Here is a 55,451-nt window from a genome sequence, read left to right as displayed (position 1 = left end):
TACCTGTCCGTCAGTGCCAGTATCGACGACATGGTTGCGCGTTACACCGCCCAGTTTACCCAACTGGATAGCATGATGAGCAAGCTGAATAACACTAGTAACTATCTGGGCCAGCAATTTACGGCGATGAATAAATCCTGATAACACGAGGTAAGCATGTATACCGCGAGCGGTACCAAAGCCTATGCACAGGTCGGCATAGAGAGTGGCGTAATGAGCGCAAATCCGCATCAGCTGATTGAAATGTTGTTTGATGGCGCGAACAGCGCCCTGGTGCGCGCTCGCCTGTTTATGCAACAGGGTGATATCGTCGCCAAAGGTGAAGCGTTAAGTAAAGCCATTAATATTATCGACAATGGCCTGAAGGCAGGACTTGATCAAGAGAATGGCGGCGAAATTGCCACCAATCTGTCTTCACTGTACGACTATATGATTCGCCGTTTACTGCAAGCTAACTTGCGTAATGATTGTCAGGCCATTGAAGAAGTCGAAGGGTTACTCGGCAACATTGCAGAAGCCTGGAAACAGATCTCACCGAAAGCATCTTCCCAGGAGTCTCGTTAATGACCTCAGCCGTGGAGTTTATCAATCGTTGGCAGCGCATCGCGCTGCTCAGTCACTCACTGCTGGAACTGGCGCAGCGCGGTGAATGGGACCTTTTACTGGAACAGGAAGTTACCTATCTGCAAAGTATTGAAGTGGTCATGGAAGAGCAAACTCCACCAGGCATTACGCGAAGTATTCAGGATTTAGTGGCCGGGTACATTAAACAGACGCTGGATAACGAACAACTGCTCAAAACATTGTTACAGCAGCGTCTGGATGAACTCAGCAATCTCATCGGTCAGTCGACGCGCCAAAAGACGCTAAATAACGCTTATGGCCGTCTTTCCGGCATGCTGTTAGTTCCCGACGCCCCCACTGCCCCACAATAATTTCCCGTCTCGTCTGAATAATCTTCCATACTCCAGAGGTCGGCCAAACGACTTCTGGAGCACGGAAGATGAAAAATCCCACGTTATTGCAGTATTTTCACTGGTATTACCCCGAGGGCGGTCAACTCTGGCCCGAACTTGCCGAACGCGCAGGTGGACTCAATGACATCGGCATCAATATGGTGTGGTTACCTCCCGCTTATAAAGGCGCATCCGGCGGCTATTCCGTTGGCTACGACTCCTACGATCTGTTTGATCTGGGCGAATTCGACCAAAAGGGAACTATCGCTACCAAATATGGCGATAAAAACCAGCTGCTGGCGGCGATAGACGCGCTAAAACACAATGATATTGCCGTACTGCTCGACGTGGTGGTTAACCACAAGATGGGTGCAGATGAAAAAGAGCATATTCGTGTCCAGCGGGTTAACGCCGAAGATCGCACGCAAATAGACGATGAGATCGTCGAATGCGAAGGCTGGACGCGCTACACCTTCCCTGCCCGCGCAGGCCAGTACTCGCAATTCATTTGGGACTTTAAATGCTTCAGCGGTATTGACCATATCGAAAACCCAACCGAAGACGGCATTTTTAAAATCGTGAACGACTACACCGGCGAAGGCTGGAACGATCAGGTTGATGATGAGTTGGGTAATTTTGATTATCTGATGGGCGAAAACATCGATTTTCGCAATCACGCCGTAACTGAGGAGATCAAATACTGGGCGCGTTGGGTGATGGAGCAAACCCAGTGTGACGGTTTTCGGTTAGATGCCGTGAAACATATTCCGGCATGGTTTTATAAAGAGTGGATTGAGCATGTGCAGGAAGTCGCCCCCAAGCCGCTGTTTATCGTCGCGGAATACTGGTCGCATGAAGTCGACAAGCTGCAAACCTACATTAATCAGGTGGAGGGGAAAACCATGTTATTCGACGCCCCTTTACAGATGAAATTCCACGAAGCCTCTCGTCAGGGACGCGATTACGACATGAGTCAGATTTTCACCGACACCCTGGTGGAAGCCGATCCATTTCATGCCGTCACCCTGGTGGCCAATCACGACACTCAGCCCTTGCAGGCGCTGGAAGCCCCTGTCGAACCGTGGTTTAAGCCGCTGGCCTATGCGCTGATCCTGTTGCGCGAAAACGGCGTACCGTCGGTGTTTTATCCTGACCTCTACGGAGCGCATTACGAAGACACCGGCGGTGATGGCGAAACCTATCCTATCGACATGCCGATCATTGAACAGCTTGATGAACTGATCCTCGCGCGCCAGCGCTTCGCGCACGGCGTACAGACGCTCTTTTTCGATCACCCTAATTGTATCGCTTTTAGCCGCAGCGGAACGGACGACGATCCCGGCTGTGTGGTTGTTCTGTCTAACGGCGATGACGGGGAAAAGACCATCAATCTCGGTGCGAATTACGGGAATAAAACCTGGCGCGACTATCTGGGAAATCGCGAAGAAAGCGTGGTCACCGATGAGAACGGTGAAGCGACGTTTTATTGTAACGGCGGTAGCGTCAGCGTGTGGGTAATTGAAGACGTGTTATAAAGCTCAACCCCGGTGGCCGTTGGCTACCGGGGCGTATAGCTTATGGCAGTGGCGTGGCCAGTGGCGTTTTCTTTAGCGCATCAGCACATTCCTGCGTCGGACGGTCGACCCGCTGCAGCGTCATACCGTCATATTCCAGCGTATTGCCTTCACGCTCAATCTCATACAGCTCGCGTTTCACCGTCACGTTGGTGAGATCGCCAGAGATCATCGTCAGTTTCCCCGGCAGCGCGATCACTCGCTGCCACTGGCGACAATCCAGCGTGTCGCCCTCTTTTGTTACCACCAGGCTGGCAATCGCTTCCGGGCTCACCAGACTGCGTTGCGGACCTTTTGACTGCCAGTATCCTTCCAGACCGTCTGGCGCTGGCGTTTTCACCACGTCGTTATAATTTTCTACTTCGGCGCATCCGGTAAGCGCCAGAAATACAGCAACGATTGCTAATTTTTTCATCATTCATCCTGCATGCGAAGAAAATGGGATTGTGGCATTAAAGGCCTGATGTCGCCAGCCTTTCGGCAGGGTTGAGAAAGATTGATCCAGACGGTGTTACCTCTTATTACTCATAGTCAAAAATTCTGATCGGTGTAGTATCCTCACTTCTTGTTACATACCTTCTGAGTTCAGAGGCACAACGCATGTCATGGCAACACTTCAAACAGGCCTGGTTAATTAAATTTTGGGCCCCCGCCCCTGCGGTCATCGCAGCGGGTATTCTCTCTACCTACTATTTCGGCATTACGGGAACCTTCTGGGCCGTTACCGGCGAATTCACTCGCTGGGGTGGTCAAATCCTGCAACTGTTTGGCGTTCACGCCGAAGAATGGGGATACTACAAGCTGATCCATCTCGAAGGCTCACCCCTGACCCGCATTGACGGCATGATGATCCTCGGTATGTTCGGGGGCTGTTTTGCTGCCGCATTGTGGGCAAACAACGTCAAATTACGCATGCCGCGCAGTCGGGTGCGCATTATGCAGGCGATAGTCGGCGGAATGATTGCCGGATTCGGTGCCCGGCTGGCAATGGGCTGTAACCTGGCCGCATTCTTCACCGGTATTCCACAGTTCTCGCTACACGCCTGGTTTTTCGCCCTGGCAACGGCTATTGGCTCATGGTTTGGCGCACGCTTTACCCTGCTGCCGATGTTTCGTATTCCGGTTAAAATGCAGAAAGTCTCCGCCGCTTCTCCGTTAACGCAAAAGCCAGATCAGGCCCGTCGCCGTTTCCGCCTCGGCATGCTGGTGTTTATCGCCATGATCGGCTGGGCGCTCCTCACTGCGATGGATAAGCCCAAACTTGGTTTGGCCATGCTGTTTGGCGTCGGGTTCGGGCTGCTGATTGAGCGGGCGCAAATCTGCTTCACCTCCGCCTTCCGCGATCTGTGGATTTCCGGTCGCACCCATATGGCGAAAGCGATCATCTTCGGGATGGCGGTCAGCGCCATCGGTATCTTTAGCTACGTGCAACTGGGCGTCGAGCCTAAAATCATGTGGGCAGGTCCGAATGCGGTGATCGGCGGCTTGCTGTTCGGCTTCGGCATTGTTCTGGCGGGCGGGTGTGAAACGGGCTGGATGTACCGCGCCGTTGAAGGCCAGGTGCATTACTGGTGGGTGGGTCTGGGCAACGTTATTGGCTCGACCATTCTGGCCTACTACTGGGATGATTTTGCTCCCGCGCTTGCCACCAATTGGGACAAAGTGAATCTGCTCAACACCTTCGGCCCGCTCGGTGGCCTGCTGGTAACCTATCTGCTGTTATTTACCGCGCTGATGCTCATCATCGGCTGGGAAAAACGCTTCTTCCGTCGCGCTGGGCTGACGCCTGCCAAGGAGTCTGTATGAAAAATATCGTGCCTGATTATCGCCTCGATATGGTCGGCGAGCCGTGTCCGTACCCGGCTGTCGCCACACTGGAAGCGATGCCGCAATTGAAGAAAGGTGAGATTCTGGAAGTGGTGAGCGATTGCCCGCAGTCAATCAACAATATTCCACTGGATGCGCGTAATCACGGCTACACGGTGCTGGATATTCAGCAGGATGGTCCAACGATTCGTTATTTAATTCAGAAGTAATGCGATTCTCCCGTTGCCCGACGCAGCGGGAGAATGTTCGGCTTGCTACACCTGCATCGACATCACTTCCTGATACGCCGACACCAGTTTGTTGCGCACCTGGATCCCCATCTGCATCGATACCGACGCTTTTTGCATATCGGTCATCACATCGTTCAGCGCAATACCCGGTTCACCGAGGGTAAATTTCTCAGCCTGCACACGGGACGCGGTTTGTACATCGCTGATCCTGTCTAACGCCGCATGCAGTTGACCGGCAAAGCTCACGGTCGGTTGTGGCTGCATATCCTGCATTTTTGCTGACATCGCCGTGGTCTGTAGCTGGCTGATGACCCCTTCAATCCCCTGTATTGCCGACATTCTGATCCCCTGGATAATTTTTTACGTAGTTGAGATTACCAGTTAGTCAATAAGATAAAGGCGTTAAATAACGATAAAAAACCACGGTTTTTAACGCATAGAAAAATTCGAAACCGCAAATAATGAGACCGTCAATTTTTCGAGTTTGCTGACCCGGGAGTGAGTCTTGTTCCACTTTGCAAAAAACGCCGTCCACGATAAGCCACGAGGTGCGAGATGAGTGCGACAGCATCGACTGCAACCCAGCTTAAACCTCTCGAGTGGTTAAACCGCCTGCGCGCGAATCCCAGAATTCCTCTGATTGTGGCGGGAGCCGCTGCCGTCGCGATCATCGTGGCGATGGTCCTGTGGGCCAAAGCACCTGACTACCGCACGCTGTTCAGCAATCTTTCCGATCAGGATGGTGGCGCGATCGTCACCCAACTGACGCAGATGAACGTTCCTTACCGTTTTACTGAGGGAAGCGGCGCCATTGAAGTTCCTGCCGATAAAGTCCACGAACTGCGTTTACGTCTGGCGCAGCAAGGTCTGCCCAAAGGCGGCGCGGTGGGTTTTGAACTGCTGGATCAGGAAAAATTTGGTATCAGCCAGTTTAGCGAGCAGGTCAACTACCAGCGCGCGCTGGAAGGTGAATTAGCCCGTACGATTGAAACGTTGGGACCGGTAAAACGCGCCCGCGTACATCTGGCTATGCCGAAACCGTCGCTGTTTGTGCGTGAGCAAAAAGCGCCTTCAGCCTCCGTCACCGTCAACCTGGAACCGGGTCGCGCGCTGGATGAAGGTCAGATCAGTGCGGTCACGCATCTGGTTTCCAGCGCTGTTGCAGGCTTGCCGCCGGGCAACGTTACGCTGGTCGACCAGGCGGGGCATCTGTTAACCCAGTCGAATACCAGTAGCCGCGATCTTAACGATGCGCAGCTGAAATACGCCAGCGACGTCGAAGGCCGCGTTCAGCGCCGTATCGAATCAATTCTGTCGCCGATTGTCGGCAACGGTAACGTACATGCGCAGGTCACCGCGCAGCTGGATTTTGCCAACAAAGAGCAAACCGAAGAACAGTACCGTCCAAACGGTGATGAGTCCCAGGCCGTGCTGCGTTCTCGTCAGTTGAACGTCAGTGAGCAGGTCGGTAGCGGAGCACCAGGCGGCGTACCGGGCGCGTTGTCAAATCAGCCCGCTCCGGCAAATACTGCGCCAATCGCCAACCCACCCGCTAATCAGCAAAACGCGCAAAATACGCAAAACGCACAGACGGCGAATAACAGTAATAATGCCGGCCCGCGCAATACTCAGCGCAATGAAACCAGCAACTATGAAGTTGACCGCACCATTCGCCATACCAAAATGAACGTTGGCGATGTGCAGCGTCTCTCGGTGGCTGTCGTGGTCAACTACAAAACGTTACCAGACGGCAAACCGTTGCCGTTAACCGCCGAGCAGATGAAACAGATTGAGGATCTGACCCGCGAAGCGATGGGATTCTCCGACAAACGTGGCGATACCCTGAACGTGGTGAACTCTCCCTTCACGGCGACCGACGATTCCACTGGCGAGCTACCGTTCTGGAAACAGCCGTTCTTTATTGATCAGTTAATGTCCGCAGGTCGTTGGTTGCTGGTTCTGTTGGTGGCGTGGATCCTGTGGCGGAAAGCCGTTCGTCCGCAGTTGGTCCGTCGCAGCGAAGAAGCGAAAGCCGTACAAGAACAAACGCGTGTCCGTCAGGAAACCGAAGAAGCGGTAGAAGTTCGCCTCAGCAAAGACGAACAAACCCAGCAGCGTCGTACTAATCAGCGTCTGGGAGCAGAAGTCATGAGTCAGCGTATTCGTGAAATGTCAGATAACGATCCGCGCGTCGTGGCGCTGGTCATTCGCCAGTGGATGAGTAACGATCATGAGTAATCTTACCGGTACCGATAAAAGCGTCATCCTGCTGATGACCATTGGCGAAGATCGCGCGGCGGAAGTGTTTAAGCACCTTTCCACGCGCGAAGTTCAGGCGCTCAGTACGGCGATGGCCAACGTTCGCCAGATTTCCAACAAGCAGTTGACGGAAGTGCTGGCCGAATTTGAACAAGAAGCCGAACAGTTTGCCGCGCTGAATATCAACGCCAACGAATATCTGCGCTCCGTGCTGGTGAAAGCGCTGGGCGAGGAACGTGCCTCCAGTCTGCTGGAAGATATTCTGGAAACCCGCGATACCACCAGCGGCATTGAAACGCTTAACTTTATGGAGCCGCAAAGCGCCGCCGACCTTATCCGCGACGAGCATCCGCAGATTATCGCCACCATTCTGGTGCACCTCAAGCGGGGCCAGGCCGCCGATATTCTTGCGCTGTTCGACGAGCGTTTACGTCACGACGTGATGCTGCGTATCGCCACCTTTGGCGGCGTACAGCCTGCCGCGCTGGCAGAACTGACCGAGGTACTCAACGGCCTACTCGATGGCCAGAACCTCAAGCGCAGCAAAATGGGCGGCGTGAGAACGGCGGCAGAAATTATCAACCTGATGAAAACCCAGCAGGAAGAAGCGGTTATTACCGCCGTACGCGAATTCGACGGCGAGCTGGCGCAGAAAATTATCGACGAGATGTTCCTGTTCGAGAACCTGGTGGATGTCGACGATCGCAGTATCCAGCGCCTGCTGCAGGAAGTGGATTCCGAATCGTTGCTGATTGCCTTGAAAGGTGCCGAACAGCCGCTGCGCGAGAAGTTCCTGCGCAACATGTCGCAACGTGCTGCCGATATTCTGCGCGACGACCTCGCCAACCGCGGTCCGGTGCGTTTGTCGCAGGTGGAAAACGAACAGAAAGCCATTCTGCTTATTGTGCGTCGTCTGGCGGAAACCGGCGAGATGGTGATAGGCAGCGGCGAGGATACCTATGTCTAACGAACTGCCGTGGAAAGTCTGGACCCCGGACGACCTCGCCCCACCGATGGCGGAGTTCGTCCTGGCTGACCACAGCGAAACCCCGCTGTCAGAAGAAACAGAAGAACCAGAGCTTTCCGCAGAGCAACAGCTTGAACAGCAGCTCGCACAGCTGCAACTGCAGGCCCATGAGCAAGGTTATAACGCGGGTCTGGCGGAAGGTCGACAAAAAGGCCACGAACAAGGTTATCAGGAAGGCCTGAGTCAGGGGCTGGAGCAAGGCCAGAACCAGGCGCGCGCTCAGCATGCGCCGATCCACGCCCGCATGCAGCAACTGGTGAGCGAGTTTCAGAATACGCTGGACGCGCTGGACAGCGTCATTGCCTCGCGTCTGATGCAAATGGCGCTGGAAGCTGCGCGTCAGGTTATAGGTCAGACGCCTATTGTGGATAACGCTGCGCTGATTAAACAAATCCAACAGCTGTTGCAGCAAGAACCGCTGTTTAGCGGTAAACCGCAGCTACGCGTACATCCGGACGATCTCCAGCGTGTAGAGGAGATGCTCGGTGCGACCCTCAGCCTGCACGGCTGGCGGCTGCGCGGCGATCCGACGCTGCATCACGGCGGCTGTAAAGTCTCTGCCGATGAAGGCGATCTGGATGCCAGCGTTGCCACGCGCTGGCAAGAACTCTGCCGTCTGGCAGCGCCGGGAGTCGTGTAATGACCACTCGCCTGACTCGCTGGCTCAACACGCTGGACAGCTTCGAAGAGAAAATGTCGCTGCTGCCTGCGGTGCGCCGTTACGGTCGCCTGACCCGCGCCACTGGGCTGGTGCTGGAGGCCACGGGATTACAGTTGCCGCTGGGCGCCACCTGCGTTATTGAACGCCAGGACGGCAACGAAACCCAGGAGGTCGAAAGTGAAGTCGTGGGCTTTAACGGTCAGCGTCTGTTTCTGATGCCCCTCGAAGAGGTTGAAGGCGTTCTGCCCGGCGCGCGCGTTTACGCGAAGAACATTGCCGGAGAAGGTCTGCAAAGCGGGAAGCAATTACCGCTTGGTCCTGCATTGCTGGGTCGTGTGCTTGACGGTAGCGGAAAACCGCTCGACGGTCTGCCCGCCCCGGATACCACCGAAACCGGGGCACTGATTACGCCGCCGTTTAACCCGCTACAACGCACCGCGATTGAACACGTCCTGGATACCGGCGTACGCCCCATCAACGCGTTGTTAACCGTCGGTCGCGGTCAGCGTATGGGACTTTTCGCGGGCTCCGGTGTCGGTAAAAGCGTTCTGCTCGGCATGATGGCGCGCTATACCCAGGCCGATGTTATCGTCGTAGGTCTGATTGGCGAACGTGGTCGTGAAGTTAAAGATTTTATTGAAAATATTCTCGGTACCGACGGTCGTGCGCGCTCGGTGGTGATTGCTGCTCCCGCAGATGTCTCGCCGCTGTTACGTATGCAAGGTGCGGCCTATGCCACGCGTATCGCCGAAGATTTTCGCGATCGTGGACAGCACGTATTGCTGATTATGGATTCCCTCACCCGCTACGCGATGGCGCAACGTGAGATCGCCCTGGCGATCGGAGAGCCGCCGGCAACGAAAGGTTATCCCCCCTCAGTATTCGCCAAATTACCGGCACTGGTCGAACGTGCCGGGAACGGTATTCACGGCGGCGGTTCCGTTACCGCGTTTTACACGGTACTGACCGAAGGTGACGACCAGCAGGACCCCATTGCGGATTCCGCGCGCGCGATTCTGGACGGCCACATTGTGCTGTCCCGTCATCTGGCCGAAGCGGGTCACTATCCGGCCATCGATATTGAAGCCTCGATCAGTCGCGCCATGACCGCGCTTATTAGTGAACAACACTATGCGCGGGTACGTAACTTTAAACAGCTGCTATCCAGCTTCCAGCGCAACCGCGATCTGGTCAGCGTGGGGGCGTATGCCAAAGGCAGCGATCCCATGCTGGATAAAGCCATCGCCCTATGGCCACAGCTGGAAGCATTCTTACAGCAAGGCATTTTTGAACGAGCGGACTGGGAAGATTCTCTGCACGCGTTAGAACTGATTTTCCCTGGTGTGTGAGTAAGCAGGAGAGCATAGGTCATGGCACAACATGGTGCATTAGCCACACTGAAAGACCTGGCTGAAAAAGAGGTAGATGACGCCGCTGTCTTATTGGGAGAGATGCGTCGTGGCTGTCAGCAGGCGGAAGAGCAGTTGAAAATGCTGATCGATTATCAGCATGAGTACCGCAACAATCTGAACAGTGACATGGGTCAGGGTATTACCAGTAATCGCTGGATCAATTACCAACAATTTATTCAGACGCTGGAAAAAGCGATTGAGCAACACCGCCAACAGCTCAATCAGTGGACGCAGAAAGTAGACCAGGCATTGAACAGTTGGCGCGACAAAAAACAACGTTTACAGGCGTGGCAGACTCTGCAGGACAGACAAACCTCGGCGGCGTTACTGGCCGAAAACCGCCTGGATCAGAAAAAAATGGATGAATTTGCTCAGCGCGCAGCTATGAGGAAACCCGAATGATTACTTTACCCCAACTGATTACCACCGACACCGACGTAGCCGCAGGTCTTCAGTCAGGCAAAGCGGTTGATTCACCCGAGGATTTTTTAGCGCTGCTGGCGGGTGCATTAGGTGCGGACAACGCGCAGGGTAAAGACGCCCCGCTGTCGTTTGCCGACTTACAGGCGGCCGGTAGCAAACTGCAAAAAGGGTTATTGCAAAAAAATGGCGATTCAGCACCGTCGCTCAAGTTGACCGAACTACTGGCGCAAAAAGAGATGCACACTGATGCTTCTCTTGTCGACATGACAGACACTCAGCAACTGTTGTCTGCCCTCACGCCCTCACTGAAAGTTAATGCCCTGACGACTCTGGGCAAAGTCGCTCAGCAGGATGAAAAAAACACCGCACTGAGCGATGAGGATCTCGCCAACCTGAGCGCGTTGTTCGCCATGCTGCCAGGACAACCGCAGACCACGCCTGCCGTCGACAGCGCGCCAGCCCCCGTTGATGCGACACTTTCGGCGTTGTCACGAGGTTCGGTACACAGCGCTATCGCCGATAATGCTGGCGAATTGCTGCCAGGTTTTGCCAAAAAAGGCAAAGCGGATATTGCAACGCCTGCCAGCAGCGTAGATCAGACAAACAATCCGACATTAACCCCGTTGACGGCAGCGGCGACGACCAGAGCGGAAATTGAAAGCTCCCCTTCGCCGACCAGCATTGGCATGACGACAGCGCCGTTAAGTGGCCCGCAGTCCCACGCTCAGCCGTTACCGACCGCCGCACCAGTGCTAAGCGCACCATTGGGTAGCCAGGAATGGCAGCAATCACTGAGCCAGCACGTCACTCTGTTTACTCGTCAGGGCCAGCAAAGCGCAGAACTGCGTCTGCATCCACAGGATCTGGGCCAGGTGCACATTTCCCTCAAGCTGGATGACAATCTCGCGCAGTTGCAAATGGTATCGCCACACAGTCACGTGCGCGCTGCGCTGGAAGCTGCGTTACCGATGCTGCGTACGCAGTTGGCTGAAAGCGGGATCCAGCTTGGGCAAAGCAGTATCAGCAGTGAAAGCTTTGCCGGTAATCAGCAGTCTTCCGGGCAGCAACAGCAGGCAGGTCGCGCTCAGGGACAAGACATTTTTGCCGCTGAAGATGACGCCGTACTGGCAGCGCCAGCCTCACTGCAAGCCGCAGCACGCGGTGATGGAGCAGTAGACATCTTCGCCTAACGCCAGAGGTAGCATGATTATCCGCGTCTTTTCCACGCTTTGTCGTGGACAGGACACGGGATAATCAGCCCATAAGCTGTACCGAAACAGGAAGCCCGTATCTGATGACTGACTCCGCGATTAACAAAAAAAGTAAACGCGCTATTTGGATCCCTCTGCTGGTATTGATTACCCTCGCCGCCTGCGCAACTGCGGGTTATAGCTACTGGCGCATGCAGCAGCAGCCGTCCGCCAGCGTCAAAGCGGAACCGGCTCCACCGCCAGCCCCGGTATTCTTTGCGCTGGATACCTTTACCGTCAATCTGGGTGATGCGGACCGTGTACTGTATATCGGTATCACGCTGCGCATGAAAGACGAGGCAACGCGTTCACGTCTTAACGAATATCTGCCGGAAGTGCGCAGCCGCTTGCTGCTGCTGTTCTCTCGCCAGAACGCGGCTACGCTCGCCACCGAAGAAGGTAAGCAACAGCTCATTGCCGCCATCAAAGAGACGCTCGCGACTCCGCTCGTTGTTGGGCAACCCAAACAGGTTGTCACCGACGTTCTTTATACAGCTTTTATTCTGCGGTAAAGACATGGGCGACAGTATTCTTTCTCAGGCTGAAATCGACGCATTGCTTAATGGCGATAGCGAAACTAAAGACGAACCCATTTCCGGTATCGCAAAAGAAAGCGATATTCGTCCTTACGATCCCAACACCCAGCGCCGCGTGGTACGTGAGCGTTTACAGGCGCTGGAGATCATTAACGAACGCTTCGCGCGCCAGTTCCGTATGGGATTATTTAACCTGTTGCGCCGTAGCCCGGATATCACCGTGGGTGCGATCCGTATCCAGCCATACCACGAGTTTGCGCGCAACTTACCGGTTCCGACCAACCTGAACTTAATCCACCTGAAGCCGCTGCGCGGTACGGGTCTGGTGGTGTTCTCACCGAGTCTGGTATTTATCGCCGTCGATAACCTGTTCGGCGGTGATGGCCGCTTCCCGACGAAAGTGGAAGGCCGCGAATTTACCCATACCGAACAGCGCGTTATCAACCGCATGCTGAAGCTGGCGCTGGAAAGCTACAGCGACGCGTGGAAGGCCATCAATCCGCTGGAAGTGGAATACGTTCGTTCTGAGATGCAGGTGAAATTTACCAATATCACCACGTCTCCTAACGACATCGTGGTCAATACCCCATTCCACGTTGAAATTGGCAACCTGACCGGTGAATTTAACATCTGTCTGCCATTCAGCATGATTGAACCGTTGCGTGAGCTGCTGGTGAACCCGCCGCTGGAAAACTCGCGTAATGAAGATCAGAACTGGCGCAATAATCTGGTGCGTCAGGTTCAGCATTCTGAGCTGGAGCTGGTGGCAAACTTTGCTGACATTCCGCTGCGGCTATCCCAGATTTTAAAACTGAAACCCGGCGATGTACTGCCGATTGAAAAACCCGACCGCATTATTGCTCATGTGGACGGCGTGCCTGTACTGACCAGCCAGTATGGCACGGTGAACGGTCAGTATGCGTTACGCGTAGAACATCTGATAAACCCGATTTTGAATTCGCTGAATGAGGAACAGCCCAAATGAGTGATATGAATAATCCGTCCGATGAGAACACTGGTGCATTGGACGATCTGTGGGCTGACGCGTTAAACGAGCAAAAAACCACGCCCACCAAAAGTGCGGCCGATGCGGTATTCCAGCAGTTAGGTGGCGGCGACGTCAGCGGTGCCTTGCAGGACATCGACCTGATCATGGACATTCCGGTCAAACTGACCGTCGAATTGGGCCGAACCCGCATGACCATCAAAGAGCTGCTGCGTCTGACGCAGGGTTCGGTCGTCGCGTTGGATGGGCTGGCGGGCGAGCCGCTGGATATCCTGATCAACGGTTACCTGATTGCCCAGGGTGAAGTGGTGGTTGTCGCAGACAAATACGGCGTACGTATCACCGACATTATTACCCCATCTGAACGCATGCGCCGTCTGAGCCGTTAATCATGAATACCCAGGCTACAGTTTCTCAGCCAGCCGCCGTACCCGGCTCACCGCTGGTTCAGGTAAGCGGCGCGCTGCTTGGGATCATCGTATTGATCCTGGCTGCAGCCTGGGTGATTAAGCGTATGGGGTTTGCCCCCAAAAGCGCCGGTACGCGCGGACTGAAAGTTGCGGCAAGTACCTCACTGGGTCCACGTGAGCGTGTGGTGATTGTTGAGGTTGAAGATGCGCGCCTGGTACTGGGCGTCACGGCCTCGCAAATTAACGTGCTGCACACCCTGCCCCCGGCGCCTGCTGATACAGAAGAAAAACCGGCCTCCCCCGCGGATTTCCAGGCCATGATGAAGAGTTTGCTTAAGCGTCCCGGGAGATCCTGATGCGCCGTTTGTTATCCATCACGCTGGCAGGCTTATGGCTTTTCAGCCCAGTAGCCCTCGCTCAGCTCCCGGGTCTGGTTAGCCAGCCGCTGCCTGGCGGCGGACAAAGCTGGTCTTTGCCCGTGCAAACGCTGGTGTTTATCACCTCGCTGACGTTCCTGCCCGCCATTTTATTGATGATGACCAGCTTCACCCGCATCATCATCGTTTTCGGTCTGTTACGAAATGCGCTGGGAACCCCTTCGGCCCCCCCGAACCAGGTGCTACTGGGTCTGGCGCTATTTTTGACCTTTTTCATCATGTCGCCGGTAATCGACAAAATCTACGTCGACGCATATCAGCCGTTCAGCGAAGAGAAAATCTCTATGCAGGAAGCCATGGAGAAAGGCGCACAGCCGCTGCGCGAGTTTATGTTGCGCCAGACCCGTGAAGCCGATCTGGCACTCTTCGCGCGCTTAGCAAACAGCGGTCCCCTACAGGGACCAGAAGCCGTACCGATGCGGATTTTGCTTCCAGCCTATGTCACCAGCGAGCTGAAAACGGCATTCCAGATAGGCTTTACCATTTTTATTCCGTTTCTGATTATCGACCTGGTCATCGCCAGCGTGCTGATGGCGCTCGGGATGATGATGGTCCCCCCGGCCACGATCGCGCTACCGTTCAAGCTGATGCTGTTTGTGTTGGTAGACGGTTGGCAGTTGCTTGTCCGCTCGCTAGCTCAAAGCTTTTACAGTTAGAGGCGCGAAATGACACCTGAATCGGTCATGATGATGGGCACAGAGGCGATGAAAGTCGCCCTGGCCCTTGCCGCGCCTTTGCTGTTGGTCGCCCTCGTCACAGGTCTTATCATCAGTATTTTGCAGGCGGCGACCCAGATAAACGAAATGACGCTGTCCTTCATTCCCAAAATTGTCGCGGTTTTTATTGCCATCATTGTTGCCGGCCCGTGGATGCTTAACCTGCTGCTCGACTACGTGCGTACGCTGTTCAGCAATATCCCCTACATCATCGGGTAGATGACATTATGCTGCAGGTGACCAGCGTTGAGTGGCTCCACTGGCTGAATCTTTACTTCTGGCCTTTGCTGCGCATCCTGGCGCTCATCTCAACGGCTCCGATTCTCAGCGAGCGCGCGATCCCCAAACGAGTAAAACTGGGGCTGGGGTTAATGATAACCGTCGTTATCGCTCCGTCGATTCCCCCGGTAGACGTCCCTATTTTTTCTATCATGGCGCTATGGCAGGCAATGCAACAAATCCTGATCGGCATCGCTCTGGGCTTCACTATGCAGTTTGCGTTCGCGGCAGTACGTACCGCCGGGGAATTAATTGGTCTGCAAATGGGTCTCTCCTTCGCAACCTTCTTTGATCCCGGCAGCCGTCTGAATATGCCGGTACTGGCGAGACTGATCGACATGCTCGCCATGCTGTTATTCCTGACTTTTAACGGCCATTTGTGGCTTATTTCGCTGTTGGTGGATACATTTCATACCTTGCCAATCGGCGGCAATCCGGTGAACAGCAATGCGTTTCTCGCGCTGGCGCGGGCGGGTAGCCTGATTTTCCTCAACGGGCTAATGTTGGCCCTGCCGATAATGACGCTGCTACTCACCCTAAACCTCGCACTCGGTCTGTTGAATCGCATGGCTCCTCAGCTGTCGATTTTCGTCATCGGTTTTCCACTCACCCTCGCCGTGGGTATTTCATTAATGGCGGCCCTGATGCCATTAATTGCGCCATTCTGCGAGCGATTATTCAGCGAAATTTTTAATTTGTTGGCTGATATTGTCAGCGAAATGCCCGGAAAATAATAACCCTTAATTTTTATCCTGTTTTACTAAGGATTGTCCTAAATTTAAAAAGCGACAACATCCACCAGGATATCGCTGTCGCGGTTTATTTATTATTGACTCACTCACATAACGCAACATTTACTTTACTTTAAGATGTTTCCTGGCAAATTATACGCAACTTTACGGGATAGTAATTTCGCCTGAAAAACAGCGAAAGCGTCATCTTGGGTCGTTATTATTCCGTTTAGTTGTGATGAAAATAATCAGGTAAGGGGAATTATCGTTACGCATTGAGTGAGGGTATGCCATGTCAACGATTATTATGGATTTGTGCAGTTACACCCGGCTAGGGTTGACCGGATATCTGGTAAGTCGGGGGGTGAAGAAAAGGGAAATCAACAACATTTCCAACGTTGAGGAGCTCAGTCTCGCCTGTGTCTCTCAACAGCCCGCTGTGGTGTTTATTAATGAGGACTGCTTTATCCACGATCCTGCTAATAGCCAGCAAATAAAGCAAATCATTAATCAGCATCCCGGCACATTATTTATTGTGTTTATGGCAATTGCCAACGTGCATTTTGATGAGTATCTATTAGTAAGAAAAAATTTATTGATTAGTTCTAAGTCGATTAAACCAGATTCACTGGATGAACTCCTTGGCGATATTCTGAAAAAAGAAGTAGATTTTGTCATTGATGTGAATCTACCGACATTATCATTGAGCCGTACCGAGTCCAGCATGCTACGCATGTGGATGGAGGGTCAGGGAACAATACAGATATCCGACCAAATGAATATCAAGGCCAAGACCGTGTCATCCCATAAGGGGAATATAAAACGAAAGATAAAGACGCATAATAAGCAAGTTATCTATCACGTTGTGAGACTCACCGATAACGTTACCAATGGTATCTTTGTGAATACGCGCTAACACGTTCTGACTGGTGGCGAATCCACCAGTCAGGATCATGCAGCAAAACTCACCTTATTCTACTTTTTCCACGAAGATACCATCCTGATGACCTGACTCATTAAAGAACCAGATACCGAGCGGGTAGTCTTCCAGCGAAACCAGGTACATGGTGCCTTCACTAAACTCTTCGATAGCCAGTACCACGCCCGGTCGACGAGGACCGCCGTCCGTTTTGACTGTGACCCGATCATTCACCTTCATAGTTTTCCTCCTGTGGCTTTGTGCCAGTGTAGAACAATTTCCTTTTTCTGGCAGCGCCCGCCTCGCGCGATTGCGGGTTTTATCGACGGTCTATACTTAAGTTGTGCGTATCTGATGTTTGGATGCGCTCCCCCGGTATCCTTAACGGTTGAGAGGTATGAGGATGAAAACCGCGAAAGAGTACAGCGATACGGCCAAACGTGAAGTCAGCGTCGATGTGGACGCGCTACTGAAGGCAATCAACGAAATCTGCGAGAGTGAAATTCATCGCAGTCAGGATGACCCGGAACGCGTCAGCGTCGACGGACGTGATTACCACACGTGGCATGAACTGGCCGACGCGTTCGAGCTGGATATCCATGATTTTAGCGTGTCGGAGATCAATCGCTGACTGAGGGCGAAAAAAATCCCGGCCCTTATCGGGTCGGGATCAAGCTTGCTTATGCAAGAAGCACTTGAAAATTCGTTACACCAGGAAATCTGATGTGAAACAAACCTTATCTGCAATTTTTTTGCCTGACAAGTAAATAATTCTCACTAAAATGATAAATATAACTAATGATTGAAAGATCACCCGGTTACGCGCACCCCAGGTGTTCAGGCATCCTGGCAGAGTTTTCTTCGCTCGCCCGGCACCAGTTCATCTTCACGGAATGCTTCCCGTTTGACGCCAAAGCCGTCGTACCAGCGACACTCCACCATTCCGCTGGCATACCCGGTAACGATCATACGTGGGCCACCCTCTTTGGAGGTGACTTCCTCACTGACAGAAAAGACCATACCTGCCTCCTGTATCAAGAGAAACCTTTACACCTTAGACGACAAAGAAGGGTTTTGCGTAATCAACCCTGCGACAATTAGTGCGAAACTCCGCGCACTCTGGCGACACCTTTCACCAGCAGCACCACTATTGCGCCAATGATAAAACCGAGCACCAGATTCAGCAGGGTCGGAAGCATCAGCGCAATCAATGCACTTTGCTGTTGGGCAAAATGTTCAATCGCATGATGCAGCGGTGTTATTCCGTGCACCACAATTCCGCCGCCAACCAAAAACATCGCCAGCGTGCCGACCACGGAAAGTGTTTTCATAAGCCAGGGGGCAACGACCAGCAATCCTTTACCCAGCGACTGGGCCAGCGTACTGCGCTTTTCTGCCAACCAGTATCCGATATCATCGAGCTTAACGATAATCCCGACCAGGCCGTAGACCCCCACTGTCACCACTAACGCGATGCCAGATAACACCAACACCTGATTCAACAATGGCGCATCCGCTACAATCCCCAGCGTAATCGCGACAATCTCAGCAGATAAAATAAAGTCGGTACGTATCGCCCCTTTGATTTTGTCTTTCTCAAAGGTGAGTGGATCCTGCGCTGCCAAAGATGTCAGACGCTGCTGACGCTCTTCCGGGGTTTCTTTGTGCTTACGCGCTTCCAGGGTATGGAGAACTTTTTCTACACCTTCAAAACAGAGGAACGCCCCGCCTACCATTAATAAGGGGGTGATCGCCCAGGGAATGAAGGCGCTTATCAATAGCGCCAACGGCACAAGGATAACTTTGTTAACAAACGATCCTTTCGCTACGCTCCAGACCACCGGGAGTTCACGGTTCGCCCGCACACCCGACACCTGCTGCGCGTTAAGCGACAGATCATCGCCCAGCACACCCGCGGTTTTTTTCGCGGCCAGTTTTCCCATGACAGAGATATCATCCAGCAAAGTGGCGATATCATCGAGTAAGGTCAATAAGCTACTTCCTGCCAAAATTTTTACCCTCAATATTATTTTTTTGCAGTCATAAGTATGAAGTAAAACACGCAATGCTGAAACTGACCTTTCTGGTCAACAAATTTTTAACATCAGCACGTAATTATAAATCTCGCCAGCAAGATAGTTTTGACGTTTACTATGTTGCACCTTTTTATTTCCACCGTGAGGGATTATGCGTTTCAGGCAATTGCTACCGCTTTTCAGTGCGCTTTTCGCGCTGTACATCATTTGGGGTTCCACGTACTTCGTTATTCGCATTGGCGTTGAAAGCTGGCCGCCGTTGATGATGGCTGGCGTTCGTTTTCTCTCTGCGGGGATTTTATTAACAGCATTCTTACTTATCCGCGGACATAAGCTGCCGCCTCTGCGCGTGCTCCTGAACGCCGCGTTAATTGGTATCCTGCTGCTGGCTGTCGGTAACGGACTGGTCACCGTCGCAGAACATCAAAACGTGCCTTCCGGTATTGCCGCCGTGGTGGTCGCCACCGTTCCGCTGTTTACGCTGTGTTTTAGCCACTTTTTTGGCATCAAAACGCGCAAACTTGAATGGATGGGGATCGCAATTGGACTCGCGGGGATCATCATGCTGAACAGCGGTGGTAATTTGAGTGGTAATCCATGGGGAGCAATTTTAATCCTGATAGGTTCGATAAGCTGGGCGTTTGGCTCAGTGTACGGCTCGCGCATAACGTTACCCGTTGGCATGATGGCCGGAGCCATTGAAATGTTAGCCGCCGGTATTGTGCTGATGTGCGCCTCGCTGATTTCCGGGGAAAAGTTGACCACTATGCCGACGTTTTCAGGCTTTATGGCGGTCGCCTATCTGGCCGTGTTTGGTTCTATTATTGCCATCAACGCGTATATGTACTTGATCCGCAACGTCAGCCCGGCATTAGCCACCAGCTATGCCTACGTTAATCCGGTTGTCGCTGTACTGTTAGGTACCGGCCTGGGAGGTGAAAGTCTGGCGCCCATCGAATGGCTGGCGCTTGGCGTGATTGTATTTGCGGTGGTACTGGTCACACTCGGTAAATACCTATTTCCCGTTAAAGCGGACGCCGTTGCGACCCCGTCGGAAAAGACGTTACAGTAAATGGATACCGAGGGTGTCGATCTGCGCACTGTCGCCACCGCCGCAGATCCACTCGATGACGCGTTCGGACAACGCGTCCTCCCCCAGCTTTTCGCGCCCACGCAGGGCGCACTCCCAGACAATCAGTACGCGCCAGCCCAGAGCCTGCAATTTTTCACAATCCCGCGCGTCACGCTGAACATTTTTGCCTATTTTTTCCAGCCAGAACGCTGTTCGTGTGGTGGGGACTTTGAATAGATAGCAGTTGTGATGATGCCAGAAACAGCCGTGGGTAAAAATCACACAACGATAATCATCCACCACGAAATCGGGACGACCGGGTAACGTCGCATCCTGCACGCGAAACGTTACCCCCTCCTCTGCCAGTACGCTGGCAAGGCGTTTTTCAATTGCGGTATCGCGGGTTGCTATCGCCCGCATATTTTTACTGCGCGTCGCTTTATCGTGAACGTCTGCCATGCAGTTTCTCTTTCTCGCGAATAGCAACCGCCTGTTTGATTTTTGGCTCCAGCAGTCTGGCAACCGCCGCAAATGCCGGGACGACCACCGAATTACCAAACTGACGATAAGCCTGTGTGTCCGACACCGGGATCCTGAACTGATAGCCCTGAGGTGATTCAAATCCCATCAGGCGCGCGCACTCTCTGGGCGTCAGCCTGCGCGGACGGTATCGCTGATTGTGCGGATCATCAAAATCCTTTTCACCCTGCGCCATATCCCAACCGCGGTCGATCAAGATCTCCGCCCCATCTTTATAGTAACGCGCCGATAATGTGCGCGTTACGCAATCGGGATTGCTGGGATACACCATGCCATAGCCAAATCCATTGCCCCGCGCCTGATGCTTTTTTGCATAACGATACAGATATTTCCACAGCACCGGCGTGAGCACATATTTTGCATCGACGGTCGGCTCAAGTAGCTCCGCCAGCGTCGTACGCCGCTGAGGATAGCGGGAGACAATATCGCGCAACGTGAAGTCTGATTTCAGATTCAGATCGCGGCGAAAGCCGACGAGCACAATACGTTCGCGATGCTGAGGCAAAAAATGTTGCCCATCGATAATTTTCGGATCGTCCGGCCCGTTATCGTGTGCATCAGCCACGTCATAACCCAGCTCATCCAGCGTTTGCATAATGATGCGGAACGTTTTCCCCTGATCGTGACTCTTCAGGTTTTTGACGTTTTCGAGCACAAATATTGCCGGCCGACGCGCATCGATGATGCGCACCACGTCAAAAAAAAGTGTGCCTTGCGTATCGCAGGCGAAGCCATGAGCCCGCCCTAACGCGTTTTTCTTTGATACACCGGCCAGAGAGAATGGCTGACAAGGAAATCCCGCCAGCAGCACGTCATGCTGCGGAACATGCTGGCGGATATGTTCCGCCGCCTGCTGGTCGCTCACCCCATCATGATGACTGAGGGTGATATCGCGAATATCTTCATTAAAATGGTGCTGGTGAGGATCGCAGTAGTGATTCGCTTTGTAGGTGCGCACCGCATGCTTGTTCCACTCACTGGTAAACACGCACTGCCCGCCAATCGCCTCAAAGCCGCGACGAATGCCGCCAATACCGGCAAAAAGATCGATAAAGCGAAAAGCATAATGTGGATGATGCGCAGGCGGCCTCGGCAGCAAGTCGTTCAGATGAGCCAACTCACCGTCGCTGAGGCGATGCCACGTTTCATTGGCAACCACTCGCTTGAAGATGGCCGGACTCCAGCGGTTCTCGCCAACACCATTCAGATGAGCAACCAGCGTTTTCACGTCATATATTTCAAGCAACTTAGCCAAAATCACCTGTGCGGCGGCCTCGTTATCATCTGTCATCGGGTTCATGGAACCTGCTACTGAAAAATTATCCTGCATACATTTAACCGGCCGAAATGGATAGCTGACAGGTTAACATAATTTAGCGCGGTTGACGTTGCGGCTGTACTGGCGACTAACGCAACTTAAAGGGTTGAATCGCATCAAGATCCAGCATTTCATATTCTCCTTTTAACTCCGCACTCAGCTTCGCCATGTACGTCAGTAAGAAGTCAGCATTATGTTGCGCCAAATGCCGACCGTGTTCAGTTTGCATCGTCAGCGGCAGCGTCAACAATTTGGTCTGGAAGTGATCGAGTGCGTACTGTTTATCATCAAGGCTACGCTGTCGGGCAAACGGATCTTCCGCATCAAACAGCGCCACGCCTAACGTGCCGGACACGGCAAATACCCGTGCTAAACCAATTGCGCCCAACGCCTCAAGCCGGTCAGCATCCTGCACGATTTTGGCTTCAAGGGTTTCTGGTACGATTTTGGCGCTGAAACTGTGCGCCTCAATAGCATGGCACACGGCAGGTAATCGTTGTTGTGGGAAATCAGGAAAATCGCGCATCAAAACGCGACGCGTTTCCTGGGCTGCCAGTACCGACGAACGATGACGATCGGGATGATTCTTCGGCAAACTGACGAGATCGTGGAAGTAGCACGCCGCCAGCACCACCAGCCAGTCTACGGTCACATCCATGCTCAACTTTTGTGATGTCATCCAGACGCGACGAAAATGAAAGATGTCATGGGCAGCGTCGTGCCCGGAATGATTGTCACGTAACCAGGCTTCAAATTTCGACTGCCAGTACTGTAGTTCCATACTCTCGCTCTTCGCAGAAAGAAAACCACCTTAGCAACAATTCTCATGTCAGACTACCGTCGACGCTTTTTATCATCAATACATATTATTCACTTAATAAGCATCACTATAATGGATATATAAATCCATTATTCAAAACAAGCAGATCAATTATAATCCCGTATGCAAAATAAATAACAAATATCAATAATATACATTCAACAAGATAGAACAAAAGAAATCATAACTATATGATAAAAAATACATTTATATGGATAATATTAATTCAAACGTCATGCAGTTTTAATTATATAAAAGCAACAATGAAACATTTTGAAATATCTTAAATACATTTGTTACATGTTATATTTAAAATTAAATGAACTTCATAGATAGTATTCAAATGTAGTCTTTCAGATAGCGCTACATATTCATTTTAATTATTATATAAAGGGAATACATAATGAAAAGAAAAGTACTGGCACTGCTTCTCCCTGCCTTATTCGCTGCAAGCGCAGCAAATGCGGCTGAAATTTATAATAAGAACGGCAATAAAATTGATTTTTACGGCAAGATGGTAGGCGAACGCATCTGGTCGAATACGGATAGCAGTAACAGTGAAAATGCTGACACCTCTTACGCCCGTTTTGGGGTGAAAGGTGAAACCCAGATCAGCAACGAGTTGACAGGTTTTGGTCAGTTTGAACACAACCTCGACGCCAGCAATGCGGAAGGATCTCAGGGGCAAAAAACCCGTCTGGCCTTCGCGGGCCTGAAATATGCGGATTACGGCTCATTTGATTACGGTCGTAACTATGGCGTAGCCTACGATGCGGCAGCCTACACCGATATGCTGGTTGAATGGGGTGGCGATTCATGGGCTGCGACGGATAATTTCATGACCGGTCGTACCAACGGCGTGGCGACCTACCGCAACACAGACTTCTTCGGCATGGTTGAGGGTCTTAATTTCGCGCTGCAGTACCAGGGCAAAAATGACGATCACGCTGTCACTAAAGCAAATGGCGACGGCTACAGCATGTCGGTGGACTATAACGTGGATGGCTTTGGTGTCGTCGCGGTGTATGGTAAATCCGACCGTGCGGACAAACAATCCATCGATGGCTATGGCAGCAACGCTGAAGTCTGGTCTCTGGCAGCAAAATATGACGCCAACAGCGTTTATGCGGCAGCAATGTATGGCGAAACGCGTAATATGACCAGAACCGGAACCGGAACCGATCCGGTTTTTGCAAACAAAACGCAAAACGTTGAAGCAGTCGTTCAATATCAGTTCGACTTTGGTCTGCGTCCATCTCTGGGTTACGTTTACTCGCAGGGTAAAGACCTGGCCGGCGGTGTTAACGCTGACCGCGTGAATTACGTCGAACTCGGCACCTGGTACTACTTCAATAAAAATATGAACGTCTACACAGCGTATAAATTTAACCTGCTGGATAAAGAAGACGGCGCAATTACTGGCAACGCAGTTGATGATCAGTTTGCCATGGGTATTGTGTACCAGTTCTAATCTCCACAAACTCAAAAGCCCGCGCTGCGGGCTTTTTTTGTTCAACGAAGCGTATTTTTTATCACACGGGCATTACCACGATAAACTTGTGAGGATACTCAAAGAAAAAGACATCCATGAGAACTGTCGTTGAAAGCAAGGCGTGCAAGTGCTTGAAATGACGCGTGAAGACTATCTCGCCCTGCTCTCTGAAGAAGCTGAACGCGACATTCCATACGCTCCAGACCCATCGGACGTTTCAACGTGGCACCTGCCATCAAAGTTCTGCTGCTGAGTGAACGTGATGAACAACTGCACCTTGACCCTGTACTTTGGGGATACGCCCGAGGTGGTGGGATAAACCGCTGCTAATTAACGCACGGTCTGAAACAATGGCCGACAAAGGACTGGTAGATATTTACGACAGACAACCGTTGGTAGTGCTACCGGAAGCCGCGCGCGAATGGATGAGGCAGGATCTTGGAGGGAAAGAAGCAGCTGAAATTGCAGCTGACTGTGTCGTGCCGGCTGATAAATTTATATGGCATGCCGTAACACGTGCCGTCGGAAATGTGAAAAATCAGGGGGCAGATTAAATTAAGCCTGTTACTTAACCCGGAGCAGGTCTTCATCGCGGGTGGTATATCGGGGTGACTGCATCTCTCTTTTAATTGCCCACTGTTGCTGGGTACCCTGACCGGCGAAATAAAGCGCTCCCCTTACTTCCTTTGCATTCATATGATCCAAAATCTCCATCAGCTTCTCGCTCCCCCTTGACATGAAAGAAAAAGCCTGCCTTTGACTTGTCGGTATTTTTACTGTCAGGCATGTTGCAAAACCTCCCCTTATCAAATACATTATTTGTAACAATAGTACAACAAACATCACAAAGTGGTAGGTATAACACAATCTGAATTTCGTCATGAAAGAGAAGGTCCACAAGAAAAACTAAACTCCTTTATTAAGGCATAGACACAGATCAAAATATCGTAGCTAAGCGTAAGTTAAAGTTACAAAAATAATTCAACAAAACATAATGTTACTTAAAGGAAATTTATGATTAAATACATTATCGCCTTAAAATTCGTAATATTCGGGCGTTCACAAGAACTATTCTATTATTGGAAGAGTGAGATTATAAGGAGACCGTATTTTTCAATCATAAGATTACTACGCGAGAAGAAATTAAGACACAGAAACTTCCTTTTTTGGTGGCGCCTAGCCAATGAAATGTACAAAAATGGTGGGAAATACCAAAAAAGAGCAGCAATAAAGCTGAATAACAAGATAATTGAGAGATTTGGCTGTGAAATAGGATTGGGTGCAAATATAGGCAAAGGCTTATTGATCCCGCACCATTCAGGCATCGTTATTCACGGCTCTGTTGACATTGGGGATAATTTTATTATCAGACAAAACTGCGTAATAGGACAAATAGACAAGGATTGCAAATCTTTAAGGTTAACAATTGGTAATAATGTTGACATAGGTGCAAATACATGCATCATTGGTCTTTCTGTGAAAATTGGTGACAATGTCAAAATTGGTGCAATGTCATTTATTAAATCTAATATTCCATCTAACTGCACCTACGTCACAGAAAAAAATCACGAATTATAGTTTCCCCCTCCTCATAGAGGGGGTATTAATATTTGTTTAAACAAACGTTCAGATGTAATGACATTTTCTAAATTATGAGTGTTATTCACCAGCAACCCAGCTTTTGCTGAACTGGCTCCACGGACGCAGACTGATTACAGGTCGTATGAAAAAACCTGTCCCAGTGTTCGGGAATATGCGAGCAGATGACATTAAAATTGAGATGGTCAGGATCTATATGGATAAACGTGGCCAACGCAGTATGAACCAGGCAAACCAGGAATTCGGCGGGATATCGCGTGTTTTCTCATGGGGATATGAACGAGGGTATGTGAAAGGAAATCCGTACAAGGGAGTGCGCAAGTTCTCTTTAAAAGCCCGTGATGTGTACGTGACAGACGAAGAATATCAGGCAATTTATGAAGAAACTGCGCCAGCTCTTCGGGTTGGAATGGAAATGTCTTACTTATGTGCAGCTCGCGTATCGGATGTTCTTTCACTCAAATGGTCGCAAGTAAGCGAGGAAGGCATTTTTATTCAGCAAGGAAATACCGGGACTAAGCAAATAAAGGTCTGGACCGAACGGCTTCATAACACCATCGAACTTGCAAAGACTTTGGACGGACGGGAAACGGTCATCTGTAGCAGGAAAAAAACCAGATAGAAACTGCCGTGTACTTTTCATGATCTCAAAGCCAAGGGAATATCGGATTACGAAGGCTCGAGTAAGGACAAGCAACTATTCTCAGGTCACAAAACTGAAAGCCAGGTTGTGGTTTATGACAGAAAAGTGAAAATTTCTCCCACACTGGATCTTCCAGTATTGGGCAAATCAGAAGATGATGATGGCGAGTTTTATACCAAGTGAATATACCAACACTATACCAAGTGTGACATGAGTCGTTGAAAGGAATTGAGCTAAGTGTTTGAATAGTGGCGGAGAGAGGGGGATTTGAACCCCCGGTAGAGTTACCCCTACTCCGGTTTTCGAGACCGGTCCATTCAGCCGCTCTGGCATCTCTCCGTTTTGGCGGTTGCCATGATGCCAGGTAATTTGGCATTTTAACAGACCCAGTTCCGTCAATTTCGTTCAAGTGACGAGTTTGCGAGCAAAACGATGATTAAGTGGCCCTGGAAAGAACAAGAAGCAACCCGGAGTGACGATTGGCCGTGGGACGACGCCCTGGCTATTCCCCTTTTGGTGAATCTCACCGAGCAAGAACAAGCCAGACTTATTGCCCTGGCCGAGCGCTTTTTACAACAAAAAAGATTAGTCGCTCTTCAGGGGTTTGAGCTGGACCCGCTAAAAAGTGCGCGCATTGCTCTGCTATTCTGTTTACCTGTTCTGGAAATGGGGATTGAGTGGCTCGACGGGTTTCATGAAGTTCTCATCTACCCTGCCCCATTTGTCGTAGACGATGAATGGGAGGACGATATTGGGCTGGTGCATAATCAACGCGTGGTACAGTCCGGGCAGAGTTGGCAACAAGGCCCGATAATCCTCAACTGGCTTGATATTCAGGATTCCTTTGATGCCTCCGGCTTTAATCTGATCATCCATGAAGTGGCGCACAAGCTTGATATGCGTAATGGCGATCGTGCCAGCGGTATTCCGGCGATTCCCCTGCGCGATATCGCCGGTTGGGAACACGACCTGCATGCTGCAATGAACAATATTCAGGATGAGATCGATCTGGTTGGAGAAACTGCGTGCAGTATAGATGCCTACGCAGCGACCGATCCTGCTGAATGCTTTGCCGTGCTATCCGAGTATTTTTTCAGTGCTCCTGAATTATTTGCTCCGCGTTTTCCTGCCTTATGGCAGCGTTTCATCCAGTTTTATCGCCAGAACCCCATGGAGCGGTTACGAGATACCCGGGGAGACGACGATTATCGCTCACCAAACACGCATTAACACTGAATTTGAAGATTAATTAACCAATTGAAATGACGCGCTAATTTTACTGTTGACACCTCATGATGAGGTCAGTAATATGCGCCTCGTTCACACGATTCCTCTGTAGTTCAGTCGGTAGAACGGCGGACTGTTAATCCGTATGTCACTGGTTCGAGTCCAGTCAGAGGAGCCAAATTTAAGAAGCCCGCTTAAGGAAACTTAAGCGGGCTTTTTGCTTTTCATGTCTGTGTAAAAGCTGCCTCTATAAGCGCTCAGTCTGCCATAACTCCCCATTCCATGCCGCATCACATCGTTGATTAAAGTTGTGTAAATGTAAATCGTTTAAACTTTGCAATTATTGTAAGTGCTAGTGATTATCATTTATTGTACGCGAGCCAAAAGAACGAGCCCCGACTCGGTTCACTGTATGTTCCAATTACTCTGGGATAAAAACGATGAATGCTCTGACTCGCACCGGATTGCGCCGTATCACGCTTGCCTCTGCCCTCCTCTTCTCTGTCAGCCTGCCGGCTTTCGCTCAGGAAACGTTAACGCTTTACACCACCCGTGAACCGGGCCTGATCCAGCCTTTACTTGATAGCTGGACTAAAACCAGAGGTATCAAAGTAAGTACGGTCTATATCAAAGACGGTATGCTTGAGCGTGTTAAGGCTGAAGGCAAAAACTCCCCTGCCGACCTGCTGATGACCGTCGATGCCGGAAATCTCATCGATTTGGTTGAAGCCGGCGTCACCCAGCCGGTAGAGTCAGAAGCGCTGAAAGCCGCCATTCCGGCGAATCTGCGCGGTGCGGATAATCAGTGGTTTGCGCTTTCAATGCGCGCCCGCGTACTGTATGCCGAGAAGTCGCTGCCAATCGATAACTGGCATTACGAACAGCTCGCCAGCCCAGAATACAAAGGTAAAGTTTGTATTCGTTCCGGTCAGCACCCCTACAACACGGCGCTGATCGCCGCGATGATTGCCCATCATGGTGAAGCCAAAACCGAAGAATGGCTGCGCGGCGTGAAGGCTAACCTGGCGCGTAAAGCCACCGGCGGCGATCGCGATGTTGCCCGCGATATCCTCGGTGGAATTTGTGATATCGGCCTGGCAAACTCCTATTATGTCGGCCATATGAAAAACGCCAAAGAAGGCAGCGATGCTCGTCAGTGGGGCGATGCCATTAAAGTCGTTAAACCAACCTTTGAAAATGGCGGTACGCACGTCAACATCAGCGGCGCTGCCGTTGCCCGCTATGCGCCAAATAAAGCCGATGCCGTTAAGCTGATGGAATATCTGGTTTCCGCGCCTGCCCAGCAGCAGTATGCGAAAGCGAACTTCGAATATCCGGTACTGAAAGGCGTAACGCTTGACCCGGTCATTAGCGCCACAATCGGTGAAATCGACGTCGATAAAACACCGCTCACAGAGATCGTGAAGTATCGTAAACAAGCTAGCCTGCTGGTAGATAAAGTTGGATTCGATCAATAAATCGCTGCAGTTTCCGACGTTACGCGGCCTGGTTTCCGGGCCGCAGTCATTATTAACGCCGTTGCATCTTGGCGCGTTGTGCGTCGCGCTTGGCGTCCTGACCCCCATCGTTGCGCTGATCTGGCAGGCCACCCAGGCTGATTTATCCCACTGGGATAATCTTATGACATATGTACTGCCTTCAGCGCTAAAAAACACCGTGCTGTTGCTAGCGGGTGTCGCGATAATGGTTGGCGTTATTGGCGTAGGCAGCGCATGGGCGGTAACGGCATGGGATTTCCCTGGGCGAAAAATTCTCAGTTGGGCGCTGCTGTTGCCGCTGGCAATGCCTACCTACATCGTTGCCTTTGCATGGCTCGATCTGCTGCATCCGATTGGCCCCCTGCAAACCTTTATCCGTTTCATACTGGGCTTTGACAGCCCGCGACAGTTCCGCCTGCCCGATTTACGTTCCCTTTCCGGCGCAATAATCTTGCTCGGATTAGTACTTTATCCTTACGTGTACCTGACAACCCGCGCCATGTTTATCAGCCAGCCGGCCCATCTGTTGGAAGCTGCACGTACGCTGGGTTGCAGCGCAACCGGGACTTTTTTTCGTGTTGCTCTCCCCATGGCTCGCCCGGCACTGGCCGTCGGGATCAGTCTGGCGCTGCTGGAGACGCTTAACGATATTGGCGCGTCGGAATTTCTCGGGGTACAAACGTTAACCGTTACCGTATACACCACGTGGATCTCTCGCTCTGATTTATCTGCCGCAGCGCAAATCGCCTGCATGATGCTGATGTTTATATTCTTTATTCTGACGCTGGAATTTTATGGCCGCAGAAAACAGGGATTCAGCAGCCGTAGCCTGCGGGAAATTCAACCCACCCGCGTGCAAGGCTGGCGTGGCTGGCTACTCGGTGTCGTTATTACGCTGCCGGTTGTGCTGGGCTTTCTGGCCCCGGTGCTGTTTTTAATCTGGGAAAGCGCCAAACGTATAGGTGACGAGAGCCCTATATCCTCCTCGTTACTGTCTGCATTACAAAATACGTTATCACTGGCCGCGGGAACCACGTTGGTGGTGGTTTGCGTCAGTATGTTGGTGGCCTGGAGCGCGCGGCATAGCGCCGCAGACAACGCGATGCCAGGATTTCGCCGTGGTGTAATGCGTCTGGCTTCTTTAGGCTACGCGGTTCCCGGTACAATTCTGGCGATTGGTTTTTTAACCCCCGCCATGGCAGTCGACCGCTGGCTGGCAGATTTACTGGATGTTCGCGGCCTGCCGCTGATGTCTGCCGGGATCCTGCTGGTAATTTGTTGTGCCATGCGTTTCCAGGCGATTGCTATCGGCGCACTGGATTCCGGCCTGGGCCGCATTCCGCCTTCGCTGGAGCAGGCTTCTCGTCTGTTGGGTGAGAATGGTGCGGGCACATTTGCACGGGTTCATTTCCCATTGCTGCGCCCGGCGTTAGTGAGTAGCGCCCTGCTGGTTTTTGCCGATGCCATGAAAGAACTGCCAACAACGTTGCTGTTGCGCCCGGTAAACTTCGAAACGCTGGCAACGTTGCTGTATGCAGAAGCCGCCCGTGGAACCTATGAAGAAGGTGCTATCGCCGCGCTAATGATTGTTTTAGCTGGCACGCTACCGGTTATTTTGTTGGTGCGTCACCAGATGACTCGCCGTGGTTAAGAGAGTAACAATGTCAGAAATTGCATTACGACTCCAGGATGTGCATGTTGCCTACGGCAACAGCCAGCAATCGGTGCTGAGCGGGTTTTCAATGTCGGTACGTAAAGGAGAGATCGCTTGTTTACTGGGCGCTTCAGGTTGCGGAAAAACCACAGTGTTACGCGCAGTTGCCGGATTTGAACGGCTGCGAAGCGGAGAGATCTATGTGTCGCAGCGCCGCGTTGCCGGTTCCGGTGTTCATCTGCCGCCGGAAAAACGGCATGTCGGCATGGTCTTTCAGGAATATGCGTTATTCCCTCACCTGACGGCGCAACAAAACGTGGCCTTTGGGTTACGACGTATGCCGCGTGAGCAGCAGCAGGTCCGGGTGGCGGAACTGTTAAAAATGGTGGAGTTGCACAGTCATGCCGACCGTTATCCGCATGAACTGTCCGGCGGTCAACAGCAGCGTATCGCTCTTGCGCGCGCGCTGGCGCCGCATCCGGAAATCCTGCTGCTCGATGAGCCTTTCTCCAGCCTTGATAAGCGCACGCGTGAGCGTCTTGGCAACGAGGTGCGGGATATTTTGCGTGCCGCCGGGCAAACGGCACTGCTGGTTACACACAGCGAACACGAGGCGCAGCTAATGGCAGACCATATTGGCGTGGTAAAAATGGGACAATATCAAATTAAAAAAGCGACCCACCCAGACTAAAGGTCACAGGGTCGCCTTGAAAATTAGTAATGGGTCTGAATCAGTCTGATATTCACCGGCATACCGGAGCGTCTTTCCAGTGCCTGATTTCCGCGACTCATATCCACGTCATTCCCGCTGATGAAGGTGCGCAGCGCGGGGGTGACTGGCAAGGGAACTTTTCTGTCAGACTCGTATTCCGACCGGTTTCGTGACAGTGGTTCATGCACTTCCACCCAGCGACTACCGTCCGGCTCTACGCTGTATTTCACCGGTCGGTCTATCAGTTGCACACGCGTCCCTACCGGTACGGTATCAAACAGATATTTAATGTCGTCATTACGCAAACGGATACACCCCTGACTTACCCGCAGACCAATACCGAAATTCGCATTTGTGCCATGAATGGCATAAAGCCTGCCGATATAAATCGCATACAGTCCCATCGGGTTATCTGGCCCGGCAGGAACAAACGCCGGCAGGCTTTCCCCACGCGCTGCGTATTCGCGCCGGGTATTCGGCGTAGGCGTCCAGCTTGGTGCTTCCTGCTTACGTTCTACCGCCGTGACCCAGTTACGCGGCGTTTCTCTGCCCGCCTGGCCAATGCCAATGGGTAAAACCTCAACCGTATTGCTGCCAGCGGGATAATAGTAAAGGCGCATTTCTGCGACGTTGATTACGATCCCCTCGCGTACAGTATCCGGTAATATCAGTTGCTGTGGCACAACCAGCGTAGAGCCAGACTTAGGCAGAAAAACATCCACGCCGGGATTGGCCTCCAGCATATTGCTCAACCCCTGTCCGTACTGCGCGGCAAAAGCTTCCAACGGCTGAGTGTTTCCTGAAGGTACCGTAATGGTCAAAGGGCTCCCCACCAGGCGACTGCCTTCAGGCGGGAGCGGATAACTCACCGCCTGCGCGCTCTGACTCACGAGCAGCATAATGAGTGAACAAAGCAGTTTTACACGACGCATCTTTTTCCTTTCCTTCGCCGCAGCAGATATCCGTTAATTATAGCTTTTATTATCTGTTTTAGTGGGTTACGACTAAAATCCGCATAAAAAAGCCGCCTGAAGCTAATGCAGTTCAGTTAACGCCTCTGTATCAGAAAGCATCACCTGTGTTGGCAGAAGTTATGAATATGCTATCTCACGGTAAGGGTTCCGTTCACCTCATGTGCATCGTTTCTCTGAAACACCGATTCCTGTGAACGTGTAAAGGGCGTTCTCCGCCACGCCCTTTACAATCCCGGCTCCCGGCGGGAAAATTGCCGCTCCGCGGTCCCCTCCGTTTATTCCTCCAGGCTACCGGGCCGGCCCACACCTGACCCCCTGCGTTTTTTATCTGAACAGCAAAACAGAGTTAACTGGAAGTCAGTGCGTTGCAGCGATGACCCCGGTCCGGCTGAAAATCGATGAGGCGTTGACGGCTGACCGGGTCTGCCCGCAGGGATGCGGGCAGAGGGGACGGCCTGCAGGGACGCAGGCCCGGCCCCGACCCGACAGGCAGACGGCATAAGACGAATGAATCGCGCAGCGACGATTTTCCCGCCGGGAGCCTGGGTTGCAAGGGAGGCGGCGGTGAGCCTCCCTTGCACGTTCACGGGTATCTGCGCTTCAGAGAATTGCTACTGCCGAGGTGAACGGAACCCTTAGCAAGAATCACATGTTCCCCATAATGCTTAACTGAACGGTATTGCACCATGGGGCGAGGTTCAGCGTGGCCGAAAACTATGCTTCCTTAGCATCCGGAAGCACAATGTTACTGGCGGCAAGCTGCCCCATGTTGTTGTACATTGCACAGGCGGCTTCAACAATCGGCATCGCCAGCGCGGCCCCGCTGCCTTCGCCCAAACGCATCCCCATATTGAGATACGGCTCCAGTTCAAGATGCGCCAGCGCGGTGCGAGCCCCCTTCTCGGCGGAGAAATGTGACGGGATCAGGTAAGGTTTAATCTGCGGCGCAATCTGGCAGGCCGCCAGCGCGGCGGAATAAGAGAGAAAACCGTCCAGCACGACCGGCAGGCCGCAGGAGGCCGCCCCCAACATCACCCCCGCCATGCCGACCAGATCAAACCCGCCTACCTTAGCCAGCACATCGATACCGTCATTACGATCCGGTTGATTGACGGCAATTGCTCGCCGCACAACATCGACTTTATTGCCTACTCTTGAAAGCGGCAGGTTAGCGCCGATACCCACCACATCCTCGGCATCGCTGCCGGTCAGTACGCTGACGATTGCCGCCGCTGGTGTCGTATTTGCCATACCAAGTTCACCGACGCCAAACAGCGTTACGCCATCTTTGGCCAGCTCATGGGTATAGAGGATAACCTCCAGCAGCAGCTCCTCGGCCTGCGAACGACTCATTGCCGGGCCTTGTGCAATATTGCCGCAGCCGCGCGCCACGCGCATATTCACCACGCCAGGGATAAGCTCAGCATCGATGCCGACATCAATCACATGTACCTTTGCCCCCGCCTGAGCGGCAAGCACACAAACGCCTGTCGTGCCACGCGTCATATTAGCAGCCTGAATAGCCGTGACGATTTTAGGCGAAACGGCAACCCCTTCATCCCATACACCGTGATCGGCGCACATCACCAGCATCGCTTTGCCATTCACATGCGGTACGCCCTTCAGACCCGGCATTCCGGCCAGTTGCACGGCGAGCGACTCGAGCCGACCAAGACTTCCTGGCGGTTTAAGCAAGCCATCGACATGCTGCTGTGCACGCAGCATCGCAGCACTATCAGGTGAAGGGATTGCGTGGAGTAAAGAGGTTAAAGTCTGCATAAGGGTTCCAGTATGTTGGCTGACTCAGAGCAGAGCCAGCAGGAAAATCAACTCGCCAAGTTCAATGGCAGCGCCCAGCGTATCGCCGGTTTGCCCACCCAACGTGCGTTTTAATAACTGCCCAAGAATAAAAATCGCCACCATCGTAACAACCAGCGCCGCCACGCCGCGCATGCCAGGAAGAAGCACGGCAGCCAGGATCGCCGCAAATCCCAACGTGATGCAGGTTTGACGCCCGGTGACTTTACCGATAAAGACGTTGCCCAGCCCTTCTTCGCGAGCGTAGCGATGTCGATACATCAGCAAAACAGCGGTACCCCGCCCGGCGACACAAGCGGCTGCAAGCGCCGCCAGCATCGGCGTGCCCCGCAAAGCCAGTTCGCTCACCACCAGCACTTTTGCCAGCAACACGAAAATTAACGCCAGTCCACCGTGAGTCCCCAGGCGGCTGTCACGCATGATTTCCAGCATCCGCTCGCGTCGACGGGCCGAAAAAATACCGTCACAGGTATCCGCCAGACCGTCGAGATGAAATCCCCCGGTCAATAACGCCAGCGTGAGGACTGCAAACAGGGCCGCCAACGGCACCCCACACCAGGGCTGCAGCGCCATAAAGACCAGCCCCGTCAACCCTCCCAGCACCACGCCAATTAGCGGAAACATCACAATGCCACGTGAATAGTGCTCGAAATCCAGTCCTTGCGACCAGCGAGCAGGAACGGGCAAGCGACTAATAAAAGAGAGCATTGCCCAGAACAACTTACTCATTTAATTTTGACTCCAATTCCTGATACCACCAGCCAGACCTCATCAGCCGCCGCCGCCAGTCGCTGGTTCACACGTCCTGCAATATCGCGAAAATGCCGTGCCAGACGGTTCTCCGGAACAATCCCCATTCCGACTTCGTTAGTGACCAGCACAACCCTGGCCGGACAACGCTGACAGGCCGCAATCAGCGAACGAATTTCATCCTCAATAGATTGCTCCATCGCCGCGTAATCCCAGCTATCCGGGTCGCTATCACCGCCCAGCGCAAACAGCAGGTTAGTCACCATCGTGGTGATGCACTCCAGCAGAATGGCTTCTTGTGGATCGTTTGCTGCCGTAATCAGTTCATCGAGATGTTGCCAGCGTTCGGCTGTCCGCCAGTGCGCAGGACGTCCGTCACGATGATGCTGAATTCGCGCAGCCATCTCCTCATCAAAAATCTGCGAAGTCGCGATATACAAAACGTTTGGAGAATCTGCGATCAGCGCTTCCGCATGCCGACTCTTGCCGCTTCGCGCGCCGCCAGTCACCAGAATCATCATACTGGCTCCCGGTGTTGCTGCATGATGGTATAAATTTTCTCAATATCGATGTGTTGCCGCATCGCATCCGCCAGCAGATCAAACTGCTGCGATTTATATTGCGCGTAATGGAAGGTGGAATCCAGCGGCGCTAACCCTTTACGTTCTCGCAGGCCATTAACCAGCGCACGGGTAAATTCATCGCTGTCGAACAGACCGTGAAGATAGGTGCCGAACGCCAGGCCATCGGCAGTGACCGCGCCATCAGCCACGTTACCGCCGTCTTTACGCAGCGTCATCACCGACCGGCATTCTTCAGTTAATGCCGTTTCGCCCATATGAATTTCATAACCGCGAACGGATAATCCCGCGGTACCCACCAGCCAGTCCGGCAGCGAGGAGGACATTTGTCCTTCAACCAGGGTCGTGGTTTTGTGCTGGGCAAAATGCGTTACGGTATTGAGCAAGCCCAGACCCGGCAACGTACCGAGTCCTGACTCAACTTCATCAATGATGGTTTCGCCGAGCATTTGATAGCCACCGCAAATCCCCACTACGGGTACGTTATTACGATGTAATTGCACCACGCCATGCGCCATCCCGCTTTCACGCAGCCACACCAGATCGCCCAGGGTGTTTTTGCTGCCGGGCAGAATCACCAGATCGGCCCCCGCCAACTCTTCAGGCTGGCGAACATAGCGCACGCGCACATCCGGCTGTGCGGCAAGCGCATTGAAATCAGTAAAGTTAGAAATGTGTGGTATCTGAACAACGGCGATATCGATGTCGCGTTTGTCTGTGCGCAAATATTTGCCCTTTTGCAGCGCAACGCCATCTTCATCTTCCAGATCAACGTCCAGCCATGGCATGACGCCCAGGACCGGAACGCCGGTCAGCGCTTCAATTTGCTCAATCCCGGAATACAGCAACGCCACATCACCGCGAAATTTATTGATGATCACCCCTTTTACCCTCGCGCGTTCATGGTCGTGCAGTAGCGCCAGCGTGCCGTAAATGGAGGCGAACACCCCGCCGCGGTCGATATCCGCCACCAGAACGACAGGGCACTGCGCCATTTCTGCCATCCCCATATTGACGATATCGCGATCGCGCAGGTTAATCTCAGCCGGGCTTCCCGCCCCTTCCAGTACCAGCACATCGAACTCCTGCGCCAGACTGTTATAAACAGACAGGATTTGATCCCGTAGTTTCGGTTTGTACTCGTGGTAGCTCACCGCATCCATATCGGTTGCCACTTTGCCCATCAGCACAACCTGCGCTTTACGATCGCTGGTCGGCTTAAGCAGCACCGGATTCATACGCACATCTGGCGTAATACCGGCGGCCTCAGCCTGAAAAATTTGCGCGCGGCCCATCTCTTTGCCCTCTGGCGTAATGCCAGAGTTCAGCGCCATGTTCTGCGATTTGAACGGTGCGGTACGCAGTCCATCCTGATAAAAAATTCGACACAGACCGGCGACCAACACGCTTTTACCTACATCAGATGCCGTTCCCTGCAACATTATTGCCTGCGTCATGACGCCTCCTTCAGTGCGTTCTCTCGCATACAGCTAAAAAATTCAGCCTCTGTTTTACACAGCGGGAAGCCCAGCTCGGTATGCAGCTTCACCAGCCAGGGCTGAGTTAATCCCGCTTGTTCAATAAGATCCGTCCGGGCAAACACATCACCCGACGAGCCGTGCGTTAGCACTTCACCCCGGCGTAAAACGTACACTGCATCGCTGACTTCATAGATAAGATCGATATCATGGCTGGAGATAACCACGTGGTTTCCTTGCGCTACGATGCGTTTGATTATCTCAATCATCTGCGTGCGGCCTGATGGGTCAAGGCCCGCAGTAGGTTCATCCAGTAGCAAATACTGCGCCTGCAACACCAACGCCCCGGCAATCGCCACACGTTTTTTTTGCCCGTGACTTAAACATTGAATTGGTTGATGGCGAAAATGCTGGGCATCGACCAGCGTGAGCGCATCATCCACCCGGCGGGAGATTTCAGTCTCATCTACCCCAAGGTTGCGCAGGCTGAAGGCAATATCGCTGTCGATATCGGTATAAAAAATTTGCTGATCGGGATCCTGAAATACGGTTGCCACCTGCTGACGCAGCGCCAGCAGGCCGCGCTTGCTGTAATCCAGCGGTTTGCCTTGCCACATCACCGCGCCTTCCTGCGGGCGCAGTAAACCACTCAGGTTCATAAACAGCGTGGATTTCCCGCAGCCATTAGCACCGACCAGCCCGGTGACGGCATGCGTTGAAAAGTCCAGCGTTAGCCCTTTGAGGATCGGGTCATCCTGATAGCGAAACCAAAGCGCTGAAGTGGCAAGCATACTTTTCCTTACAGGTGAAAATCACCCTGATACAGTTTGATATCCAGTGTGGTGGTCATTTGCTGGTAGCGGATCAACACGCGGGTAAACAGCAATCCCACCAGCATCGCCAGCGAGCGATAGCCCAACGGCAAGCTACGATAACCAAAACGTAGCGTTTGTGCGCGATGAATAGCCAGCGCCTCGTCTAACAGGATAAAAATAAAGCGCCAGGTTAGCAGGATCTGCTCAGTGAGCAGGCGAGGAACGTGCGCGCGTTTGAGTAAGATAATTAATTGCGGAAACGGCAGATTCAGGACCAGCCAGAACGTCGCCGCCAGCGCAGCCAGGCTGCGCCAGAAGGTTTCATTGGCGGTGACAAGCCCTGGCGCGCTAACGCCTAACCAATAGCTTCCAACGGGGATGCTGGCCAGCAGCGTCTGCGGATCGCGGCTAAAACTAAACAGAATGGTCACGACGCCGACCGTCAGAAAACCAAACGGTAATGCCATCCAGCGACACCAGCGCCAGAAGGAAATGCGCAGCAGCCAGCAGCTCAGCGCGGCAATCAGTAACAGCTCAATACCCTGCCCCAACGGGGGCAGAGTAAACGCCAGAATCATCATCATCAGCCAGAGCAGAAATTTCCGCACGGGTGAGATATGAAACCAGCGGCTTTGATAGCTAAGCCTGTCAAGCCCGGTCATCACGGCGTTGCCTGCCCTTGGTGTAACCCAGAATGTAGAAAATCACGGCTGCGCCCAGCGATCCCTGGAGCGTAAACAGCAGGCTTTCAATCTCACCGCTTGCCGGTTCATACAAGGGCTGGAACCACGGCTCATAATGTGGGGCAATTGCCTGAATCTGACTCTCCGCCTCACCGTCTGAGCCGCCGTACTCTCCACCATGGTTGATAAAGAACGGCAGGATCACCAGCGCCACTACCATCCCTAACAAAATCAGCGTCTTTTTCATCGTTAATGTCCTTGAGCGGTAGTCAACTGCCGTTTGGTTAACTGGTCATAAATCATTACGGTGAGCAGACCTTCCGCTATCGCAATTGGGATCTGCGTCAGGCAGAAAATCCCCATGAACTTGATGATTGAACCCGTAGCACCAGCGGATGGGTCCGGGAACGCCACGCCCAGTTGCACCGAGGTCACGAAATAGGTGACGAGATCCGCCAGCATCGCGCACAGGAAGACGCAAACATCACGACGCAATCCCGCACGGCAGGCCATTTTCCACACCATGTAACCCACCACCGGGCCAATCACCGCCATCGACATGCCGTTAGCGCCAAGCGTTGTCAAACCACCGTGCGCCAGCAACAGCGCCTGGAACAGCAGGACGATTGCCCCAAGGATTGCCACCACGCCCGGTCCAAACAGGATAACCGCCAGGCCTACCCCGGTAGGGTGCGAACAACTTCCGGTAACAGAAGGAATTTTCAGCGCCGACAGCACAAAAATAAACGCGCCGCACAGAGCCAGTAATACTTTTTGGTGACTATCTTCCTGCACGATTTGGCGCAGCCGCACCAGCCCGTACCACAGGCACGGTAAAAACAGCAGCCACCAGGCCAGCGCCCACATCGGCGGCAAGAAACCTTCCATTATGTGCATGGCGAACGCTTGTTCAGGAACAACCATCAGTAATAGCGCCGCAGCCAACCCGCTGAAAGACAGCTGTTTTAGCTGTTGTTCAAGCTTCATTGTGCATACTCCCACTGTTTATTGACCAGAATGGTCGAGAAATAAGGCAGCGGCTGATCGTCGCTCACCTCATCGAGATGACGCCAGCACTGTTCACCCGGCAGCGTGGCTTCAGACATCATCAATGCACAGCCCAACAAACCCTCTTGTTGCAGCAGCGCTTTGATGCGCGCAAAACGACCGTATACCTTCATCAGCACCAGACTGTCATGCTGCTTTAACGCCTGCTGGATTTCCGCTTCCGGCGCGGTACAGGAGACCACGGCCAGTGACTGTTGCTCCATGGCGAGCGGCGTTTTTGAGCGCGCTGCAATCGCAGCAAAAGAGGTCACGCCCGGGACGATTTCTAACCAGTCAGGACAGCCAATACGCTGGAGTAAAAAAACCCAGGTGCTGAACAGCATGGCGTCGCCGAGAGTAATAAAGCCCACCTGCTTACCCGCTTCGACTTCCTGAACCAGCGCGGCCGCAACGTCATCCCATACCGCCTCTTTTTCAGCGCTGTCAGCACTCATAGGAAAATGGCAGCAACGAACTTCGGTCTGCTCACCGATATATTCACGTACGATCGACAGCGCCAGACTGTCGCCACCTTTACGCCCGGCGGGCGCATAGAGAATATCCAGCGTACCCAGCGTGCGTGCGGCCCGCACGGTGATAAGATCGGAAGCGCCTGGCCCGGTGCTTAATGCGTACAGTTTTCCGCTCATGCTGCTTCCTCCAGCGCCACATTAAGCGCCTGTTGTAAATGCGCCACGAACATAGCGCGAACCGCCGGATTCTCGCCCAGACCACTGAGCCACGGCGTAGCCGGTATCCCGGCCGCATTGAACAATGTTTTCCAGGAATCCTCTTCGTCAGAGGCCATATCATTGATGGCATGATCGCCAGCAACTAACATCAGCGGCATCAGATGCACCGCCGTCACCCCTTCCTGAGACAAACTTTCAATCAGCACATCGACTTCCGGGTAGCTTTCCACCGCCCCAACCCGCGCCGGGTAGCGCTGTGCCGTCATCATATGGTCGAGGCAGGCATAGGCGGCAAAGGCATGATGGCTGGCACCGTGTCCCATAAACACCACTTTTTCATTTTCGCCAAGCACCGGCATTTGCTGTTGCAGCGCCAGCATCAGCTGGGCGTAATCGTCATGGCTGCTCAGCAGCGGAACACCCAGCGTCAGGCGAGAAAAAAGCGGGCGCATGCTTTGCACTTCGCGGACAATTTTTTCGTATTCATCACCGTTGATAATGTGCAACGACTGAATAGCCACGTCCTGATACCCCTGCTCCGCCAGCTTTTGCAGCGCCTGCAGCGGCGTGTCGATCTCAATGCCGTCGCGCTGCTTGAGCTTGCGGATAATCATCCCGGAGGTAAACGCCCGGAACAGGTCGCGGTCAGGGCAACTGGCTGCGAGATCGCTCTCGCAAGCCACAATATTTTTCTCACAGGTGTCGTGATAGCTGGTGCCAAAGCTGACCACCAGAAGCGCCTTTTTCATCTCTAACTCCTTAAGCAGCGGCCAGCCAGCGCGTTAAACGCGCCCCAAAGGCGGCCTGACTTTCCAGTAACTCTTCTCCCGTCACCAACGGTGCCGGACGTGTAATCACGATGCAGGGGATACCAGCATCCAGACAGGGTTGAACTTTCTCCTGATAACCACCTTCCGCACCGGATGCCTTAGTGATCACCACATCAGCCTGACACTGGCGATAAAACGCAGCGTTGAACTCGGCGCTAAACGGCCCGCACAATGCAAAAATCTCACCGACGCCAAATCCCAGGTCCGCGCATTGCTGAATAACCTCGGGTACAGGCAGGACGCGCGCCAGCAGCGTTTTTTCAGGCAACCCTTCGCGCCAGATAGCCAGATCTTTACTGCCGGTCGTCAGCAGCACGCGGTCACCGAAGCGGCGCGCAACCTCGCAGGCTTGCTGAATACTCTGTACGGTATAAAGCTGCGGATGGGTTAAACCGCTCAACTGCTCAGGACGCTGATAGCGGCTCAGCAGTACCCCCGCTGCTTCGCAGGCGTTCATGATGTTGCGGCTCACCACCTCGGCATAAGGATGCGAGGCGTCTATCACCCAGCGCGTCCGATTTTCCTGTAGCCAGGCAATCATTTGTTCGCGCTCCAGACGCCCGCAGCGCACCTGACCTTTGATATCTCCCGCCAGCTGCTTCCCCGTTGGAGTCGCAACTGACAGGGTGTAGGCCACATTGGCTGCGTCCAGTTGCTGGCACAGCATGCGCGCATCGCTGGTACCGCCCATGACCAACACATCACCGTAATTCACAGCACATAACCTCGTGGCGTGATCATCAGGCCGTCCTGAACATAGGTTGTTTTGTTGCCAACGATCACAAGGCTGGTCATATCAACCGGTTCAAAGTCCATTTCCCCCAGGGTGGTCAACCATTTTTCCTGTTTTTTACGTCCGGCTGACTTCACAATACCCACCGGCGTTTGCGCGCTCTTACTGGCAGAAAGCAGCTCAAATGCGCGCGCCAGATGTCCTTCGCGACCCCGACTACGCGGGTTGTAGAAACAGATTACAAAGTCTGCTTCGCCGGCAGCCACTATACGTTTTTCGATAACTGGCCACGGTGTTAACAGATCGCTCAAGCTGATGTGGCAGAAGTCGTGCATCAACGGCGCGCCCAGCAAAGAGGCGGCGGCAATGCTGGCCGTCATTCCTGGGATCAGCCTGACCTCAACATCCAGCTTTTGCTTGCTGACCAGCTCAAGCACCAGCCCGGCCATACCGTAAATCCCTGCATCACCGCTGCTGATCAGCGCCACGTTGTGGCCCGCCTGCGCCAGTTCGATCGCCGCCTGGCAGCGTTCAATCTCTTTGCACATCCCGGTTTTGATCACCTGCTTGTCGCCAGTAAACGCTTTTACCAGGTGGGTGTAGGTTTTATAGCCAACGATGATTTCCGCTGCCTGCAATGCTTCAACGGCTTCCATGGTCATCATTGCCTGCGAGCCAGGGCCAATTCCAATTACGCTTAACATCAGTGTGAAACTCCCAAAGTGATAGTGACGCCCTGTTCTCGCAGGGTCTCGCCTAACAGTTTTCCGTGGCTCAGCAGCCAGGCTGCAGGACCGGAAACGCTTCCTGTACCCACCGTTTTGCGAACAAACGATGAGGCCGGGAAACGGTGTTCATGCTCACGCAGCGCGTCAGCAGTAAAGGTTTCGAAAGGAACGCGACAGCACGAAGCCAGTTGGATAAGTCCCTGTTCATCTTTTTTCAGCGTGATACTGCCAATCGCTTTTAGCGCCAGCGGATCGAGCTGCTGGGCTTCGAGTTGCCTGGCAAGCAGCGCGGCCAGCAACGGGAACGGCGTGTCACGACGACAACCAATTCCGGCCACAACACGTTGTGGCACCAGCTTCCAGTGCGGAACAGGCAGATCGGGCAAGTTGGTGCGTAAGGTGATACACACCAGCGCATCCAGTTCAGGAAGCTGATTGAGATCGGTTACCGTGATAAAACCGCGCCGGTCGCAATGACTGACATCCTGCGTCAGTTCATCATCCCACCACAGCCCAACCCGCTTATTACTGACCAGCATCTGATTAACGATCTTCACCGCCGAACGGAAATCACACATCCGGGCATTCAGTTGAAATGCCAGCGTATCCAGTGCCGCCATATCGTTGACATCCGTCGCAGTGGTGATCACCGGATCGGCGCCCAACATGCCCGCCAGATACCGCGCCAGCGCATTGGCACCGCCCGCGTGACCGGAGAGCAGGCTGATGACATGCTGGGCGCGTTCATCAATGACCACCACCGCCGGATCGCAAAATTTGTCGTTAACCAGCGGGGCCAGCACGCGCACCGCAATGCCGGTCGCACCGATAAAAATCAGCGCCGAGTAATTCGCAAACGCTTCGCGGGCGGTATTCGCAAAGCCGTTTTCGAAAGGAATGAATCCCTCCTCCAGCAGCTTTTCACTGGTAAAACAGGTAACCGGCAGCATGGCCGCCAGACGTTTTGCCAGCGTAACGCCTCCCGGGGTCAGGCAAAAAAGCGCAATTGACTCAGGCTTTACGGTATTCATGGCTAAAGTCCGCCGCATAGAGTTTGGAGTAGTGATACTCCGAGCCCAGGAAATTACCGACCAGAATAAGGGCCGTTTTACGGATGCCCGCATCACGAACCTTGTCGCCAATATCCGCCAGTGTACCGCGCACGGTCTGGCTTTCCGGCCAGGTTGCCTTGTAGATCACCGCCACGGGCGTGGTCGCCGGATAACCGCCTTCAATCAAACGCTCGGCCACACGATGAATACGCTGAACGGACAGATAAATCGCCATAGATGTCTGGTGACTGGCAAATGACTCCAGCTGTTCGCGCTCCGGCACCGGCGTGCGTCCTTCCAGGCGGGTAATGATCAGGCTCTGTGAGACCTCAGGCACGGTATACTCAACGCCCAACTCCGCCGCCGCACCAAGGAATGCGCTGACGCCGGGCACCACCTGCCAGTCAATCCCGCGTTTGGTCAGTTCCTCGCCCTGCTCGCGCACGGAACCGTACAGCGAAACATCGCCGGTTTGCAGACGCACCACGGTCTTACCCGCTTTCACTCCGGCTTCCATCAGATCAAGGATCTGCTCCAGATGCAGTTCAGCGCTGTCGTGGCATTCAGCACCAGCAGGGCAATATTCCAGCAATTCCGTGTTAATCAGCGAGCCGGCGTAGATAACAACCTGCGCCTGCTGTAGCAACCGGTAACCTTTGAGGGTAATCAGCTCGCGATCGCCAGGACCTGCGCCAACAAACCACACGCTACGGGGATCAAAAATCTCAGACATGGTTTCCTTCCTTCTGACAGGCGATAACAAATACGGGGTTATTCGGTTTGAAATAGTGACCACTGCCAAGCGTGGTAAGCGAGGAAACCTGTAGCTGCAGGCAATCCACTCCCGGTACGCCAAGATGGTCCAGATGTGCCAGCGCGGTGTTGAGGTTTTCCTGGAGGATGAATGTCATCACCAGCCGCCCTGCGGGATGCAATTGACGCATTGACCAGTCAATCAGTTCAGTCAAATGGCCACCGCTGCCGCCCATGAAAATAGCGTCGGCTTTTTCAGCGATGGTCATCGGTGCAACACCGGGAAAAATGTCGATGTTTGCACAGGCAAAATGCTGGCGGTTTTCATCCAGCAACCTGAGCGCCGCCGGGTTACGCTCGATTGCCGTCACGCGCAATCCAGGGTATTGCAGCGCGGCTTCTATCGACACGCTGCCGGTTCCCGCGCCAATATCAATCAGGTGACTGGCGCGGTGTAATTCAAGTTTTGAGAGGGCAAGTGCACGTACCGCTTCTTTGGTCATCGGCACTTTCTCTCCACGTAGAAACAGCTCATCTTTCATCAAGGATCACCACTGCATTCATGTCATAGTCGGCGTTAACTTCGTTCACAGGCAGGAAATGGATCCGTTCGTTTTCCATTGCCAGGTTTTCGCCAATCACCATCCAGCGATGTCCCTTGCCTCGTGCAATGAGCTGCTGCGCAATTTCACGCGGGCCGCACTGCGCATCTGTCACCATAGCCACCTTGTTATGTCGCGCCAGTTCATCGAAACAGACGCTGCGACCATGGCTACTGGTCAGCCACATATCATTCATATCAATACCGGACTGCGCACACAGGTACTGCACCGCGCTAATACCGGGAATAATGCGCACATTTTCAATACCGAAATGCGCCACCATGCGCGTCCCGATGCCGTAAAACAGCGGATCGCCAGATGCCAGCACCACAACGCGTTGCTCCTGGTGCGCGCAAATCCAGTTCAAAAGTTCGAGAATATTGGCGCCGAGAACAAACTGTTCACCGGTAAAATCCGGGAATTGCTGCAAATGTCGCTTTCCACCGACCAGAACATCAGCCGTTGCGACCGCTTCGCGCGCAGCAGGCGTCATCAAATGCAAACCGGCTGGCCCCATCCCTACAACGGTTAACATTGCATCTCCTCAGCAATCTCTGCGACCGGGCGATTACTTCCAAGCACCTGATTATCAAAAGAGAACATGATGGCGTCACAGGTCGGGGGATTTTTGGTAAAGCGCAACGTTTGCAGGACGCGCATACAGATGCGCTTAGCCAGATAGTTGTAAATGTGCTGAAAACCGTATGCTTCTATGTGTTCCATCGCCGCCTCGGTGGTATCGCAGTCGCTGACCAGCGTGAGCAGTTCCAGCGGCGCCCCCAGTAACGCGAGGTGGGCCACCAGCGTTTCCATGCGAGCATCGGCAATATGGCTGTGGGTATGAAAGATCCCCGCCGCAATTTTGACGAGCTTACCAGGGTGTCCCACCAGCACAATTTGTCGGAACCCCAGACGTACGGCTTCTTCAATCATGTAGCCGACAAAATTGCTCATAGTGACCACAACCTGGGTGTCGATCCCCATCTGCTCACGCACAAAACGTTCGCCGTGGTTTCCTGGCACCAGTACGACACGCTCCAGCCCCGCCGCTCGCTTAATTTCCAGCTCCAGCGACAGTGAACGTTTCCAGCTTTCTTCAGACATCGGCGTGACGATCCCAGTCGTACCAATGATCGAAATGCCGCCCAGAATGCCAAGGCGGGAGTTGTAGGTTTTTTGCGCCCGCTCTTCGCCTTCCGGCGCGAAAATTTCAATTTGCGCCCCACGATTCGGACCAATCGCCTCACGAACCGCAGACTCAATGGTCTGGCGAGGTGTGCGATTAATCGCCGAACTGCCCACTGGCAGGCCGATCCCTTTGCGGGTTACCGTGCCAACGCCTTCCCCGCCCTGAAGGGTTATCTCTTTGCTATCGTTTAACGTCACGCGGGCAAAAATCAGCATGCCGTGAGTGGCATCCACATCATCGCCACCGTCTTTGCGGATGGCGGCTATCGCCTGCTGTCCTTCGATATGCGGTGACTCTACGTTCAGACACAGCGTCACACCTGATGGCGTCACGATAGAAACCTGATGGATCAGGTGTTGGCGCAATACCATCAGCGCCGCCACTTTTGCCGCCGCCGTCGCGCACGATCCCGTGGTATATCCTTTACGCAGCGCTTTACCGTTGTGCCACACAGGCGTATCGAAGGACTCGCTCATCGCGCCCCCTGCATGTGATAAAGCATGGCGTTGACGATCGCGGCGGCGACGTTACTTCCTCCTTTACGACCTAACGCAGCAATGGCGGGCAGATTGCTTTGGGTCAGTGCATCTTTCGACTCTTCTGCACCGACGAACCCAACCTGTACACCAACTACGCCACTGACGGCCACATCATGCTCAAGCAGGCGGAACAGCGCTGTCGGCGCGTTGCCAAACACAAACAGCTTTTCACCCTCTTCCTTCACCGCAATGTCAACGGCCGCCATTGACCGGGTAATGCCCTGCTCTTTTGCCGTCCGCACGACCCGCGGGTCGCTGATGTAGCAGCGGCATTCGCCACCGAATTTTGCCAGCAGCGTTTTATTAATCCCGGAAAGGGCCATAGTGGTATCGGTATAAATCACGCTCGAACGGCTAAGCGCCGCACAGAACTGCTCCAGCACATCACTGGAAAACCACAGAATGTCCAGCCAGTCGAAATCCGCTGTCGTGTGAATGACCCGCTTGATAATGGCTTCATGTAACGGGCTGGCAAACTGATAGTCCGGGCGGGTTTCACGGATGATCTCGCCAATAATGTCGAAACTTTTGGCCTCAATCGCCTGGGGTTGCTGGATATATTGCATTGTGTTGTCCTCAGGCTACACCGACCAGCAGCCACCGCAGCGCAATAAACAGCGCCAGTGCCAGCATCGATGCCACCCACATCAATCGAATCGTATGGGAAATGTCGTCTACCGAAATGTCGCGTTGTGCATCACCGATCCACGGTTTCTCAACACGCTCGCCAAAGTAGTCATTAGGACCACCCAGACGAATTCCTAATGCCCCGGCAACGGACGCTTCTGACCACGCGCAGTTTGGGCTGCTGTGGTTGTAGCGATCGCGCCAGCCAATCTGCAAAGCACGCGCGCCGTCCTGGCGACATAAAAATGCCGCTGCGCCCAGCAGCAGCCAACTTAGTCTCGCGGGAATATAATTTGCGACATCGTCCAGACGAGCGCTGACCATACCGATAGCGCGGTATTTTTCATGTTTGTAGCCCACCATGGAGTCAAGGGTGTTTACCGCTTTGTAGGCCATCGCCAGAGGCGCACCGCCGAGGAGCAAGAAGAACAGCGGCGCGATGATGCCATCAACGGTGTTCTCAGCCACGGTTTCCACTACGCCGCGATTGATCTGCTGTGGCTGTAATTGCGAGGTATCACGTCCCACAATCCATGACAACTTTTCCCGACTTGCAGCAAGGTTACCGGCACGTAGCGGACGCTCGACATCCTGCGCGGCATTTGCCAGGCAGCGCCCGGCCAGCACGGTAAAGATCATCCAGACCTCAACCACCCAACCAAGCCAGGGATGAATAGAGTGCGCCAGCGCCAGTACTCCCCAGGACACAACCCAGGTCAGCCCCACCACCACAATCCACATCACCCCGCCACCGATGCGTAGCGCACGGTCGCTATGGCAGTAACGCCGAACAACTCGCTGCACTGCAGAAATCAGATTGCCAATCCAGCGCACCGGATGCGGCCAGTTCTGCGGATCGCCGATGATAAAATCAAGCAGCCAGGCAACACACCACGCGAGGATGGTCATAGTGCGCTCCTCGCGGCTGCCAGCCAGTGGTTAAGCATCTGCGGACGTTGAGCAAAATGAACGTGTAGATAGCTGGCAAAGGTATTTCCCACCTGCCAACCGCCGGACCAGGCTTGCAGCGTTTTGCCATCGCGCACTTTGCGACAGTTCATCACCGCGGGAGTTTCAGGGGTAAAATCGGAGTAGTGGAATTCATGTCCGCGCAGCACTTCGCCTTCTGCAGCCAACAACGTTTGCTGCGCGGCCTGCGCTTCGCAGTAGCCAAATCGGGTCAGACGTTTTCCCATTTTGCTGTGACCGGGAATGATATCCGCCATCAGCCAGGTATCACCCTGGCTGTCTTCCAGCGAACTGCCGAGATACATCAGCCCCCCGCACTCGGCATAAATCGCGACACCCTGCTGGTGCGCCGCCCGCAGTTGGTTAAGCATTGCAATATTACGGGCCAACGCCGCAGCATGTAACTCAGGATAGCCACCCCCCAGCCAGATCATCTGACAGTCGGGTAAACAGGTGTCGTGCAACGGGCTAAAACGGACAATCTTAAGCCCCGTGCGCTCCAGTAGCGTAATGTTGTCCGGGTAGTAGAAGTTGAACGCTTCGTCATCGGCGATGGCAAGCGTTAGCCCTGCCCCGGCGTCTGCGGCGGGCAACGCTGGCCATTCACCCGCAGGAAGCGTGTCTAACTGGCTTAATCTCAGCAGCGCGTCGATATCAAGGGTTTGCTCCAGCGTCGCGGCAAACGCCTGCCACGGCTGCTGGTTGATAACCGACTCACGCGCGGTAACCAAACCCAGATGACGCTCGGGAAGCGCAACGCCTTCCATACGGGGAACGTAGCCTAAGACGGGTACAGCGCAGTAACGCTCAATCGCCACTTTCAGGAGCTGGTAATGCGTTTCGCTGTTAACCCGGTTAACAATAACGCCGGCAATATTCAGGGTTGGATCAAAATGCTGAAACCCCATTACCGTCGCGGCGATCGAGGTGGAAACGGCTTTGCCATCAACCAGTAGGATAACCGGACAGCCTAACTGTTTGGCCATCGCGGCGGTGCTGCAGTAGTTTGGGTCGGTGCCGTATCCGTCATACAACCCCATAACGCCTTCAATAACGGCGATATCCGCATGTTGCATGTGCTCGCGAAATAAAGCATTCAGGGTGGGGACGGGAAGCATGAAGCTATCAAGATTGCGGGAAGCAGTGCCGCATACCGCGGTATGCCAGCCGGTATCAAGGTAATCGGGGCCTACTTTGCAGGGCTGGACGCGTAAACCGCGTTTTTTCAACAAGCTCAACAAGCCCAGCGTCACCGTGGTTTTACCACAGCCGCTTCCGGTACCTGCAAGAACAAAAGCGTGAAAATTGGCCGCCATACCCTGATCCTGTTCAGGGTGGTAGGGGTGTAAAGATACCCAGTCTCTCGACTGTATGCATCTGAACCACCCACTTCCCACCGAAGTTGTTGGTAGTCACTGACAGGCAGGTCTTCTGGCTTAGCGTCATCCTCACCCGTCCTTCCCAATCTTGCGATCAGTGGTCAATACGGGGTCGTCAGCATCACAGCAGCGGGGGCTGCGGGGGATTCTCACCCCCTTCCCTACCACAAATGTGGCAAACCTGTCAGTTCAAGAGCCTGATTAATTAAGCTCTCTGTTATGAGGTAAATTCACGACCTCATGACAATAATTCAATTTAATATCTTGCCGGGTTCATTCAACCAATTACCTGGCATAAACCCACTTATTCATATGCTCGCATTCTGAATGAAAGTGCCAACAAAGAATAAAGAAAGTCATTCACAGAGACACTGTATCTCATCACAAAAATAAAAACTGGTGCAGTTTATCCCTCTAATACTAATATTTTGTTGCGCTATGACAATTTATTGACTGCTGTCGCTACTTTTCATTTTATAATGACTGGCATAGCGCCCTATATCAAAGATCGGCAATAGCAAAATATTGCCATTTAAGCGGATTCGCCACGTGAAATGACATTTATTTGTTGGCGAAATGCCTGCGGCGTGACCTGATACGTTTGACGAAAAACTTTGCAAAAATAACTGGTTTGCGAAAATCCTAAATTACGCGCAATGCTGGCTAAGCTCCAGTCACTGTGGCAAAGCAGCTCTTTTGCACTGGCCATTCGCTGCTGGTTTACCCATGCGTTAAAACCGATACCATGATATTTTTTGAACAATTTGCTGAAATAGTAAGGGCTAAGGTAAACATGAGAGGCGACATCCTCCAGACGCAATTCGTCTGATAAATGCGCATCAATATAACGCAGTGCTTTTTTCATTTTGCTGTCATGAGGATTGGTGCTGCGGTTAGCGCGTACCGGCTCTGACTGCTGCGGGTTATCTTTTATAACCACAAAATTAAGTTGTTTCTTAAGGCAATTTTCTACGATGAGCTTCAGCAGATCCGCTGAGGCGATGACTCGCGAATAATCCATTTCCGGTACATTACGAAACTCGTTGACCAGTTCGGGATCGGCTTGCCAGCGGTCATCTACATTCAGAATATCAACCAAACCAACATCGTTACTTAAGCGTACCTGGCCACAAAGCACAAACCCTACCAGGAGCCCCGCAATGACCAGCGGAATTGAGAAATCGGTAAGTCCGGCGTGGCAGCGATAGATGCAGGGTTGATCGGATTTAGAGGCTTCCAGCCCTCCACAGCGATCGCTCATACGACAACGGGTACTGTGCTGAGGATGCTGACGCATCAACTGGCAAAAAGGGGTGAAATTAAAAAGCTCAGAAATTTCATCACCGTGAATATTGACAACCACAACGGCCAGACTGGTGGCCTGCGCAAAATCCTGTGCGATTTTATTAATGAGTTCTGAGTTCAGGGCACTCGCAGAAATCATGATAAAACCTCTCAGTTAATTTATTGTTATAAATAAAACATATTATTCACATTTGTTTTCACCCTGCCATCCTGAGCATTGATGAAAGTCGTAATTGAACATAACAAAAGTCTCCCATTCTTGGGAGACTTTTTGGGCAGTTCAGGATACCGGATCACGAAAACAGTTTTTACTTTTCAAAAATAAACTTCTTCTGTGAAGCTAGCTCTCATTTTCGTCCAGCTTACACGTATTACACGGTAAATTTTTGCCAATCAAATAACGATAAATTGCTGCACCCGCGCACGCGCCGATGATAGGGGCCACAATCGGTACAATGAAATAAGGGATATCACGCCCGCCGGTCATCGCAACATCTCCCCACCCGGCCATCCAGGCAAACAATTTAGGACCAAAATCACGCGCCGGATTCATCGCGAATCCGGTGAGCGGACCGGTGGATGCGCCGATAACAGCAACCAGAATACCAATCAGCAATGGTGCCAACGGACCTTTAGGTACGCCGTTACCGTCGTCAGTCAGCGCCATGATCATCCCCATAAGAATGGAGGTAATCACCACTTCGACCAAAGCTGCCTGCCAGACGCTGAGCGCCGCCGCAGGATAAGTACTAAAAATACTGGCAAGGTGCAGGCTTTCCAGACTGCCGCGCACCATCTGGTGGGCCGACTCATACTCGGTAAACAGACTGCCGTAGAGCAAATAAGCCAGCAAAGCGCCACCAAAGGCCCCCGCGACCTGCGCCACAGTGTAAGGTAATACTTTGCGCCCCGGAAAACAGGCAAACAGCCACAGTGCGATGGTGATAGCAGGGTTGAGATGCGCGCCAGAAATCCCGGCCGTCAGGTAGACTGCAAGCGAGATCCCCAGCCCCCAAATGATGCAGATTTCCCACAATCCCAGGCTGGCTCCTGCGACTTTCAGAGCGCTCAGGCAGCCAATACCAAAAAACAAAAACAGCCCGGTACCCAAAAACTCAGCAATGCATTGCGCTTTTAGTGAATCGTTCATTGTGACACCTTCTAAGCAGAGTTCGTGTCTTTACCAGCGGACTCCTTACTGGCAAGTAGAATACTTCGAGGCTTACTATAAAAGGCCGTATCAGCAAATTGTTGGCATTCTGCGGATAGCTTGCCCTTTAAAATCGTGGCGCAATAGCAAATTCTTGCTACGCACTTTATTAAAACATTAGAGACAATCGGGATTTCGCGTATTACACGGACATTTTCAAAACAATAAAATATTGCTATTAGCAGAAATCCGTTTTCAAACCACCATCACAATTTCATTTTTTTCGCATAGCAAATGATATTTATAATGTCACCAGAAAAAGTGTAAATGTGGAACTGACATAACTAAATAATCATATCAATGAGATTTAATATACCCATTAAAAACAACAAGTTAAAATAATTAATAGCAATTTTATATCACCTTACCTCTATTATTTTTTCACTCTCAATTTCAAGTCAGCCATTCTTTTTCCTCGCTTCTTTTTATAGTCATGAACATCGGGACAACCCAGGCGAGGTCTTTATGCAACAAGAAGCGTTAGGAATGGTAGAAACCAAAGGCTTGACTGCAGCCATAGAGGCCGCAGATGCAATGGTGAAGTCAGCCAATGTAATGCTGGTCGGCTACGAAAAAATTGGTTCGGGGCTGGTAACAGTCATTGTCCGCGGCGATGTTGGCGCAGTCAAAGCAGCAACAGATGCAGGTGCCGCCGCAGCACGTAATGTGGGAGAAGTGAAAGCCGTACACGTCATCCCACGCCCTCACACCGATGTAGAAAAAATCTTACCGAAGGGAATTAGCTAATGAGCAGCAATGAGCTGGTTGATCAGATCATGGCGCAGGTGATTGCTCGCGTGGCAACGCCGGAACAGCAGGCTATCCCTGAAAATAATCCTCCAACACGAGAAACGGCTATGGCAGAGAAAAGCTGCAGTTTAACGGAGTTTGTCGGTACTGCGATTGGCGACACCGTCGGTCTGGTAATCGCCAACGTGGACAGCGCCCTACTGGACGCAATGAAACTTGAAAAACGGTATCGCTCCATTGGCATCCTGGGCGCGCGTACTGGTGCAGGCCCGCACATCATGGCCGCAGATGAAGCGGTAAAAGCCACCAATACTGAAGTCGTCAGTATTGAGTTGCCACGTGATACCAAAGGCGGCGCGGGTCACGGTTCGCTGATTATTCTCGGCGGCAACGATGTTTCCGACGTGAAACGCGGAATTGAGGTTGCGCTGAAAGAACTGGATCGCACCTTTGGCGATGTGTATGCCAACGAAGCCGGTCACATCGAGATGCAATACACCGCACGCGCCAGCTACGCGCTGGAAAAAGCCTTTGGTGCACCGATTGGCCGTGCCTGTGGCGTGATCGTCGGCGCCCCGGCATCCGTTGGTGTCCTGATGGCTGATACTGCGCTGAAATCCGCCAACGTGGAAGTTGTGGCCTACAGCTCCCCTGCCCATGGCACCAGCTTCAGTAACGAAGCCATTCTGGTCATTTCAGGCGATTCCGGCGCTGTGCGTCAGGCCGTTATCTCCGCCCGCGAAATCGGTAAAACCGTACTCGGGACCCTCGGCTCAGAACCGAAAAACGATCGTCCGTCCTACATCTGATATCAGTGAGGCTGATTCATGAGATCGAAAAGATTTGAAGCACTGGCGAAGCGCCCTGTGAATCAGGATGGCTTCGTTAAGGAGTGGATCGAAGAAGGCTTCATTGCGATGGAAAGCCCGAACGACCCTAAACCGTCGATTAAAATCGTCAACGGTACAGTCACAGAACTGGACGGCAAATCCGCCAGTGAATTTGACTTAATTGACCATTTCATTGCCCGCTATGGCATTAACCTGGCGCGCGCTGAAGAAGTCATGGCGATGGACTCAGTAAAACTTGCCAATATGCTTTGCGATCCTAACGTGAAGCGCAAAGACATTGTGCCGCTGACCACCGCAATGACCCCGGCAAAAATTGTCGAAGTGGTGTCCCATATGAACGTCGTTGAGATGATGATGGCCATGCAGAAAATGCGTGCTCGCCGTACACCGTCTCAGCAGGCGCACGTCACTAACGTTAAAGATAATCCGGTGCAGATTGCCGCTGATGCGGCTGAAGGCGCCTGGCGCGGATTTGACGAACAGGAAACGACGGTTGCCGTTGCGCGTTATGCCCCCTTTAACGCCATTGCGCTGTTAGTCGGCTCACAGGTTGGGCGCCCGGGCGTATTAACCCAGTGCTCGCTGGAAGAAGCGACCGAACTTAAACTCGGTATGTTAGGCCACACCTGTTACGCGGAAACCATCTCTGTCTATGGTACTGAACCCGTCTTTACCGACGGCGATGACACGCCATGGTCGAAAGGTTTCCTCGCCTCTTCCTACGCCTCACGCGGTCTGAAAATGCGCTTTACCTCCGGTTCTGGCTCAGAAGTTCAGATGGGTTACGCCGAAGGTAAATCGATGCTTTACCTTGAAGCCCGCTGTATTTACATCACCAAAGCCGCTGGCGTACAGGGTTTACAAAATGGTTCAGTAAGCTGCATCGGCGTGCCTTCCGCTGTGCCGTCAGGCATTCGTGCGGTGTTAGCTGAAAACCTGATCTGTTCCTCCCTGGATCTGGAGTGTGCCTCCAGCAACGACCAAACCTTTACCCACTCGGATATGCGTCGTACTGCCCGCCTGCTGATGCAGTTCCTGCCGGGTACTGACTTCATCTCTTCCGGTTATTCCGCTGTACCGAACTACGACAACATGTTTGCGGGCTCGAACGAGGATGCCGAAGATTTTGACGACTACAACGTTCTCCAGCGAGACCTCAAGGTAGATGGGGGTCTGCGTCCGGTTCGTGAAGAAGACGTTATCGCCATTCGTAATAAAGCGGCACGTGCACTGCAGGCCGTCTTTGCCGGGATGGGATTACCGCCAATCACTGATGAAGAAGTGGAAGCGGCGACTTACGCCCACGGTTCGAAAGATATGCCGGAGCGAAACATCGTTGAAGATATCAAGTTTGCGCAAGAGATCATCAATAAAAACCGTAACGGTCTGGAAGTGGTGAAAGCCCTTGCTCAGGGCGGGTTTACCGATGTCGCTCAGGACATGCTCAACATCCAGAAAGCCAAGTTAACCGGGGATTATCTGCATACCTCCGCCATTATCGTTGGCGACGGACAGGTGCTATCCGCAGTAAATGACGTCAATGACTATGCCGGTCCGGCAACAGGTTATCGCCTACAAGGCGAACGCTGGGAAGAGATCAAAAACATCCCTGGCGCACTTGATCCCAACGAGCTTGGCTAAGGGGTGAAAAATGGAAATCAATGAAAAGCTGCTGCGCCAGATAATTGAAGACGTACTGTCTGAAATGCAAACCAGCGACAAACCCGTCTCATTCCGCGCATCGACAGCGGCTAGCGCACCACAGGCTGCAGCGGCGCAGGGCGACAGCTTTCTGACCGAGATTGGCGAAGCCAAACAAGGCCAGCAGCAG

At 52.8% G+C, this 55,451-nt stretch carries 64 protein-coding genes, 2 tRNA genes, 3 pseudogenes and 1 riboswitch (2 of these 70 running past the window's edge); of the genes and pseudogenes, 35 read left to right on the top strand and 34 right to left on the bottom strand.

Translation table 11 applies throughout. The annotated features are described in order from the left end of the window. The 4 genes from fliD to amyA all read left to right on the top strand — a co-directional run. A protein-coding gene (fliD, locus tag HV302_RS09910) for a flagellar filament capping protein FliD (RefSeq protein ID WP_153646347.1) crosses the window boundary here: on the top strand, positions 1-141 show its end. The gene continues 1,260 nt to the left of window position 1, outside the view; only the last 141 of its 1,401 coding nucleotides appear in the window; its start codon lies off the left edge, out of view; it ends in the stop codon at positions 139-141. Between the two features lie 15 nt (positions 142-156). Next, entirely contained in the window at positions 157-564 is a 408-nt protein-coding gene (gene fliS / locus HV302_RS09905; RefSeq protein ID WP_181627274.1) for a flagellar export chaperone FliS, read from the top strand. Continuing rightward, entirely contained in the window at positions 564-935 is a 372-nt protein-coding gene (gene fliT / locus HV302_RS09900; RefSeq protein ID WP_003030458.1) for a flagella biosynthesis regulatory protein FliT, read from the top strand. Before fliS ends, fliT begins: the two co-directional genes overlap by 1 nt. Before the next feature lie 68 nt (positions 936-1,003). Then, positions 1,004-2,491 (top strand): alpha-amylase, encoded by a 1,488-nt coding sequence (gene amyA / locus HV302_RS09895; protein WP_181599158.1) that lies wholly within the window; start codon positions 1,004-1,006, stop codon positions 2,489-2,491. A gap of 40 nt (positions 2,492-2,531) precedes the next feature. Here the strand turns inward: amyA and yedD are convergent, their stop codons facing one another. Continuing rightward, positions 2,532-2,945, bottom strand: coding sequence for a lipoprotein YedD (yedD, locus tag HV302_RS09890; protein WP_137352194.1), 414 nt, complete (start codon positions 2,943-2,945; stop codon positions 2,532-2,534). Positions 2,946-3,130: 185 nt separating this feature from the next. Here yedD and yedE point away from each other — a divergent pair, with 185 nt between their 5' ends. Further along, positions 3,131-4,336, top strand: a complete 1,206-nt coding sequence (yedE, locus tag HV302_RS09885) for a selenium metabolism membrane protein YedE/FdhT (protein WP_019077070.1) — start codon at positions 3,131-3,133, stop codon at positions 4,334-4,336. After that, positions 4,333-4,566: a sulfurtransferase-like selenium metabolism protein YedF gene (yedF, locus tag HV302_RS09880; RefSeq protein WP_000790504.1), complete on the top strand. Its 234-nt coding sequence runs from the start codon at positions 4,333-4,335 to the stop codon at positions 4,564-4,566. Before yedE ends, yedF begins: the two co-directional genes overlap by 4 nt. A 45-nt stretch (positions 4,567-4,611) precedes the next feature. Here yedF and fliE read toward each other — a convergent pair whose 3' ends face one another. Continuing rightward, entirely contained in the window at positions 4,612-4,926 is a 315-nt protein-coding gene (gene fliE, locus HV302_RS09875) for a flagellar hook-basal body complex protein FliE (protein ID WP_016153486.1), read from the bottom strand. A gap of 216 nt (positions 4,927-5,142) precedes the next feature. On the opposite strand from fliE, the gene fliF reads away from it, so the two are divergent. The 14 genes from fliF (at position 5,143) to rcsA (ending at position 16,650) form a co-directional block, all read left to right on the top strand. Then, positions 5,143-6,825 (top strand): flagellar basal-body MS-ring/collar protein FliF, encoded by a 1,683-nt coding sequence (gene fliF / locus HV302_RS09870; RefSeq protein ID WP_181627273.1) that lies wholly within the window; start codon positions 5,143-5,145, stop codon positions 6,823-6,825. Further along, positions 6,818-7,813: a flagellar motor switch protein FliG gene (fliG, locus tag HV302_RS09865; RefSeq protein WP_016153488.1), complete on the top strand. Its 996-nt coding sequence runs from the start codon at positions 6,818-6,820 to the stop codon at positions 7,811-7,813. Before fliF ends, fliG begins: the two co-directional genes overlap by 8 nt. Then, complete coding sequence (gene fliH, locus HV302_RS09860) at positions 7,806-8,513, top strand: flagellar assembly protein FliH (protein WP_046274966.1); 708 nt, start codon at positions 7,806-7,808, stop codon at positions 8,511-8,513. Before fliG ends, fliH begins: the two co-directional genes overlap by 8 nt. Beyond that, positions 8,513-9,883, top strand: a complete 1,371-nt coding sequence (gene fliI / locus HV302_RS09855) for a flagellar protein export ATPase FliI (RefSeq protein WP_016153490.1) — start codon at positions 8,513-8,515, stop codon at positions 9,881-9,883. Before fliH ends, fliI begins: the two co-directional genes overlap by 1 nt. Before the next feature lie 21 nt (positions 9,884-9,904). Continuing rightward, positions 9,905-10,348, top strand: coding sequence for a flagellar export protein FliJ (gene fliJ, locus HV302_RS09850; protein ID WP_016153491.1), 444 nt, complete (start codon positions 9,905-9,907; stop codon positions 10,346-10,348). Then, the gene (gene fliK / locus HV302_RS09845; protein ID WP_181627272.1) at positions 10,345-11,559 is read left to right on the top strand and encodes a flagellar hook length control protein FliK; all 1,215 of its coding nucleotides are present in this window, start codon (positions 10,345-10,347) and stop codon (positions 11,557-11,559) included. The genes fliJ and fliK overlap by 4 nt, the downstream gene beginning before the upstream one ends. A 104-nt stretch (positions 11,560-11,663) precedes the next feature. Next, entirely contained in the window at positions 11,664-12,131 is a 468-nt protein-coding gene (gene fliL / locus HV302_RS09840) for a flagellar basal body-associated protein FliL (RefSeq protein WP_016153493.1), read from the top strand. A gap of 4 nt (positions 12,132-12,135) precedes the next feature. Next, positions 12,136-13,140, top strand: a complete 1,005-nt coding sequence (gene fliM, locus HV302_RS09835) for a flagellar motor switch protein FliM (RefSeq protein WP_003030434.1) — start codon at positions 12,136-12,138, stop codon at positions 13,138-13,140. Then, on the top strand, positions 13,137-13,550 hold the full coding sequence (fliN, locus tag HV302_RS09830) for a flagellar motor switch protein FliN (RefSeq protein WP_003030433.1): 414 nt from the start codon (positions 13,137-13,139) through the stop codon (positions 13,548-13,550). Before fliM ends, fliN begins: the two co-directional genes overlap by 4 nt. Further along, positions 13,550-13,927 carry a flagellar biosynthetic protein FliO gene (fliO, locus tag HV302_RS09825; protein ID WP_103847937.1) on the top strand — a complete coding sequence of 126 codons (378 nt, stop codon included), beginning with the start codon at positions 13,550-13,552 and terminating at the stop codon, positions 13,925-13,927. Before fliN ends, fliO begins: the two co-directional genes overlap by 1 nt. After that, on the top strand, positions 13,927-14,664 hold the full coding sequence (gene fliP / locus HV302_RS09820; protein WP_181627271.1) for a flagellar type III secretion system pore protein FliP: 738 nt from the start codon (positions 13,927-13,929) through the stop codon (positions 14,662-14,664). Before fliO ends, fliP begins: the two co-directional genes overlap by 1 nt. A 9-nt stretch (positions 14,665-14,673) precedes the next feature. After that, complete coding sequence (fliQ, locus tag HV302_RS09815; protein ID WP_003030425.1) at positions 14,674-14,943, top strand: flagellar biosynthesis protein FliQ; 270 nt, start codon at positions 14,674-14,676, stop codon at positions 14,941-14,943. 8 nt (positions 14,944-14,951) lie between these two features. After that, positions 14,952-15,737: a flagellar biosynthetic protein FliR gene (gene fliR, locus HV302_RS09810; RefSeq protein WP_181627270.1), complete on the top strand. Its 786-nt coding sequence runs from the start codon at positions 14,952-14,954 to the stop codon at positions 15,735-15,737. A 289-nt stretch (positions 15,738-16,026) separates the two neighbouring features. Continuing rightward, on the top strand, positions 16,027-16,650 hold the full coding sequence (gene rcsA / locus HV302_RS09805; protein ID WP_016153497.1) for a transcriptional regulator RcsA: 624 nt from the start codon (positions 16,027-16,029) through the stop codon (positions 16,648-16,650). A 54-nt stretch (positions 16,651-16,704) separates the two neighbouring features. Here rcsA and dsrB read toward each other — a convergent pair whose 3' ends face one another. Beyond that, on the bottom strand, positions 16,705-16,893 hold the full coding sequence (gene dsrB / locus HV302_RS09800) for a protein DsrB (RefSeq protein WP_003030419.1): 189 nt from the start codon (positions 16,891-16,893) through the stop codon (positions 16,705-16,707). Positions 16,894-17,056: 163 nt separating this feature from the next. Here dsrB and yodD point away from each other — a divergent pair, with 163 nt between their 5' ends. Further along, positions 17,057-17,284: a YodD family peroxide/acid resistance protein gene (gene yodD, locus HV302_RS09795; protein ID WP_003030417.1), complete on the top strand. Its 228-nt coding sequence runs from the start codon at positions 17,057-17,059 to the stop codon at positions 17,282-17,284. A 206-nt stretch (positions 17,285-17,490) separates the two neighbouring features. Here yodD and HV302_RS09790 read toward each other — a convergent pair whose 3' ends face one another. Next, on the bottom strand, positions 17,491-17,673 hold the full coding sequence (locus HV302_RS09790) for a YodC family protein (protein WP_016153498.1): 183 nt from the start codon (positions 17,671-17,673) through the stop codon (positions 17,491-17,493). Between the two features lie 77 nt (positions 17,674-17,750). After that, the gene (locus HV302_RS09785) at positions 17,751-18,662 is read right to left on the bottom strand and encodes a DUF808 domain-containing protein (protein ID WP_016156847.1); all 912 of its coding nucleotides are present in this window, start codon (positions 18,660-18,662) and stop codon (positions 17,751-17,753) included. Positions 18,663-18,840: 178 nt separating this feature from the next. Here HV302_RS09785 and yedA point away from each other — a divergent pair, with 178 nt between their 5' ends. Further along, complete coding sequence (yedA, locus tag HV302_RS09780; RefSeq protein WP_047502067.1) at positions 18,841-19,761, top strand: drug/metabolite exporter YedA; 921 nt, start codon at positions 18,841-18,843, stop codon at positions 19,759-19,761. Here yedA and HV302_RS09775 read toward each other — a convergent pair. The 3 genes from HV302_RS09775 to HV302_RS09765 all read right to left on the bottom strand — a co-directional run bounded on the left by HV302_RS09775 (position 19,753) and on the right by HV302_RS09765 (position 22,400). Next, positions 19,753-20,220, bottom strand: a complete 468-nt coding sequence (locus HV302_RS09775) for a very short patch repair endonuclease (RefSeq protein ID WP_181627269.1) — start codon at positions 20,218-20,220, stop codon at positions 19,753-19,755. The genes yedA and HV302_RS09775 overlap by 9 nt on opposite strands. Further along, the gene (locus HV302_RS09770; RefSeq protein ID WP_153646351.1) at positions 20,201-21,631 is read right to left on the bottom strand and encodes a DNA cytosine methyltransferase; all 1,431 of its coding nucleotides are present in this window, start codon (positions 21,629-21,631) and stop codon (positions 20,201-20,203) included. The genes HV302_RS09775 and HV302_RS09770 overlap by 20 nt, the downstream gene beginning before the upstream one ends. A 76-nt stretch (positions 21,632-21,707) precedes the next feature. Then, positions 21,708-22,400: a phosphohydrolase gene (locus tag HV302_RS09765; protein WP_019077081.1), complete on the bottom strand. Its 693-nt coding sequence runs from the start codon at positions 22,398-22,400 to the stop codon at positions 21,708-21,710. A gap of 442 nt (positions 22,401-22,842) precedes the next feature. On the opposite strand from HV302_RS09765, the gene HV302_RS09760 reads away from it, so the two are divergent. Together HV302_RS09760 and HV302_RS09755 are read left to right on the top strand one after the other, a co-directional pair. After that, a complete protein-coding gene (locus HV302_RS09760) occupies positions 22,843-23,910 on the top strand; it encodes a porin (RefSeq protein WP_181627268.1) in 1,068 nt (355 codons plus the stop codon). A gap of 157 nt (positions 23,911-24,067) precedes the next feature. After that, a pseudogene (locus HV302_RS09755) lies at positions 24,068-24,485 on the top strand (SOS response-associated peptidase family protein). A gap of 10 nt (positions 24,486-24,495) precedes the next feature. Here HV302_RS09755 and HV302_RS09750 read toward each other — a convergent pair. Next, positions 24,496-24,660: pseudogene (locus tag HV302_RS09750) on the bottom strand (DUF4113 domain-containing protein); the annotation flags it as partial. Positions 24,661-24,945: 285 nt separating this feature from the next. Between HV302_RS09750 and HV302_RS09745 the strand changes: the two are divergent. After that, the gene (locus tag HV302_RS09745; protein ID WP_181627267.1) at positions 24,946-25,509 is read left to right on the top strand and encodes a serine acetyltransferase; all 564 of its coding nucleotides are present in this window, start codon (positions 24,946-24,948) and stop codon (positions 25,507-25,509) included. Positions 25,510-25,566: 57 nt separating this feature from the next. Then, positions 25,567-26,356 (top strand): annotated as a pseudogene (locus HV302_RS28235) (tyrosine-type recombinase/integrase). Between the two features lie 66 nt (positions 26,357-26,422). Here the strand turns inward: HV302_RS28235 and HV302_RS09735 are convergent. Next, positions 26,423-26,512: transfer RNA gene (locus HV302_RS09735), tRNA-Ser, on the bottom strand. Between the two features lie 93 nt (positions 26,513-26,605). Here HV302_RS09735 and mtfA point away from each other — a divergent pair. From mtfA to HV302_RS09710, 5 genes are all read left to right on the top strand, one after another. Continuing rightward, positions 26,606-27,403 (top strand): DgsA anti-repressor MtfA, encoded by a 798-nt coding sequence (gene mtfA, locus HV302_RS09730; protein ID WP_047357950.1) that lies wholly within the window; start codon positions 26,606-26,608, stop codon positions 27,401-27,403. Between the two features lie 99 nt (positions 27,404-27,502). Next, positions 27,503-27,578 (top strand) — tRNA-Asn (locus tag HV302_RS09725). Between the two features lie 262 nt (positions 27,579-27,840). Then, the gene (locus HV302_RS09720) at positions 27,841-28,878 is read left to right on the top strand and encodes an extracellular solute-binding protein (protein ID WP_181627266.1); all 1,038 of its coding nucleotides are present in this window, start codon (positions 27,841-27,843) and stop codon (positions 28,876-28,878) included. Continuing rightward, positions 28,862-30,550: an ABC transporter permease gene (locus HV302_RS09715; protein ID WP_181627265.1), complete on the top strand. Its 1,689-nt coding sequence runs from the start codon at positions 28,862-28,864 to the stop codon at positions 30,548-30,550. Before HV302_RS09720 ends, HV302_RS09715 begins: the two co-directional genes overlap by 17 nt. Before the next feature lie 10 nt (positions 30,551-30,560). Continuing rightward, positions 30,561-31,244: an ABC transporter ATP-binding protein gene (locus HV302_RS09710; RefSeq protein WP_181627264.1), complete on the top strand. Its 684-nt coding sequence runs from the start codon at positions 30,561-30,563 to the stop codon at positions 31,242-31,244. A 23-nt stretch (positions 31,245-31,267) separates the two neighbouring features. On the opposite strand, the gene ldtA is transcribed toward HV302_RS09710, so the two are convergent. From ldtA to pduF, 24 genes are all read right to left on the bottom strand, one after another. Continuing rightward, positions 31,268-32,197, bottom strand: coding sequence for a L,D-transpeptidase (gene ldtA / locus HV302_RS09705; protein WP_181627263.1), 930 nt, complete (start codon positions 32,195-32,197; stop codon positions 31,268-31,270). Positions 32,198-32,514: 317 nt separating this feature from the next. Continuing rightward, positions 32,515-32,826 carry a hypothetical protein gene (locus HV302_RS28230; RefSeq protein ID WP_326928813.1) on the bottom strand — a complete coding sequence of 104 codons (312 nt, stop codon included), beginning with the start codon at positions 32,824-32,826 and terminating at the stop codon, positions 32,515-32,517. A 127-nt stretch (positions 32,827-32,953) separates the two neighbouring features. Continuing rightward, positions 32,954-34,018 carry a nicotinate-nucleotide--dimethylbenzimidazole phosphoribosyltransferase gene (gene cobT / locus HV302_RS09700; protein WP_181627262.1) on the bottom strand — a complete coding sequence of 355 codons (1,065 nt, stop codon included), beginning with the start codon at positions 34,016-34,018 and terminating at the stop codon, positions 32,954-32,956. Between the two features lie 24 nt (positions 34,019-34,042). Beyond that, positions 34,043-34,786 (bottom strand): adenosylcobinamide-GDP ribazoletransferase, encoded by a 744-nt coding sequence (gene cobS / locus HV302_RS09695; RefSeq protein WP_016156858.1) that lies wholly within the window; start codon positions 34,784-34,786, stop codon positions 34,043-34,045. Then, entirely contained in the window at positions 34,783-35,328 is a 546-nt protein-coding gene (cobU, locus tag HV302_RS09690; RefSeq protein ID WP_016153512.1) for a bifunctional adenosylcobinamide kinase/adenosylcobinamide-phosphate guanylyltransferase, read from the bottom strand. The genes cobS and cobU overlap by 4 nt, the downstream gene beginning before the upstream one ends. Further along, entirely contained in the window at positions 35,325-36,845 is a 1,521-nt protein-coding gene (locus HV302_RS09685; RefSeq protein WP_181627261.1) for a cobyric acid synthase, read from the bottom strand. Before HV302_RS09685 ends, cobU begins: the two co-directional genes overlap by 4 nt. Further along, positions 36,842-37,657: an energy-coupling factor ABC transporter ATP-binding protein gene (locus HV302_RS09680; protein ID WP_181627260.1), complete on the bottom strand. Its 816-nt coding sequence runs from the start codon at positions 37,655-37,657 to the stop codon at positions 36,842-36,844. Before HV302_RS09680 ends, HV302_RS09685 begins: the two co-directional genes overlap by 4 nt. 8 nt (positions 37,658-37,665) lie before the next feature. Beyond that, complete coding sequence (locus HV302_RS09675) at positions 37,666-38,343, bottom strand: energy-coupling factor ABC transporter transmembrane protein (RefSeq protein WP_181627452.1); 678 nt, start codon at positions 38,341-38,343, stop codon at positions 37,666-37,668. Next, entirely contained in the window at positions 38,330-38,611 is a 282-nt protein-coding gene (locus tag HV302_RS09670) for an energy-coupling factor ABC transporter substrate-binding protein (RefSeq protein ID WP_006683999.1), read from the bottom strand. Before HV302_RS09670 ends, HV302_RS09675 begins: the two co-directional genes overlap by 14 nt. A 2-nt stretch (positions 38,612-38,613) precedes the next feature. After that, positions 38,614-39,351, bottom strand: a complete 738-nt coding sequence (cbiM, locus tag HV302_RS09665) for a cobalt ECF transporter S component CbiM (protein WP_181627259.1) — start codon at positions 39,349-39,351, stop codon at positions 38,614-38,616. Continuing rightward, a complete protein-coding gene (locus HV302_RS09660) occupies positions 39,348-40,061 on the bottom strand; it encodes a cobalt-factor II C(20)-methyltransferase (protein WP_016156863.1) in 714 nt (237 codons plus the stop codon). Before HV302_RS09660 ends, cbiM begins: the two co-directional genes overlap by 4 nt. Continuing rightward, on the bottom strand, positions 40,058-40,852 hold the full coding sequence (cbiK, locus tag HV302_RS09655; RefSeq protein ID WP_019077091.1) for a sirohydrochlorin cobaltochelatase: 795 nt from the start codon (positions 40,850-40,852) through the stop codon (positions 40,058-40,060). The genes HV302_RS09660 and cbiK overlap by 4 nt, the downstream gene beginning before the upstream one ends. Positions 40,853-40,862: 10 nt before the next feature. Continuing rightward, a complete protein-coding gene (locus tag HV302_RS09650) occupies positions 40,863-41,648 on the bottom strand; it encodes a cobalt-precorrin-6A reductase (RefSeq protein ID WP_016156865.1) in 786 nt (261 codons plus the stop codon). After that, a complete protein-coding gene (locus HV302_RS09645) occupies positions 41,645-42,370 on the bottom strand; it encodes a precorrin-3B C(17)-methyltransferase (protein WP_003030278.1) in 726 nt (241 codons plus the stop codon). The genes HV302_RS09650 and HV302_RS09645 overlap by 4 nt, the downstream gene beginning before the upstream one ends. Next, a complete protein-coding gene (gene cbiG, locus HV302_RS09640) occupies positions 42,370-43,425 on the bottom strand; it encodes a cobalt-precorrin 5A hydrolase (RefSeq protein WP_016156866.1) in 1,056 nt (351 codons plus the stop codon). The genes HV302_RS09645 and cbiG overlap by 1 nt, the downstream gene beginning before the upstream one ends. Continuing rightward, entirely contained in the window at positions 43,406-44,179 is a 774-nt protein-coding gene (locus tag HV302_RS09635) for a cobalt-precorrin-4 methyltransferase (protein ID WP_003030275.1), read from the bottom strand. Before HV302_RS09635 ends, cbiG begins: the two co-directional genes overlap by 20 nt. Then, complete coding sequence (locus HV302_RS09630) at positions 44,172-44,741, bottom strand: decarboxylating cobalt-precorrin-6B (C(15))-methyltransferase (protein ID WP_016153521.1); 570 nt, start codon at positions 44,739-44,741, stop codon at positions 44,172-44,174. Before HV302_RS09630 ends, HV302_RS09635 begins: the two co-directional genes overlap by 8 nt. Continuing rightward, positions 44,731-45,336 (bottom strand): cobalt-precorrin-7 (C(5))-methyltransferase, encoded by a 606-nt coding sequence (locus tag HV302_RS09625; RefSeq protein WP_019077093.1) that lies wholly within the window; start codon positions 45,334-45,336, stop codon positions 44,731-44,733. The genes HV302_RS09630 and HV302_RS09625 overlap by 11 nt, the downstream gene beginning before the upstream one ends. Continuing rightward, the gene (cbiD, locus tag HV302_RS09620) at positions 45,330-46,466 is read right to left on the bottom strand and encodes a cobalt-precorrin-5B (C(1))-methyltransferase CbiD (RefSeq protein ID WP_181627258.1); all 1,137 of its coding nucleotides are present in this window, start codon (positions 46,464-46,466) and stop codon (positions 45,330-45,332) included. Before cbiD ends, HV302_RS09625 begins: the two co-directional genes overlap by 7 nt. Then, positions 46,463-47,095 carry a cobalt-precorrin-8 methylmutase gene (locus HV302_RS09615; RefSeq protein WP_181627257.1) on the bottom strand — a complete coding sequence of 211 codons (633 nt, stop codon included), beginning with the start codon at positions 47,093-47,095 and terminating at the stop codon, positions 46,463-46,465. Before HV302_RS09615 ends, cbiD begins: the two co-directional genes overlap by 4 nt. Positions 47,096-47,105: 10 nt before the next feature. Then, positions 47,106-48,065, bottom strand: coding sequence for an adenosylcobinamide-phosphate synthase CbiB (gene cbiB, locus HV302_RS09610; RefSeq protein ID WP_049281914.1), 960 nt, complete (start codon positions 48,063-48,065; stop codon positions 47,106-47,108). Beyond that, positions 48,062-49,441 carry a cobyrinate a,c-diamide synthase gene (locus tag HV302_RS09605; protein WP_016156869.1) on the bottom strand — a complete coding sequence of 460 codons (1,380 nt, stop codon included), beginning with the start codon at positions 49,439-49,441 and terminating at the stop codon, positions 48,062-48,064. Before HV302_RS09605 ends, cbiB begins: the two co-directional genes overlap by 4 nt. Before the next feature lie 88 nt (positions 49,442-49,529). Beyond that, positions 49,530-49,704, bottom strand: a riboswitch (cobalamin riboswitch). 332 nt (positions 49,705-50,036) lie between these two features. Beyond that, a complete protein-coding gene (gene pocR, locus HV302_RS09600; protein WP_191212340.1) occupies positions 50,037-50,948 on the bottom strand; it encodes a transcriptional regulator PocR in 912 nt (303 codons plus the stop codon). 201 nt (positions 50,949-51,149) lie between these two features. After that, the gene (pduF, locus tag HV302_RS09595; protein ID WP_016153527.1) at positions 51,150-51,959 is read right to left on the bottom strand and encodes a propanediol diffusion facilitator PduF; all 810 of its coding nucleotides are present in this window, start codon (positions 51,957-51,959) and stop codon (positions 51,150-51,152) included. Between the two features lie 525 nt (positions 51,960-52,484). Here pduF and pduA point away from each other — a divergent pair. The 4 genes in view from pduA to pduD are tightly spaced (at most 18 nt apart) and all read left to right on the top strand, a layout consistent with a single transcriptional unit that may run on beyond the window. Beyond that, positions 52,485-52,766, top strand: a complete 282-nt coding sequence (gene pduA / locus HV302_RS09590; protein WP_003030255.1) for a propanediol utilization microcompartment protein PduA — start codon at positions 52,485-52,487, stop codon at positions 52,764-52,766. Then, positions 52,766-53,578, top strand: coding sequence for a propanediol utilization microcompartment protein PduB (pduB, locus tag HV302_RS09585; RefSeq protein ID WP_016153528.1), 813 nt, complete (start codon positions 52,766-52,768; stop codon positions 53,576-53,578). Before pduA ends, pduB begins: the two co-directional genes overlap by 1 nt. Positions 53,579-53,596: 18 nt before the next feature. After that, complete coding sequence (gene pduC, locus HV302_RS09580) at positions 53,597-55,261, top strand: propanediol dehydratase large subunit PduC (RefSeq protein ID WP_003030249.1); 1,665 nt, start codon at positions 53,597-53,599, stop codon at positions 55,259-55,261. A gap of 10 nt (positions 55,262-55,271) precedes the next feature. Next, on the top strand, positions 55,272-55,451 hold the beginning of the coding sequence (pduD, locus tag HV302_RS09575; RefSeq protein WP_003844241.1) for a propanediol dehydratase medium subunit PduD. 495 nt of this gene lie beyond the right edge of the window; the window shows 180 of its 675 coding nt (coding positions 1-180); it begins with the start codon at positions 55,272-55,274; its stop codon lies beyond the right edge, outside the window.

Source organism: Citrobacter sp. RHBSTW-00859 (assembly GCF_013729795.1).
In the GTDB taxonomy this organism is placed as follows: Bacteria; Pseudomonadota; Gammaproteobacteria; order Enterobacterales; family Enterobacteriaceae; genus Citrobacter; species Citrobacter braakii.
This window is presented reverse-complemented; position numbering and strand designations above follow the sequence as displayed.

Bases quoted from the DNA above. Each gene is read 5' to 3' on its own strand.
- fliS (WP_181627274.1), top strand. From the start codon at position 157: ATGTATACCGCGAGCGGTACCAAAGCCTATGCACAGGTCGGCATAGAG.
- fliT (WP_003030458.1), top strand. From the start codon at position 564: ATGACCTCAGCCGTGGAGTTTATCAATCGTTGGCAGCGCATCGCGCTG.
- amyA (WP_181599158.1), top strand. From the start codon at position 1,004: ATGAAAAATCCCACGTTATTGCAGTATTTTCACTGGTATTACCCCGAG.
- yedD (WP_137352194.1), bottom strand. From the start codon at position 2,945: ATGAAAAAATTAGCAATCGTTGCTGTATTTCTGGCGCTTACCGGATGC.
- yedE (WP_019077070.1), top strand. From the start codon at position 3,131: ATGTCATGGCAACACTTCAAACAGGCCTGGTTAATTAAATTTTGGGCC.
- yedF (WP_000790504.1), top strand. From the start codon at position 4,333: ATGAAAAATATCGTGCCTGATTATCGCCTCGATATGGTCGGCGAGCCG.
- fliE (WP_016153486.1), bottom strand. From the start codon at position 4,926: ATGTCGGCAATACAGGGGATTGAAGGGGTCATCAGCCAGCTACAGACC.
- fliF (WP_181627273.1), top strand. From the start codon at position 5,143: ATGAGTGCGACAGCATCGACTGCAACCCAGCTTAAACCTCTCGAGTGG.
- fliG (WP_016153488.1), top strand. From the start codon at position 6,818: ATGAGTAATCTTACCGGTACCGATAAAAGCGTCATCCTGCTGATGACC.
- fliH (WP_046274966.1), top strand. From the start codon at position 7,806: ATGTCTAACGAACTGCCGTGGAAAGTCTGGACCCCGGACGACCTCGCC.
- fliI (WP_016153490.1), top strand. From the start codon at position 8,513: ATGACCACTCGCCTGACTCGCTGGCTCAACACGCTGGACAGCTTCGAA.
- fliJ (WP_016153491.1), top strand. From the start codon at position 9,905: ATGGCACAACATGGTGCATTAGCCACACTGAAAGACCTGGCTGAAAAA.
- fliK (WP_181627272.1), top strand. From the start codon at position 10,345: ATGATTACTTTACCCCAACTGATTACCACCGACACCGACGTAGCCGCA.
- fliL (WP_016153493.1), top strand. From the start codon at position 11,664: ATGACTGACTCCGCGATTAACAAAAAAAGTAAACGCGCTATTTGGATC.
- fliM (WP_003030434.1), top strand. From the start codon at position 12,136: ATGGGCGACAGTATTCTTTCTCAGGCTGAAATCGACGCATTGCTTAAT.
- fliN (WP_003030433.1), top strand. From the start codon at position 13,137: ATGAGTGATATGAATAATCCGTCCGATGAGAACACTGGTGCATTGGAC.
- fliP (WP_181627271.1), top strand. From the start codon at position 13,927: ATGCGCCGTTTGTTATCCATCACGCTGGCAGGCTTATGGCTTTTCAGC.
- fliQ (WP_003030425.1), top strand. From the start codon at position 14,674: ATGACACCTGAATCGGTCATGATGATGGGCACAGAGGCGATGAAAGTC.
- fliR (WP_181627270.1), top strand. From the start codon at position 14,952: ATGCTGCAGGTGACCAGCGTTGAGTGGCTCCACTGGCTGAATCTTTAC.
- rcsA (WP_016153497.1), top strand. From the start codon at position 16,027: ATGTCAACGATTATTATGGATTTGTGCAGTTACACCCGGCTAGGGTTG.
- dsrB (WP_003030419.1), bottom strand. From the start codon at position 16,893: ATGAAGGTGAATGATCGGGTCACAGTCAAAACGGACGGCGGTCCTCGT.
- yodD (WP_003030417.1), top strand. From the start codon at position 17,057: ATGAAAACCGCGAAAGAGTACAGCGATACGGCCAAACGTGAAGTCAGC.
- HV302_RS09790 (WP_016153498.1), bottom strand. From the start codon at position 17,673: ATGGTCTTTTCTGTCAGTGAGGAAGTCACCTCCAAAGAGGGTGGCCCA.
- yedA (WP_047502067.1), top strand. From the start codon at position 18,841: ATGCGTTTCAGGCAATTGCTACCGCTTTTCAGTGCGCTTTTCGCGCTG.
- HV302_RS09775 (WP_181627269.1), bottom strand. From the start codon at position 20,220: ATGGCAGACGTTCACGATAAAGCGACGCGCAGTAAAAATATGCGGGCG.
- HV302_RS09770 (WP_153646351.1), bottom strand. From the start codon at position 21,631: ATGCAGGATAATTTTTCAGTAGCAGGTTCCATGAACCCGATGACAGAT.
- HV302_RS09765 (WP_019077081.1), bottom strand. From the start codon at position 22,400: ATGGAACTACAGTACTGGCAGTCGAAATTTGAAGCCTGGTTACGTGAC.
- HV302_RS09760 (WP_181627268.1), top strand. From the start codon at position 22,843: ATGAAAAGAAAAGTACTGGCACTGCTTCTCCCTGCCTTATTCGCTGCA.
- HV302_RS09745 (WP_181627267.1), top strand. From the start codon at position 24,946: ATGATTAAATACATTATCGCCTTAAAATTCGTAATATTCGGGCGTTCA.
- mtfA (WP_047357950.1), top strand. From the start codon at position 26,606: ATGATTAAGTGGCCCTGGAAAGAACAAGAAGCAACCCGGAGTGACGAT.
- HV302_RS09720 (WP_181627266.1), top strand. From the start codon at position 27,841: ATGAATGCTCTGACTCGCACCGGATTGCGCCGTATCACGCTTGCCTCT.
- HV302_RS09710 (WP_181627264.1), top strand. From the start codon at position 30,561: ATGTCAGAAATTGCATTACGACTCCAGGATGTGCATGTTGCCTACGGC.
- ldtA (WP_181627263.1), bottom strand. From the start codon at position 32,197: ATGCGTCGTGTAAAACTGCTTTGTTCACTCATTATGCTGCTCGTGAGT.
- cobT (WP_181627262.1), bottom strand. From the start codon at position 34,018: ATGCAGACTTTAACCTCTTTACTCCACGCAATCCCTTCACCTGATAGT.
- cobS (WP_016156858.1), bottom strand. From the start codon at position 34,786: ATGAGTAAGTTGTTCTGGGCAATGCTCTCTTTTATTAGTCGCTTGCCC.
- cobU (WP_016153512.1), bottom strand. From the start codon at position 35,328: ATGATGATTCTGGTGACTGGCGGCGCGCGAAGCGGCAAGAGTCGGCAT.
- HV302_RS09685 (WP_181627261.1), bottom strand. From the start codon at position 36,845: ATGACGCAGGCAATAATGTTGCAGGGAACGGCATCTGATGTAGGTAAA.
- HV302_RS09680 (WP_181627260.1), bottom strand. From the start codon at position 37,657: ATGCTTGCCACTTCAGCGCTTTGGTTTCGCTATCAGGATGACCCGATC.
- HV302_RS09675 (WP_181627452.1), bottom strand. From the start codon at position 38,343: ATGACCGGGCTTGACAGGCTTAGCTATCAAAGCCGCTGGTTTCATATC.
- HV302_RS09670 (WP_006683999.1), bottom strand. From the start codon at position 38,611: ATGAAAAAGACGCTGATTTTGTTAGGGATGGTAGTGGCGCTGGTGATC.
- cbiM (WP_181627259.1), bottom strand. From the start codon at position 39,351: ATGAAGCTTGAACAACAGCTAAAACAGCTGTCTTTCAGCGGGTTGGCT.
- HV302_RS09660 (WP_016156863.1), bottom strand. From the start codon at position 40,061: ATGAGCGGAAAACTGTACGCATTAAGCACCGGGCCAGGCGCTTCCGAT.
- cbiK (WP_019077091.1), bottom strand. From the start codon at position 40,852: ATGAAAAAGGCGCTTCTGGTGGTCAGCTTTGGCACCAGCTATCACGAC.
- HV302_RS09645 (WP_003030278.1), bottom strand. From the start codon at position 42,370: ATGTTAAGCGTAATTGGAATTGGCCCTGGCTCGCAGGCAATGATGACC.
- cbiG (WP_016156866.1), bottom strand. From the start codon at position 43,425: ATGAATACCGTAAAGCCTGAGTCAATTGCGCTTTTTTGCCTGACCCCG.
- HV302_RS09635 (WP_003030275.1), bottom strand. From the start codon at position 44,179: ATGTCTGAGATTTTTGATCCCCGTAGCGTGTGGTTTGTTGGCGCAGGT.
- HV302_RS09630 (WP_016153521.1), bottom strand. From the start codon at position 44,741: ATGAAAGATGAGCTGTTTCTACGTGGAGAGAAAGTGCCGATGACCAAA.
- HV302_RS09625 (WP_019077093.1), bottom strand. From the start codon at position 45,336: ATGTTAACCGTTGTAGGGATGGGGCCAGCCGGTTTGCATTTGATGACG.
- cbiD (WP_181627258.1), bottom strand. From the start codon at position 46,466: ATGAGCGAGTCCTTCGATACGCCTGTGTGGCACAACGGTAAAGCGCTG.
- HV302_RS09615 (WP_181627257.1), bottom strand. From the start codon at position 47,095: ATGCAATATATCCAGCAACCCCAGGCGATTGAGGCCAAAAGTTTCGAC.
- cbiB (WP_049281914.1), bottom strand. From the start codon at position 48,065: ATGACCATCCTCGCGTGGTGTGTTGCCTGGCTGCTTGATTTTATCATC.
- HV302_RS09605 (WP_016156869.1), bottom strand. From the start codon at position 49,441: ATGGCGGCCAATTTTCACGCTTTTGTTCTTGCAGGTACCGGAAGCGGC.
- pocR (WP_191212340.1), bottom strand. From the start codon at position 50,948: ATGATTTCTGCGAGTGCCCTGAACTCAGAACTCATTAATAAAATCGCA.
- pduF (WP_016153527.1), bottom strand. From the start codon at position 51,959: ATGAACGATTCACTAAAAGCGCAATGCATTGCTGAGTTTTTGGGTACC.
- pduA (WP_003030255.1), top strand. From the start codon at position 52,485: ATGCAACAAGAAGCGTTAGGAATGGTAGAAACCAAAGGCTTGACTGCA.
- pduB (WP_016153528.1), top strand. From the start codon at position 52,766: ATGAGCAGCAATGAGCTGGTTGATCAGATCATGGCGCAGGTGATTGCT.
- pduC (WP_003030249.1), top strand. From the start codon at position 53,597: ATGAGATCGAAAAGATTTGAAGCACTGGCGAAGCGCCCTGTGAATCAG.